This window comes from Pseudoalteromonas sp. H103, assembly GCF_001469205.1.
Taxonomy (GTDB): Bacteria; Pseudomonadota; Gammaproteobacteria; order Enterobacterales; family Alteromonadaceae; genus Pseudoalteromonas; species Pseudoalteromonas carrageenovora.
This window is the reverse complement of sequence record NZ_LOFG01000017.1, coordinates 57,672-105,404: the sequence shown is the minus strand read 5'-3', so window position 1 is coordinate 105,404 and position 47,733 is coordinate 57,672. Positions and strand designations below refer to the sequence as shown.

Genomic DNA, 47,733 nt, shown 5'->3' with positions numbered 1-47,733 from the left:
CTGTATTCATCAGAATAAAGAATGGTGGGTTATGATGGATTCGAACCATCGACCAATTGATTAAAAGTCAACTGCTCTACCAACTGAGCTAATAACCCGCTCTATGCACTTATTCTATAAAGAATGAAGCTACGTAAATCCGCCGATTGAAACCATCATTTATTCAAAAAGAATAAAAATGGTGGGTCATGATGGATTCGAACCATCGACCAATTGATTAAAAGTCAACTGCTCTACCAACTGAGCTAATGACCCGCTCTGACGCTGCATTTATAGCAACTTGGTACTGTACGTAAATCCGCCGATAAAAGACCATTTAAAAAAATGGTGGGTTATGATGGATTCGAACCATCGACCAATTGATTAAAAGTCAACTGCTCTACCAACTGAGCTAATAACCCGCTCTTTTTGCCGCATTTCGAGTGGGGTAACCATTCGTTTGCTGCGGGCGCTTATAATACTTATTTATAAAATGAGTGCAACCGAAATTGTCTCTTTTTTTAAGTTTTTATGCCTAGATGCACAAAATTAAAGCGTTTGTGCTCAAACTACATGCAAATACAAGATTCACCGAGAGTTTCCATGTAGTTTGCTGGCCTAAATAGGCAATTTAATCGTTAGTGAACTTTAGTTCCCTAAACGATCAGTTGCTAGCTTTGCAGCAGTTGTACTTGGGTACTGATTGATAAGATCACTCAGTATTTTTTGTGCCTCAGCCGTTAAACCTTGATCTTGTAAAAGTGAGCCTAACTTTAACATTGCATCTGGGCGTTTATTTGAATTTGGAAATTCATTTACTACCACTTTAAAATGCTCGCTTGCTTTTACACCTTCATTTTTAATTGTTAGTAATTGGCCTAACCAGTAATGCGCGTTAGACGCATAAACCGAATTTGGGTAGGTCGTTAAAAACGTTTGAAATTCAGGGATCGCTTGATCATAGCGCTTATCTTTCATTATTAACGCAACAGCACGCTCGTAAGCTTCGTTTTCAGATAAATCGTTACTGTAGGTCTGTGCATCACTTGGCTGCGTGTAGTCGGTTGTAGGCGCTGCAGTAGGCTGTGTATAAGCTTGGCTTACACGGTTTTCAATTTCTTGATACAACTCACGCTGGCGCTGCAATACTTTTTCAAGTTTATAGCTTTGCTCTTCTGTTACACCACGAATTTGACTTACTTCGTCTTGTAGCAAATTAAGCTGTTGTTGTAACTCTAACTGTAATAAGTTGCGCGACTGCATCATGTTTTCAAGCGATGCTAGGCGTTTCTCAATACTCGATTGTGAACTTGCAGCTTCTGAAACAGGAGCGGGAGCAGCCATTAACTGGGTGCTCCCGCTCAATATCATGGCTGCCAAAATAATTTTCGGCTTCATAATATCTCTTATCTTAGTAAACTAGTACCGCACGGCGGTTTTTAGCGAAAGCTGATTCAGTGCGAGACTTAACCATTGGCTTCTCTTCACCGTAGCTTACTACTGACATTTGGCTAGCTGAAACACCTAAACTTTGTAGGTATTTTTCAACTGCTTGGCCACGGTGCTCACCTAGTGCAATGTTGTACTCAGGTGTACCGCGCTCATCAGCGTGACCTTCGATTAATACTTTAACTGAAGGGTTTTGAACTAAAAACTCAGCGTGTGCGCGAAGTAATTCTGCGTACTTGCCCTCAACAGTGGCTTTATCAAAATCAAAGTAGATTACTTGCTCTTGACGTAGTGCTTCGTACTTTTGACGAAGTTGCTCTTCTGCTTGTTGCTCAGGAGAGATTGTAGCTACTTCAACAGTATCGTTGTTTGTTGATTGCTCAACAACACCTTGATTTGATTGATTTGCAGCGCCTTCGTCGATATCTGAAGATGAGCTACAAGCTGCTAGTGTCATTACTGGCACAGCAATTAGCAGGCCTTTAAGTATTTTGTTAAGTTGCATTGAGTAGATTCCTATTTTGAGTAAACCAGTAATATTACTGTAAATATGGCGACCAAGCTGGCGCCTTTACTTGTCCGTCTAGCACAGGTAAGCGTGCTTTAAAGCGGCCGTCCATCGATACCAGCGCGAGTACCTGTTTATTATTATGAAGCGTGCTATAAATAATCATCGAACCGTTTGGCGCTATGCTCGGTGATTCATCTAGGCGTGTTCTTGTTAATACTTGAAACGCACCTGTAGCCAGCTCTTTCTTAGCAAGATGGTACTGCCCGTTGGTACGGTTAACCATCACTAATTCTTTACCGTCCGGTGTTATAGAACCTGCAAGGTTCATGTCACCGTCAAAGGTCAATCGATTTGACCTACCAGTTTTTAAATTTAACTTATAAATCTGGGCATTACCACCCCTTTCAGATGTAAACACAATATCTTGACCATTTGGATACCAAGATGGTTCAGTATCTATACTACGATGACGTGTAAGGCGTGTTTCTTTACGCGTAGCCAAGTCAAGTAAATAAACTTCGGTTGCACCTGTTTTATCTTTAGAAAGTACTAATAATAACTTTTTACCATCTGGCGAAAACTGCGGCGCACCATTAATACCACGGTAACTTGCAATAATTTCGCGCTTACCTGTGTATATATCTTGAATATAAATTTGGCTTTGACGGTTTTCAAACGTTACATAAGCTAATTTAGTGCCATCTGGTGACCAAGCTGGCGACATCAACGGCTCTTTTGAACGCAGTAATACTTGTTCGTTAAAACCGTCGTAATCAGCAACCACAAGCTGATAAGGCTTAGAGTCTTCATCACGTACTATCACATAAGCAATTTTAGTTAAAAAGGCACCTTTTTCGCCAGTTAGCTTTTCGTAAATCACGTCACTTATACGGTGTGAGTATCGACGAAAACCGTTTTCACCAATCACACTCTCACGCGCTTCTAATATATGGTCTTGGCTTTTAATTAATTTACCGTTACTCATCATTTGTGTATTACCGCCAGTAATTTGGCCGCGTATTACATCTACTAATTCATAACGTACTAAGTAGCGCCCATCAGTTTGCTGCTCTACTTCACCTACTAATATAGCCTCTACACCTTTATTAACCCACGAGGCGTAATCAATTTCGCCATCTTTATTTGGTTGCTGAGGCATTTGCGCCACATCAACTGGCTTAAATTTACCACTGCGCATTAAATCGGCAGCAATAACATTGCTTAACTTTTCAGGAATTGGGCCAACACCTTGGTATTTAAAAGGCACAATCGCAATGGGTCTTGCACCATCTACACCTTCTGTTATTACAATTTCAAGCGCGGCATTAGCAACACCTACAAACCCAAACAGTAAAACTAAACAGGCTATTTTTATTTTGTTGAACATATCATTCCTTTAAAATTCTGGCTTGATTGTTAAATTAATATTCTTAAGTTGTTCGAATACGTCTTTATCTTTAGATACCGGTAATGTGTCGGCCATGCGCACGGCTCTCAATGCAGCTTCACACACTAACTTATCGCCGCCTAACGATTTAACTTGCGTTACTAAACCATTAAAGCCTAAACGAATATTTACACGGCACTGTTGGTTTTTCATTTTTTCATCAATAAGTAAGTTTTGCTGTATACGCGCCATAATTAAAGCACGGTATTTATCAACTTCACTTACTACTTGCTGTTGACGTATTTTACTACGGGCCGCCTGCTCTTTGGCAAGTTGCTCTTGTAACATTTGCTCTTGCAATGCTTGCTGACGCTTACGCTCTGCTTCTTTAGCGCGTTCTTTTGCTTCGGCTTCACGTTTTTTACGCTCTGCTTCTGCTTTTTTAAGTGCCTCTTCTTCAGCTTTGCGTTTGTCGGCTGCGGCTTTAGCTGCAGTTTCAGCTTCTTGCTTTTGCTTTTCAGCTTGTTTAGCTTTAGCACGCTCTTTTTGCTCAATTGCACGTGCTTTTTTAGCTTCAGCCTCAGCTTGGGCTTTTTCTTTCTCTTTCGCCTTACGCTGTTGCTCTAATTTTTTAATATTACGCGCTTCGGTTTCACGTTGCTTTCGTGCATTAGCCGCTCGACGTTCTAAATCGCGAATACGTTTATCTTCTGCACTTTTTTTAGCATCTTCTTTCTTTTGAAGTTCAGCAATCTTTTGCTCAACTTGCTTTTGATCAACCGTTACTGCCGATACTGCTTTTTCAGGCGTTGGAATAGCCGAATTAAGTGTAACTTCCATTACTTTTGGCGCAGGTGGATGAATGTTTGCAGTTGCCCACAAAAAACCACCCAACCCCAAATGTAAAAGTACTGACTTGATTATAGAACTATTCATGTTACTACTGTGTCCCCTCAAAGGATTCCGTCATTAAACCCACAGATGGTACGCCAGCATTCTTTAAAAAGTCCATTAATAACAATACTTCTTGGTACGATACCTTACCTGAGCCTTTAATCATTACCGGCACATCAGGATTTTTCATTAGTTGTAACTTAATAACGGCAGCTACATCTAATGCTTCCATTGGCTCTTCAGGATCGGTGCCTATACTTACATAGTACTTACCCGCTGAATCAATTGACGCAATAATTGGTGGCGTGTCTTTAGTATCTACTAAATCCGACTCTTCCATTTTTGGTAAATCTACTTTCACACCATGAGTAATAAGGGGTGCTGTAGCCATAAATATTATTAGCAATACCAACATTACATCAATGTAAGGTACTACATTAATTTCTGCGACCGGACGGCGCTTTTTACGCTGATACATTCGCTTGAGCCTCTATTTGGGTAGCTGCTTGACGGTGTAAAATATTTGCAAACTCTTCCATAAAGTTAATGTAATGAGATTCTAGTTTTTCAACTTTATTAGAAAAGCGGTTGTATGCAATAACTGCCGGAATAGCCGCAAATAAACCCATTGCAGTTGCAATCAATGCTTCAGCAATACCTGGTGCTACCATTTGTAATGTTGCTTGTTTAACTTCGCCTAGTGCAATAAAGGCATTCATAATACCCCATACAGTACCAAATAAGCCTATATATGGACTAATAGAGCCAACAGTTGCTAAAAACGATAAACTTGATTCTATTTTTTCAATCTCGCGAGATAGCGCAACGCGCATTGAGCGGTGCGTACCTTCCATAACAATGCCTGCGCTTTGAAATGTATTCTTTTTATGGCGTGCAAACTCTTTAAAGCCTGCCGTAAATAGCGCTTCAATACCATGAGATTGACCACTACGCGACGAAATTTCGTTGTACAGTTTGCTTAGGTCAATACCTGACCAAAATTTTTGTTCAAACTTTTTAGCATTAGCTAACGCATCTGATATCGCTTTTTTGCGCTGAAAAATAATCGCCCACGACATAACCGACATGGCAACTAGCCCTAACATCACTAACTGAACAAGCAAACTGGCTTCTAGAATTAGATCTAAAAAATTAAGCCCTGATCCCACGTTAAACTCCTAAATAATTTCAAAATACGGCAAATTGGTTCATTTGTGTAAATACGACCGTCTACGCGGTCAAAAGTTGCATCTAGTGTATCTAGTCCATTTCAAGCTGACAACGATATTGCTATGAATAAGCAACAAAAAACGTTAAAAATCATCTTTATTATGCTTTTGTATCTTTATTAGGTTTTTATAAAACCCAGTTTGTTATTTTAATGCGGTTAAAATGCTTAAATATATGCCTTAAACGTCATAAAATGCACCGTTTATTCAATTTTAGCGCATAAACACTCAAAACCACTTTTGAGCAACCTAATCGTAATAGTAAAACTAATACTGAGCTAGAATGAAAAATATTACTTAAGTTATAATTTTCATCCACTTATAAAATTAACGATTAATTAACGCACAAATTTAAAACAACGATAAAACTCATAGCATTAGTTTTTTTAATCTGAAAATGCAAATTTTCTAGTTTGAATAAAAAAGCAATCTTACGTATTATTCTCCCATACCGAGCTGACGCACTAAATGAAAGATTTTTCGTTAAGTCGAGTTCTTAGTAATAGGATATTTTATCGTATTACATTGTTTTACTCTTTTTGGATAAAACCAACATTAAGTAAAACGTAGTTCCCCTGGATTACTTCCTTCAACTTGTTGTTTGCCCGCATTATATGCGGGCTTTTTTTTGCCTAAATTTTACGACCAATTTGGCATGTACTCATTGTAAACAGCACAATTTGTAGTTACTCAATATGGATTTTCCATATCGATTAAACGTTTATACCAAAAAAATTAAGCTATCCCTTGCGAGATAAAAATGCGCTGATAACAAGCTAAAAGTTTTAACACTGTTAGCCTAAGTTTAATCTCTTAAATTGATAAAGTATTAATGCTGATTGGTATTAATGGTACGCAGCATAGCCACGCCAGTCTTAACGTTAAGTGAATTACAAACTGATTTTAATTTTTTGATTACATTTGCAACAAAGTGGATGAAAGCTGAGTAAGTTTATAAAGAATTTACAAATAAGAAGGGATGCAGCCCGCTACATTTACTATAGCAGGCTACTAAATTAATTTAATCTTGTTTTGGGAGTAAACCAAAATGATGATAAGCATTGTCAGACACAATTCGCCCGCGTGGAGTACGCTGAATAAAGCCTTGCTGAATTAAAAAAGGCTCTATGACATCTTCAATGGTTTCTTTTTCTTCACCGATGGCGGCTGCTAAGTTATCAAGCCCAACGGGCCCACCCATAAACTTCTCTATAATGGCGAGTAAGTATTTACGGTCCATGTAATCAAAGCCGCTTTTATCAACGTCAATCATATCAAGCGCTTGCTCAGCAACACTTGCATTTACTGTCCCGTCTGACTTTACTTGTGTGTAGTCGCGTACGCGGCGAAGTAAACGGTTGGCAATACGTGGCGTACCACGCGAGCGCTTTGCAATTTCAGTTGCGCCGTCGTCGCACATTTCTAAATCGAGGTAATGTGCTGAGCGCCCTACAATATGTGATAAGTCGGCTACTGAGTAAAATTCTAGACGCTGCACAATGCCAAAGCGGTCTCTAAGCGGTGACGTTAGCGATCCTGCTCGCGTAGTCGCACCAATAAGCGTAAATGCAGGTAAATCTAATTTAATAGAACGCGCAGCTGGGCCTTCACCTATCATAATATCAAGTTGGTAATCTTCCATTGCAGGGTAAAGTATTTCTTCAACTTGTGGGCTTAGCCTGTGTATTTCATCAATAAACAGTACATCGCCCTCTTCAAGGTTGGTAAGTAACGCAGCTAAGTCGCCGGCTTTTTCAAGTACAGGGCCTGAGGTTGTTTTAATGCTTACGTTAAGTTCATTAGCAACAATGTTAGCAAGCGTGGTTTTACCTAAGCCAGGCGGGCCAAATATTAATAAATGATCGAGCGCTTCGCCTCGGCTACGAGCAGCTTCTATAAATATTTCCATTTGCTGCTTAACATGTGGCTGACCTCGGTAGTCGGCTAACAGTTTTGGCCTTATTGCACGATCGATGGTGTCTTCGTTAGTTTTTTCTGTCGCGTCAATTAAGCGATCCGCTTCAATCATGGGTTACTCACAACATTGATTTTAAAGATTCTTTAATAAGAACCTCAGTAGACATATCTGGTTTACTAACCGATTTTACTGCTTTTTGCGCTTGTGGCAATTTATAACCAAGTGCAACCAATGCTGATACCGCATCATCGGCGGCATTATTAGCAATTGTGGCATCGCTCATAGGCTCAATAACGGCACTGTCGCTAAATGGTGTAAATAAATCATTGCCCCAATCTTTTAATCGGTCTTTCATCTCAAGTACTAGGCGCTCAGCTGTTTTTTTACCAACACCAGGTAGCTTAACTAAAGAAGTAGCATCTTCGTTATTTACACAGCTCACAAATTGCTTAGCCGACATGCCCGATAATATAGCTAACCCGAGTTTAGGCCCTACTCCGTTAGCTTTTAATAGCTCTCTGAATAGTGCACGTTCCGTTTTATTATTAAATCCAAATAATAACTGTGCATCTTCGCGCACTACAAAATGAGTATAAACAATCGCATTTTCGCCAATGTTTGGTAAGTCATAAAAGCAGGTCATTGGCATTTGAACTTCGTAACCTACACCGCTTACTTCTAATAAAATTTCGGGTGGTTGTTTTTCGACTAAAATGCCATTTAAGCGGCCAATCATAATTATTTCCTTAAACGTCCTCTAACGGTTTTGCTTGCGCTACCCGCTAGTTTAATTAAATTTTGTTCTGAGTGAGCATGGCAAATAGCAATAGCAAGTGCATCGGCTGCATCAGCCTGAGGCGTACCTGGTAATTTTAAAATATTTTTTACCATATGTTGTACTTGCGATTTATCGGCGCCGCCGTTACCCACCACGGCTTGTTTAATTTGCCTTGCTGAATATTCAAATACCGGTAAATCAGCCATAGAAGCACCTACAATAGCGGCTCCTCGCGCTTGGCCTAGTTTTAAAGCCGAATCGGGATTGTGTGCCATAAATACTTTTTCGATGGCGAAAGTTTCTGGCGAAAATTGCTCAATTAATTGCGTGATCCCTTGGTAAATCATTTTAAGCCTGATAGGAAAAGGATGATCGGCCAATTTTATGCAGCCACTGCCTAAGTAAGTAAACTTAGCGCCCTGATGCGCCACAACACCATAACCGGTTAATCGTGAGCCAGGATCTATCCCTAAAATAATAGCCAAAAAGGGCTCCATTATTGTTATTTTTTAATTATGCTAATAATGCCAGAGCACTGTATAAATTACCAGTAACAAGTAAAAACAAAAACAAAAACGCCCACAAATTAAGTGGGCGTTTAGTGTTTCAAAGTATAGCTTACGCTAATGCGCGAACTAACCCTTGAGTATTTTGTTTAAGTTTACGGGCAATCATAAAGTAGCCAAGCGCGGCCACAAATACACCACCCGATACAGGCCCTATAAGCCAAATAGCGGGGTGTAATTTACCTGCTAGGTCAAACATTTGCTGCTGCACAATTAAAAGCGCTACATCACTAAATAGTGCCGCAACAAAACCCGCTAAAGCACCCAATAATAAAAACTCATATAACGTCGCATTTTTAATTAAACGTCCTTTAGCACCCAGCGTTCGCAAAATTACAATTTCTTGCATACGCTCACCTAGACTTGCCTGTACTTGCGATATAAGCACTAGCGCACCACACAGTACAACTATGGCAAGTACAAACCCAATAGCTAACGACACTTGCTGAATAGTTGATTGAATTTGTTTAACAAAGTTATCAACATCAATTGCGGTTATTGTTGGGTAAGTACGTAATAGCTGGCTAAAGTCTCGTTTTTGCTCAGGCTCTATACGCACCGATGAAATATAAGTCGCCGGAAAGTCTTTAAGTACGTCGGGGCTTAAAATTATAAAAAAGTTAGGTTTTAGCGTCGCCCAATTTACTTTGCGGACACTGGTAATTTTAGCGTCAAACGACTGCGCACCAATTAAAAACGTTAAGGTGTCGCCTATTTCAACGTCTAAACGTTCTAACATTGACTCCTCAACCGATGCTTCACCTACTGCACCTTCGCCAAACCACTGCCCTTCTATAATTTCGTTTTGCGCTGGTACGTCTTCAAGCCACGTTAGGTTTAGCTCACGGCCAATACCCGAGCGAGCTTCTTCGTCTTTTTTCTCGTTGTCTTGCAGCGATATTTTACGTGCAACCAACTCGCCATTTACCGCATTTACACGCCCACGAATGGTTGGGTAAAAGTCTGACACCTGAATATCATTTTGCGCTAAATATTCATTTACTGGCTCAAGCTCATTTTGAGTAATATTCACTAAAAAGGCATTAGGCGCATCAGCTGGAAGCTGTGATTGCCAATCAGAAATCATGTCGTTTTTAAGTACAATTAAAAACAACAATAATTTAATCGCTAACGAAAAACTAATAAGCTGCACAGCATTTACGTTTGCACGCTTTTGAATAGACGCAATAGCCAAAGACCAGCTGTTACCCGGTTTTAAACCCAGTTTACGCCCACCGCCAAATATAAGTTTAGACAGTAAAAATAATACACCAATAAGCGCTAAAGTAGACACAAATAAAATAAGGGTAATTTTTATATTGTTACTAAAAAGCCACATTAATAAAAAAACCGTTAGCGCACTCATACCTAAATGCATTCGGCTTACTGCTAACTGATCACCTAAATTACGGCGCAGTACTCTAAGCGGCGGAATATCAAATAAATCAAATAACGGCTTAATAGAAAACATAACTGCACATATTACGCCTGTGCTTATAGCGATTAACCACGGTTTAAACCCACCTAAAGGCAGCTCCATTCCCATACTCTTTGATAAATAGCTTGTTGCAATTTCTTGTAAGCCGTAACCAATTAATAAACCGATAGACACTGCCATTGCACACACTAAAAGCAAATGCAGCATGTATATTTTACGTATAGTTGAACGGCTTCCTCCTAGCGTTTTCATCATCGCTACGGGGTCGTACTGGCGCTCACAATACCGTTTTGCTGATACTGCAATTGCCACTGCGGCTAAAATAATACCCAGTAAACTGGCTAATAATAAAAAACTCTCTGCGCGGTTTAAGCTATTTGAAATTGGCGATTGGCGGTCTTTAACACCGTACCACTGCTGGTTTTCAGCCATTTGCGGCTTTAACCATTCGTAAAAGCTATTTATATCGGCTTCATCACCAGCGTAAAGCTGGCGGTAATAAACACGGCTACCAGGCTGAATAACCTCTGTTTTTGGCACATCAGCAATGTTTATTAATACACGACGACTACTCGAAAACACATTGAATGGCGCATCAGGCTCTTCAACAATTACTTTTTCAACATTAAATAGGGCTGCCCCTAGCTCTACTTGTGCGCCTATATCAATATTTAAGCTATAAAAAACTGACTCACTTAACCACACATTGCCAGGTGCAGGCCCACCCTGGGCAATAACGGTTTCACCCATTAGGCTGTCTTTAACTTTTAGTTGCCCTTTTAACGGGTATTCGTTTGAAGCCGCTTTTACTGAGCTAAACTGCATTTCGTCGTTTGCAAAAAGCATGGTATCAAAATAAACCATTTGTGCTGTTTGCAGGTTTTGCTCTTTTGCTTTAGTAATAAAAGCAGTATCGAGTGTATGAGCACTTGCAAGTACACGGTCGGCGGCTATAAACGCACTACTTTTTTGTGCAATACTTTGTGCTATTCGCTCAGTAACCATAGAAAGCGTAAGCACTGTTAATACAGCAAGCGCAATTGCTGCGCTTATAACAGTAAGCTCGCCACGTCTAAACTCTCGCGCAAATAATTTAAGCGCTAACTTAGCCCACATTTGCAGTATCCTCAGCTTCACTTTTAACAAGTAATCCGGCTTCTATTTGAATAATATGTTCACACTTTTGTGCAAGTGCTTCATCGTGCGTTACTAAAATAAGTGTAGTGCCGTGCTGAGTGTTTAAATCAAATAAAAGTGATTCAATCATTTTGCCGTTTTTACTATCTAAATTAGCCGAAGGCTCATCAGCAAAAAGAATTTTAGGTGTGCCAATGAATGCTCGCGCAATTGCTACACGCTGCTGCTCACCACCAGATAGCTGCGACGGATAATGATCAACACGGTGGCTAAGCCCTACTTTTTCAAGTAACGCAAGCGCTTGCTCTTTTGCATCGCTTTCGCCTGCAAGCTCTGCCGGCAGCATAACGTTTTCAAGCGCGGTTAAACTTTGCACCAACATAAAAGATTGAAAAACAAAGCCCACTTTTTCCGCTCTAAGTGCTGCGCGCTGCTCTTCGTCTAAATTATGAAGCGGTGCACCGTCTAAAAATATTTCACCGCTGCTTGCTGTATCAAGCCCGGCTAATAAACTAAGCAACGTAGATTTACCAGAACCCGACGTACCAACAACCGCAACCGACTCGCCATGCTTGACATTAAAGCTGATGTCGCTGAGGATGGGCAGCTCGCCTTCAAAGGTAGAGACCACTTTAGACAAACCATTTACTTGAATTATATTTAATTGAGAAAGCGCTGACATATGACTCATTCAATCCTACGTTTTGTATTCATTTTATTTTTAGTTACCAAGCCACTGAGCGCAGCAGCCGACAACACGATTTTAATACTCGGTGACAGTTTAAGCGCAGCCTACGGACTTAAACAAGAACAAGGCTGGGTCAAATTGTTACAAGATAAATACGATGCAGAGCAAAGTAATATCGAATTAATAAATGCCAGTATTAGTGGCGAAACTTCCGGTGGAGCTCTGCGCCGCCTCGATGCTTTACTTGAGCAATACGAGCCTACTCATGTACTTATAGAGCTTGGTGCTAACGACGGCTTACGTGGTTTTCCGGTTAATAAAATGCAAGCTAACTTAACTTCGCTTATCGAAAAAAGCCAAGCTGCCAATGCGATGACCGCCTTAATGGAAATTTACATTCCCCCAAATTACGGTCCACGCTACAGTAAAATGTTCACCGACAGTTTTACACAAGTAAGTGAAAATACAAACGCTTACCTTATGGATTTTTTTGTATTAAATATTGCAGGACAAAGCGATTTAATGCAAAACGACGGATTACACCCTAACAAAAAAGCGCAGCCGTTAATACGTGATGAGATGTATGAGTCGATCAAACAATGGTTAAATAAAGACTAATAACTAACCTTGCGCAATTGCGGCTACACGCTCTTTTGCGCAATAAACACGCAAACAAACAAACACTTATTGATTTTTAAAAAAATATACGTACTATTGCAAACAACGTTCGGTATGTGGCGCAGCTTGGTAGCGCACTGTCATGGGGTGGCAGGGGTCGAGAGTTCGAATCTCTCCATACCGACCATTTAAATTCTATTTGTTTCAACTTGTTATAAATTAAACTCTCTTCTTTATCGCACTATTAACTTAGCATTTTTAAATATATGTCGCACATTTATCGCACGATACTTCCCTTAAATTATTTTATACTTTTAAGGTATAAAAGGGGGGGATATATAGGAAGACAGCTAATGGCACTCTACTGAACAAGTTTTTATTCTTCTTTTGAATTGTATTTTAAAGCTCAAAGTACAATAGAAAACAATTATGCAAACCAACGAAAAACAAAACCGCTTCACACTTACTCTTTGACGAAATTATTTGTGCAATTGTATTTGGCTCAATTCCCTGCCTTTTAGTCTTACTCTTTTCAGGCGTAGAAGGCCCGGTTAGCTTTTTCTAAGGGATTACGCCACCAGACCATCTGATATACTATTTTAATTTACTAACTCTTTTGCATAGTGTTGTTTGGGCTATTTCTAAATACAGTTTGTCTTTACCCGATTCTAGTAGAACATTTAAATACAGATTACATACACCTTCATACCAAATTGGTTTTAACCTAGTAGGTCTGTATCGAGCTGTAGCAGGTTCACTCCCTTTCATTGCAATACCTCTATTAATTTATGATTCGACTAGAGGTAGCATCCTTAAAGCTATATTTATGCTTTTACTTTCAATTGCTAGTTTACTAGCCGCCTACTGGCTAACATATTGGCAGCAAAAGACCGTACCAAGAATTAAAGAGTTTTGATTTATACTTCAGCCAACGAAAAGTTTGAAACTTAAGGCAACAACTAACTTGAAAAACGCCGGACACCTGTGAATTGGAAATTAAAAGAAAATAGGCAGCTTTGAGCGATCAACGGACATTCGACCTACCTCAGTCGAACGACTGCTTAGCCCAAAAATGCGAACATAGCTATTTATTGTGTATTGGTTACTTTATCTAATATCAATTAGCGAACCATGTACAATTATGAAACCTTAGGCAAACGTAAACTACAAGACTTGTAGATATAAGTATCACTCTTCAAGCAACTGCAATACCCCACATTCTTTAACTTTTCTATCATCTGTGCATGCCGAGGCCATCTCAGATAGGGTAGCCTTTAGCTCCTCAAGCTCTGCAATGCGATGCGTGACGTCAACCATATGTTGATGGATCAAATTGTTCACACTAGAACAACTTTTATCGGGATTATTTTTTGTATCCAACAGCTGTTTAATTTCTATTATGGTCAAATCTAATGAGCGACATTGTTTAATGAATCGCAGTGCTCTCAACGATGATGCGTCGTAAATTCTGTAGTTGCCTTCACTGCGATTGCAAGCCTCAAACAAATCCTGTTTTTCATAAAAACGGATCGTCTGAATAGAACACCCACTTTTTTTTGATAGCTCACCTATTTTCATAAACGTGCCTTTGTGTTGTTGACTCTATACTAGGTATAGACTTTACACTGTACCTATAGTTTTGGGAATAAGAGTTGAACAATGAGTGGTTGCGGCTGTGAAGTGGAAATCAAAGATGCCTCACAAAAACGGGTTCTGTATTGGCTGCTCGGCATCAATGCGACGATGTTTTTCGTTGAGATGACCGTGGGTATTTTGGCTGACTCTACTGCTTTAATAGCAGACTCTATGGACATGCTAGCGGATGCAGTTGTATACGGCATAGGTATTTATGCTGTGGGCAAATCTATACTTCACAAAGCCAAAGCTGCGAAAATCAGTGGTTACTTTCAGCTATTGCTGGGCGTAATTATTCTTATTGATATTACCAGAAGGTTATTCTTGGGCAGTGAGCCTATCTCATCACTAATGATAGGAATGGGGTTCATTGCACTAATTGCAAACGTCGTTTGCTTGGTGATCATTCGTAATCATAAAAACGACGAAGTACATATGCGAGCCAGCTGGATTTTTTCGGCCAACGATGTCATCGCCAACATGGGTGTCATTATCGCCGGAGTTTTAGTGGTATGGCTTGATAGCAGAGTACCGGATTTGGTTATCGGCTGTATTGTGTCGATTGTCGTGCTGCGCGGAGCGTGGATGATCCTCAAAGGGGCCAAGCAGGAAGTACTTAATAGCGAAGTACAGAAAGGTAAAGCGGGTGATCCACTATGACATACAACAAAGCGGTTAAGCCACATATCGATTCCAAATTAACAGATTACTCAGATGCAATGTCTAACAATAATGAGAGGCAGGCATTTGCAGCGCTGGAGGATGCGCATGTAATTGGTCAGCACTCTACTTATTATCATTGTTTAATTCATTGTAAAATGCTGCGACACGGTCTTCTAAACAAAGATTGGAGAGCCGTTTTTGGACAAGTAATAAGAATAGTTGGTGCTGCAACCAAAACAGCTATCGGCCTTGTACCTAAAGGGAATACAGGTGGCACTGACATCAGCCCCTTTAAGCGACTGCCAATCAGTGCTGAAAATCAAGCGATATTGGACAAAATCAACCATGCATAATCATAACCACAGTCACAGTGATAACAGCGCATCAAAACGTATTGGCTGGGCATTTTTCTTGAATGTCGTGTTCACTATCATTGAATTTATCGGCGGGTGGCTGACAAACAGCACGGCTATTATGGCCGACGCAGTGCATGATTTGGGCGATAGTTTATCCATTGGCACCGCTTGGGGCTTAAATAAACTCAGTGATAAACAAGCAACCAATACATTTTCCTATGGCTATAAACGCTTTTCACTTCTTGGTGCATTGATTAACGGGTTAGTGTTAACGACTGGCTCAATATGGATCTTATTCGAAGCTATCCCAAGGCTTTCTGCACCCGAAATGCCGCAAGTCGAAGGCATGATACTCCTGTCAATTTTTGGCATCGCCGTTAATGGATTTGCTGCGTATAAACTTAGCGAAGGGAATTCCTTAAACGAACGTATCTTAAACTGGCATTTACTTGAAGATGTATTGGGTTGGGTGGCAGTGCTGATCGTATCGATTGTGCTGATGTTTAAGCCATGGCCAATTTTAGATCCTATCTTATCCATTGGCTTCACGTTATTCATTTTATTCAATGTAGTTAGAAATCTAAAAGAAACCTTATTGTTATTCCTGCAAGCCACGCCCGATGCTAAGCAGATGGAGGAAGTGCGTAAAGTACTCATGTCATTTGATGATGTGGCGGATATACATCATTTTCATATCTGGTCTTTGGACGGTGAACATAGCGTCATGACGGCACATGTGGAGTTGAAACAAGATGTTTCGGTTTCTCAATTGAGAACACTTAAAGACGAACTTCGCCAAGGTCTTGATGAGTTTGATTTTGTGCACACTACCATTGAAATTGAATTTGCCAATGAAGATTGTCGTGATGAGTAATGTAATGATTGAAATACTTTGTTTCGGTTGGTCGATTGGTCTTAGTTCGATTACCTGTTAATATGAAAAAGATGAGAGTAGATAGATATGTTTAGTGTAAGGGTGACAAGTTACCTGCTGATTTCGCTGATTTTGTTTCAGTCGTTTTCTGCTGTCGCCAAGTCCTTGGATTTTCATGCTATCGACTCGCAACATCTAAGCGAAATACATGAACATCAGGCGGGAGATAACACCGCTTCTGTGAAGACGCATGCTCAACTGCAATCTAACGAACAACTTGATACTGATAACGCCCCCGTAGATATTTCTCACAATCCTGCTGATTGCCACCATTGTGGTCACTGTCATGGAACCCATGCCCAATGGCTTGGAAATAACACCGCAATTGAACTGGCTTCGGTTGCCACCCATCACGGTTTCTATTACTTATCAAAAGTAATAGATGCACCTGTCACGCAATTACTACGCCCACCTAAAGCATAACCCTGAACTAATCAAACACCGTTCGCCAACTGCTTGGCGATATATATTTTTGATAATTTAGGAATAAAACAATGATGCATATTTCATTGAGTCGCCCTATGCGTTTGCACGCTTGGGTGGTTTCCACGATGCTTGTTCTTTTGACAACACACACCGTGGTAGTAGCACAAACAAACAGTATCACCAATCGCGAAATGACCTTGCAAAGCGCCATACAGCGAACATTAGCGAATTCGCCCGAATTGCATGAGTTCACATACAAGCAACAAGCAATTGAGGGAGAAATTAAAACTGCTTCTCTCAAACCAGCCCTCAACGTAGGCATTGAAGTGGAAAACTTCTTAGGAACAGGCGAGGTATCGGGCATTAAGGACACCGAGCTGACTCTCACATTGTCGTCGGTCATTGAATTGGGCAATAAACTCAATTCACGTAAGGCGTTTGCTAAGGCGCAATCCACCTTAGTCGAAGCGCAAAAACAAGTGCACACCTTGGATGTACTGGCTGAAGTGACACGTCGTTACATCGATGTATTGGCGCAACAAGCGTTAATTGACGCGCAAAAAGATGCAGAAACACTTGCTCGATATACCTATCAAGCAGTCACAAAACGGGTGGATGCAGGTGCTTCCCCTGCATTTGAACAGAAACGCGCTGAAGCGGCTTTAGCAAGAGCTAGACTGGATGTGGTGACGGCACAGCAAACTAAGCAAGCCATGATAAATAGTCTGGCTATTCTGTGGGGGGAAAAAGATCCCTCTTTTACTGATGTGGAGGGTGACTTATTTGCGCTGCAATCGTCTCCTTCGTTAACCGCGCTTTTCACCACTCTATTGGACAGTCCCAATCTTGAGGTCTATACGCAAGGTTCGAGATTGCAGGCTTCCCAAGTCCGCCTTACTCAAGCAGCTAATCAATCGGATTTAAGCTGGACGGCCGGTATCAGGCGCATGAATGGCATAGATGAAACAGCCTTTGTAGCAGGCGTGAGTATGCCTCTGTTTGCCGGTGACCGAAATCTTGGCGAGTACGAAAAACAGCGAGCAATTCAGGCACAGCTGGAACAACAAAAAGAGTCAGCGACGCAAAGCCTATACCATCAGCTAAATATGGCCTTGATGGTCAGAAACAATGCGCTGCTCAATGTACAGACACTGCAAAACTCTATTATCCCACCCTTAGTTCAAGCGCTGGAATTAGTAGAACAAGCCTATATCAACGGTCGATTCAGCTACCTTGAATGGGTGAGTACACGTCAAGAACTACTCAATGCCAAACAAGCCTTAATTCAATCAGCGAAGCAAGCTCATCAGCGTGGTGCCGATATCGAATCACTGACTGCACAGCCTCTTGTGGATACGATCAACACCTCTTTTTCGAGAAAAACAAAATGAACAAAAATATATTAATTAAGAAGCAAAACACGCTGTTAGTTTTCATTGTTTGCAGTGCGTTGGGATTTTTTTCAAGCACCACAATACAAGCATCAGAAGGCGAGCATGGTAAAGAGGAAGCCCATAAGGATGAACGCGTATTCATGGCAGATAGCATGGCGCAAAAAATGGGCGTAATGACGCAAAGTGTGCAAACGGGTAGTCTCAATATTACCACCACTGTTTACGGAAATATAGTGACCGACCCTGCTTCACTGAGTCATGTGCGTGCACGATTCGACGGTATGGTGACTAAGGTCAATGCAAACTTAGGTAACAAGGTAAAAAAAGGCGAGACACTGGCGGTAGTTGAATCCAACGAAAGCCTGAAAAGTTATCCCGTTGCCGCGCCGTTTTCAGGCACCGTGATTGCCAGACATGCCAATGAAGGCGAGTTATCTAATGGCCAAGTGTTATTTTCAATCGCAAACTATGATGACGTGTGGGCACAGCTTAAAGTCTTCCCACAACAGCTCTCTGATATTGCAGAGCAGCAAAGTGTTCAACTTAGTGTGGCAGGCTCATCGTTAGAAACCACTATCCAGCATATCTTACCCTCGCCAGATGAAAAACCGTATGTATTGGCGTATGCCAAAATAGCTAATACCTCAGGTCAGTGGCCGGTTGGCGCGGCTATCAAAGGGCTTGTCACAATCAACAAACTTGATGTCGCCATGATGGTTCCTAAAGCTTCGATTCAAGAGTTTGAAGGGGCTTCTGTCGTGTTTGTCAAAGAAGGTGATGAATACCGTCCCGTGCCCGTTACCTTAGGTCAACAAGATAACTACAATATTGAAGTGTTATCAGGTCTGCACATTGCAGATGTGATTGTCAGCCAGAACAGCTACCTGTTTAAAGCCGATTTAGAAAAGTCGGAGGCCGGTCATGACCACTAATAACTCAATGCTATTTACTTGGTCATGCGTCTCAGTTATTGGGGGACGAACATATGATTGAATCCATATTACGTTTATCCATAGAGCGACGAGGGATAATGCTGATGTTGATCTTCCTTGTGCTGGGCATGGGGATATTCAGTTATCAAAAATTACCTATCGATGCGGTACCCGATATCACTAACGTGCAAGTGCAAATCAATACACAAGCACCGGGCTATTCGCCTTTGGAAACCGAGCAGCGGATCACATTCGTAGTAGAAACAGCACTGGCGGGATTACCTGACCTGTCCTACACCCGCTCTTTATCACGCTACGGCCTGTCTCAGGTAACAGCGGTATTTGATGAAGGCACTGATCTGTATTTTGCGCGTAATCTCATCAATACGCGATTAGGCGCAATCAAAAGTCAGCTACCAGAAGGGTTAGAGCCTGAAATGGGACCTATCGCTACTGGGTTGGGCGAAATCTACATGTATACCTTGCGAGCCAAGCAAAATGCGATGCAAAAAAATGGTGAGCCTTACAATGCAATGGCGCTTCGCGAGATACATGACTGGATTGTAAAACCGCAGCTCGCACTGGTTAAGGGGATCACTGAAGTCAACGCCATTGGAGGCTATGTTAAGCAATACCATGTGAATCCTGAACCACAGCTTATGCTGAATTTTGACATTAGTCTAAGCGATATCCATCGTGCTCTGGAGCGAAACAACACCAATCAGGGGGCGGGGTTTGTTGAGCGAAATGGGCAACAAATACTGGTGCGCTCACAAGGTCAACTTCAAACACTTAGCGATATCGAAAATGTGGTAATAAAACGCATTAATACTGTCCCCGTTGCGGTGAAAGACATTGGCAGTGTGGCTATTGGTAAGGAGCTGAGAACTGGTGCGGCAACGCAGGAGGGTGAAGAGACCGTTTTAGGTACGGCAATGATGCTAGTCGGCGAAAACTCACGAGCCGTTGCTCAATCCGTTGCCAAAAAGGTGAAGGACATTCAATCCAGCTTACCTGATGGTATTGTCATTGAGCCAGTCTATGACCGTACCCTATTGGTCGATAAAGCTATCGAAACGGTTCAGAAGAATTTAGTAGAAGGTGCGTTATTAGTCATAGTGATCTTGTTCATATTGCTTGGCAATATTCGCGCCGCGCTCATCACTGCGGCAGTTATACCGCTGGCGATGTTGGCGACCATTACAGGGATGGTTAATACAGGTGTGTCTGCCAACCTAATGAGCCTTGGCGCATTGGACTTTGGATTAATTGTCGATGGTGCGGTGATCATCGTAGAGAACTGTATCAGGCGGTTATCCGAGTCTCAGAAACGCACAGGCACAGTCTTGCCACTTAAAGAGCGGCTAGAACTGGTTTTTCAAGCGACCAACGAAGTCATTCGTCCTAGCTTATTCGGTGTATTGATTATTACTGTCGTGTATATCCCGCTGTTCTCATTGACAGGCGTTGAGGGCAAGATGTTCCAACCAATGGCGGCAACGGTCATCATGGCGCTGATAGCAGCGATGCTGTTCTCCATTACCATTGTACCGGCGGCAGTCGCGATGTTTATGGCAGGTAAAGTCAGTGAGAAAGAAAGCTTCATTATTGTTGCAGCTAAATCCGCCTATCGTCCTATCATTAATCTTGCACTGAAATTACGCTGGATAGTGCTTTTCGGCTCAGTCGTGCTGGTAGTGGGCAGCTTATGGTTGGCAACGCGATTAGGCTCTGAGTTTGTTCCCCAGCTTGACGAAGGAGACATCGCACTGCACGCCATGCGAATACCGGGCACAGGTATTGAACAAGCCGTCGCAATGCAAAAAACACTTGAATCTACCTTGATGGAATACGAACAGGTACTCACAGTGTTTGCGAAAACCGGTACCGCAGAAGTAGCTACCGATGCGATGCCGCCCAACGTAACCGATACCTTTGTGATGCTAAAACCACGAGCGCAGTGGCCTGATCCTAACCTATCAAAAGCTGATTTCGTGGAAACCCTTGAGCGAGATTTACAAGCGGTGACAGGCAATAACTATGAGTTTACCCAACCTATCCAAATGCGTTTTAACGAGTTGATAAGTGGGGTAAGGGCTGACCTTGGTATAAAAGTCTTCGGAGATGATTTAACCACGCTGGTTGCTTCTGCAAACGACATCTTAACGGTTTTACAATCAATTGACGGCGTGGCGGATGCACGACTTGAACAGGTCGATGATATCCCTATCTTCACTATCAACCCTAAGCTAGTCGAGTTGGCACGTTATGGATTGGACGTGGCCGATTTGCAGGAGTGGTTGGCGTCAGCTATCGGTGGTAATACTGCTGGCTTAATTTTTGAGGGAGATAGACGCTTTGAGTTGCTTGTGCGATTTGGTGAAGGTATCCGCACAGATTTAGATGCCATTGGCAGCACTCCTATCATTACATCGGATGGGGAATTTGTGCCGTTATCAGAAGTCGCTACGCTGGGGTACTCGTCTGTTCCCAATCAAATCAGTCGAGAAAACGGTAAGCGCAGAGTCGTGGTTACCGCCAATGTCAGAGAGCGCGACTTGGGGAGTTTTGTTGACGAAGCCAAAATCAAAATAACCGAACAGGTAGCTCTACCAGCAGGCTACTGGCTGGATTATGGCGGCACGTTTGAACAGCTTGAAAGTGCCAGTCAGCGACTGTCTATCGTGGTGCCGGCCACGCTTTTCCTGATACTTGTGTTACTAGTGGTGGTGTTTGGCTCATTTCGTGATGCCTTGATCATCTTCACTGGTGTGCCTTTAGCCTTAACAGGAGGTGTTTTCGCACTCTGGATGCGTGACATGCCACTGTCTATATCTGCCGGAGTCGGGTTTATTGCGCTCTCTGGTATTGCGGTACTAAACGGCTTAGTGATGTTGTCATTTATTAAACAGCGAGTACTAGAAACAGGTGACTTGATTAACTCAATCGTTGATGGAGCTATCACAAGATTGCGTCCGGTTCTGATGACGGCACTGGTAGCAAGTTTAGGTTTCATCCCCATGGCACTGAATGTCGGGACTGGCGCTGAAGTGCAAAGACCGCTTGCAACGGTAGTGATTGGCGGGATCATCTCGTCCACCATCCTAACATTGGTCGTTTTGCCTATTTTATATCGGATGATGCACTCGAAATTAACTAAGGAGTGAATGTTGGGCACCGTATTGCAGAAAATACGGTGCTCTTCGTCTGGAAATTTAAAACAACTGAAAATGATTACTGAACTGTATATTCACCAATAAGAAGCTGATTGTCCGGAATACTACAATTACCACCAATTCAATCAAGGTCGAATGATGATCTGCAAATGACACAAATTTAACAGTCAGGTCTAACGTTCGACTGTCCGCTTTTAGGCTCAAAGCAGACCGTTAGAGAATTTCTTCTCAACAACTGCAATTGGCACTAAGCGGTCGGGGCAACTAGTCCAGAAAGTTCTAAGCTGTATTGCCACTGTTGCATATTTTGCTGTTTAATTTCAATCTAAGTGCCCTGTCACATTATGTTATCCAATATCTTTTAACTGTTCTTAAACTAAGATTAGTAAAAAGTGCAACAGCCTGTTGAGTTGGTTTGTTGCCCGTTTCTTTGGTTATTTTTTTAACAGTTTTTTTAACAAGCTGCTGCGAATTACTTCGCTTTTTAATCGCAGTGTCTGTAGCTGCTTTTTTCTGCCTCTCCTTAATTTCATCGCTTGATAACTTCACTTTTGACTTAACATTTAAGTATTCAGGGCAAAAGCCGAACAAGTCTTCCAGGTAATCAGCTAGAGTCTCTTTTCTGTACTTATAGTGTGTTGTTTTTGCTGTTCTAGTTAAACTAACAAGCTCTTCTAATGATAAACCAATTAGTTCATCATTTATTTTTGTTAGCTTTTCAAATGCGGTGTTTTTATTCAGATGTTGAAACGCAACAAACAGGATAAACGCTGTTTTATCTCGCTTACCCTTTGGCACCCCACCCTGCTTATAAAAGTGGTTTTGAATACTGTTAATACATTTTAGCCACCATTCTTTAATGCTATGACCGTAGCGTTGGTGACCTGGTTGCTTTGGTTGCTTTGGTTGCTTTGGTTGCTTTGCTATCTTATCTCTGGGGCTTGAAGCTAAACTAGTTTTGAATTCTAGTTGTGATTTCTCTATATCCTTCCGTAAATGACATAGATCTAAACACATCAACAGTTCATCAAATGTATATTTAGTACCAGAGCCAAAATACCTGGCATGCAATCCTGTTCTGCTGTGAACAGACCCTGGGACGCGCAAAAAGCCGCTAATTCTTTTTGTAGCCATAAGATCTATATGCCAAAAACTCTCTGACGTTCCAAAACTCTCAATTAGACTTTTAGCGATTTGTTGCCATATCAACTTGTTAATTGCGACTGCATCTACAGGATTGTAAATCCAATAAAGATGTATTCCACCTGAGCCAGAAAGGACATAGCCTGTTGGCGGCGGTAGCTTACTCAGTTTTAACCTATTGAATACTTCAGGAACAATTTTAGCCTCTGTCCTTCTAACATCAAATGGATCACATTTATGATTAAGATCAATTTCAATCCAATTCGCTGACAGTAGAGCAAGGTTGCTTTCCCTAGGCCAACTAAAAAATTCGTTTGGAGTGTAATAGCAGTCTACTGATTCACTTGTACTATACAATACTCCTCGAACAAACTTACTAGTGTCCCGTCTAAAAGCTCGAAAATCGGTTAAGCTTTTTGATTTACTGTTCCCAAGTAAATGAATAAATTTTTTAGACTTATGGCATTTACTTAGTAACCCTCGAACATATTTAGGTGTCTTAAATTCAATTAGAGAATAAAACTGACTCGGATAGGCAATAGTATATTCTGGCCACTCGAATTGTGGCCTTATTTTAAAGGCAAGCATATAATATGAAAATGCAAAGTGCGTTTGGGGTGTCGCCGGTCAAGCAGCCCCTTTCGCCTTCCTTACACCTCCACTCCTTCAAAGCGAGCAAGCCATTGCTCAACTGTTTCGCGTTTAAACAGGCGAACTCGTCCCAATTTAATAGAAGGTGGAGCTAAACGTTGAACTTGATAAAGGTTGGCATCTTTTCCAGACTCAATAGCCTTGCGCTGGGCGCTCAGACGATTATTAATTGTGCCTGTAGATAGGTGTAAAAGCTCTGACAGCTCTTTTACTGATAAGATCTCTGATGACTGCATATTCGCTCTCCAATACGTAAATTAGAGCAAAGAGATGCCACATTGCTCTGTGAGCCGTGGACTTGCTAGTACATATAATTAATATATGCGTACCCTAGTAACCTCTTTTCTACGTATTGAAAGCAGCCCCGAACATTGGGCGCCTGTTTTTTATTAACTTTACTATGTTCTGTGGTAAATCTTTTTATCTCTTTGCATTATAAGTAAGCATAATGACTATGCTTAAGATGAATTTAAATGAGATATAATGATAAATCAAGTGAACTTGAGGAATTAAATTGCTCTAAGGCTCTGCTAATGAATTACCGAGCGCTGGATTTTTAAACTATCACTGCAATCATCACAAAGCATAAGCATCCACTTAAACACTGATTGAACATGTGCCTCAGGGTAGTAATTATCAAACTTCTTCACTTTTTCTGATCGATTATAAAACGATGAAAAAGACTCTAGTTGTATATCCCAAACCTCTGATTGCTCGTTACTATAATCGTAAAACATGAAGTCTAAGGTAAGTAACTCACTAAGTACTTGTGCTTCATTAAGCTTACTTAGGTTATTTCTAATCGATAATAACTTATCACGGCTATTATCCTGACCTTGCAGTCTGATAAATAAAAAATCAATCGCGGGTAAAAATGAATAAACGTTAAAATTAATCATAAAAAACTACGCAGCTTTTCAACTGCGTAGCCTGTATTTTGTGTAAAAACCCACTTAACAATTGCACTTAACAAAGCAACTGTCAAAACTATTTGTAGAACTCACCACGACTATGAACGTCACGCGCTTCTTGCTCTGTGTAGCTATCACCACAATGATCGACATTTCCTGTTCCATCATTGTATTCATCAATGAACTTATCTTGCTCAGACTTATCATCAACATCCAGCAAAATATCAACCGTCACGGCTCCTATAAACTTAACTGCTTTCCACAACATTTGCTTCACTCGCTTCTACCTAAGTATTCCTTAGTATCGTGAACACATTAAAGCTAAGAAACTCTTAGTTTTCAAGTTAAGAATTAAATATAATGAAAACGAATGATGGTTCACCGTTTCCAAAACGGCTAAAAGAGGCAAGACTAGCAAAGGGACTTTCGCAAAAAAAACTAGGAATACTGGCAGGTATGGATCAGTTCGCGGCGTCGCCTAGAATGAATCAATACGAAAAAGGCGTACACTCACCCGACTTTCAAACAGTGCGCGCGTTAGCTAAAGTATTAGTAGTACCAACAGCTTTTTTTTACTGCGAAGAAGATAATTTAGCCGCTATAATTCTTAATCATAAAACTTATAACGTTAATTGATAACATAAGGCTCTAGGTGTAGAATTAAATGTAGACGATTTATTCGAGGTGGTAATAATGAGTAAAGATAAGAAAAAAATCACAAAAAGTATGATTTTGAGATCTGTTGCTAGTTCAACTGCCATTGAAACTGGCGCAACAGTAAAAACAATAGAAAAAAGGTTAAAAGCAAATAAACTTAAATATGAGTCTCTTTCACTCGCTATTTAATTATATCTTTCACGAGCCTTTCAATGTGTTGATAATCTCTGTTTACACCCGCTTGAATTGACTTGATGTAGAAATCTTTATGCTCATCCCACAAGCTATAATCAAGCGTTCCTTTTCCAGCTTTGCTACACAAAAAGTCCATTAACAGACGGCTTACCCTGCCGTTACCCTCACGAAATGGGTGAATTAGAATAAACTCAACATGGCTCTGAGCTAAAAATGACACAAGCTCTTCATCGGTCATTTCTGGTAAGTTATTAAATCGAGATAAATACTCATCTTCAAATACGCTAATATGCCTTTCAATTTGCAGAGGTGACATAAACTGAAATCCACCTTTGCCCATATCAACGCTTCTTATTTTACCTGCCCACTCGTATACATTACCTAGCCATTGTCTGTGCCAATTAGCAACATTTTGAAAAGAAAAAACGTCTTCTTCTGGCTCTGGCGTTGTAAATATTTTTTCATATAGTTTAACTAAAAGAATAGCCTCAACATCATCCATCTCTGCTGCATCAACAATCGCTAACTTGTTCGCTAAAACTAGTTTTTCAGACCCTAGTTGATATTGCGCTTCAATAGAATCAGTCTCGTATTTAGTCATTTAATTACGCCAGAAAATGATTAGTGTAAAAGTGCTTAACAACCAATGCAAGTAACCTTGGTGTAATAACTTTGCCAATTTATGTGATTGTTTAATAATTTGAAACCAATTTTAATAGAGGCATCATGAGCAATAGCCTCTCCTTAAATATTGGGGCTTCGCCCCTGTCCCCCGCTATGTCGAAGCCGAAAATCGGCTTACACATAGCGGGGGACGAAACATTTACACTCTTATATGCAGGTTTTATTTGCAGATTGAAAAATATTTCTAAAGTGGTAATCTTATTGTTACTGAAGCTTTAATTAGCCAGAAAAAAACAGGCGCTATTCTGCTGCCTTCAACACGTAGTAACGAGGTAAATGCTATCTTTTTAAAGGTAGTAACCAATCAAAAACGGCGCACTCCAGCTGCTGACAACACGTAGATATGAGGTTAATAATCAGGCGAGATCAGTCCGAGCCTTTCGCATATGCGAAAAACAGGGGCGAATAGGCTTAAGTGCCGCTGAGCTTTATTGCCAGTCAATCTTACAACCTTAATACGACTGGAGTGATCCCATGAAATTCGATGCACTAATCGAAGTCCAAAAACTAAAATTTGAAAGCAAGCTAATCGCTGGAAACCGTAAAAAAGCATCTAAGCTTGATAAACATAAATTTGAGCTAATAGAAATTTACAAGCAAGGGTCTAACATTGTCGAGCTTCAGCGCTGGCTAAAGCGTAAAGGTATAAATGCTCATTGGTCAACAATTCAAAGATGGATTAAAAAACATGGCTAAATTTGCGAAACCAAAAACTCAAGCACACAATGTCATAAAAGGGCTTACAAAAAGTAATCTTATAAAGTCTCTTGGAACTGCCAGAAACTACGAGCAATCACTTAACACCGTTGCCTCTTGGGCTAAAGATATTGGCATAAACGGTATTCAGGCAATGACCATCGAGCAAGCTCTCAATTATTTAGATTACCGAAAAGAAATAGTGGGTCAAAAATCACTGGATATGGAACGCCAAGCTATACAAGCAATGATGAGGCTAAACGGCAAACTTAAAGATAAGCAAACACTCCCTGTTATTAAATCAATTAATCAGCAAATTCTTAAATCACGCGCCTACACCACAGAGCAAGCACAAATAATAAGTAAGCACCAAACGTCTAAATATTCATTATCAACACAAATAGCACTCTCTGCGGGGCTTCGTGCACATGAATTGTTGACCATAGCCAAAGTTGAAGAACGCAAAGCAGATAAACGACCAGCTTTTGATTCAAAATGGTCTGGTAGAAACGGCGTGCTATATACTGTAACAGGAAAAGGAGGTTTAACACGCGAAGTCCTAATACCTCACGATTTATCAGCTAAATTAGAACTTCGTAAATTTAAACAACCTGTCACCGTTGTTGATAGAAAAATAAACTACTTACAGCGGTACGATATTGGAGGTGGTAAAAAGTGGTCTGATTCATTTAATAAAGCATCAAACCGTACTCTCTCTTTTTCCAATGGCGCTCACGGCCTAAGACATAGATACGCACAAGAAAGGCTATTTGAATTAATACTTAATCAATTCCCATATCAAATAGCATTAGAGACCGTTTCACAAGAAATGGGGCATTTTAGGCCGGAAATTACAGAGGTATATTTGCGATAAACGAAAAATTTTTGGACACATAAGCCCCAGAAACCGTAGGTTATAATTTTATTTTGATTTTTTTACTTCATACTATCGAATTATTAACGCTAAAAGTAATTAGTTCTAACTTCCATCAGTTTGCTCTATATTCAATTGCTGCAATTTGCTTGCAATATCGTCTGCTGTCGGTGCTGTGGCAGTAAAATAAAAACTGACCAAACCGATAATGAAACTAATAATAGTCAATAGCCAAGCTCGATTTGTTTTTTTTCTGAGTTTAATCTCTTCAGTTTGCAGTTCAACATATTTATTCAAAGCATGGGAGATTGGTGCAAGTATGCTTTTATCACTTAACAGATTTGAGCTTTCCGATAATTCCTGTAGTCTAAGCATAGATGGCTTAACTTCTTCTGGAAGATTATCAAGTGGCTCCTCTTTTTCCAAATCTAAAACTAAATTTTTAAGTTTAGAAAAGCCATCTTTATCGTTAATTTCACCATAAATACCATATAATACTTTTCTAGATTGGCTTGGCGATAAATTAAATGCTTTCCCAATACTTATAATATCGCTCGCAGTAAGATCTATTTCTGAGTTTATTTTTTGCTTCAGATTACTCTTTAAAGTTGACTTTCTTCTTTTTTCTACAGAAAGAGCAAATATTGCAGACCCTAGCCCAAAAATCATTGCTGCTATATAGAGAGTACCTAATATTAAATTTAGTCCGTCTTTATCCATTAAATCAAATTTCCTTTGCATATATACTTAAATGAGAGGCAGTTGAAGCTATTTAAAATTAGCGCGACTAACGATAGTTATTAATTATGTTTCCAGCTTGATAGGCATATTTTTCTCAACGCTATCTAATAAGGAAAGGATATCTTCAACAAATCGCTCTAACAAATATTTAAAGTCCAACCTTTTTTATATTCAATACATTTAAACTGAACCGCTATTTTATACTCGAAATCAATTAACCCAGCAGGTGCTACAGTTTTTGAGCGTGAATTATGCATGAATTATCTTATCACAAACTTGTTTCTGAGCTGCTGTATTTCTATCAATTTTGCATCGTAGTAAAACCAAGCCGAATCTGGTAATTCTAAATTTGGACGTTTAATGACATTTTGATAAAGGTTAACTCTTATTGCAATAAAAAGGCTTAGAAGATTGCTGGATACTAGGTTATGAAAAGTATCTTCAACTCTTTTAGACATAACCAATCGAGATGTTGAGGATGAAAGGCTACTAGTTGTTAAATCTAAGCCGTGACAAATTAAGCACAGACGTCAAATCTCATTAGAATCCTGTTTATGGTGATCAAAAATATCGCGCATTAAAGTTACCTTTATAACTGAAAGCGTATTATTGAGAATTCTCGTTAACATTCCAAAATATTTATACTAAGACCCTTTCCTGATTACATCAAATTTACCCAAAGAAAAACCTATTTTTTAGTGGTTAATATATAGGATTCACTTTTTCTCAAGAAAACTACATACAACTTATCACGATTCCACTCAGTCGAATTTTGACCTATTCAACAAGTAATTATAGCTCGCTACTAACTAGAAGTTATATATCGACTTTAGTCCCTCAGAAGCATTTCACTGTTTCGGTTTAGAGATAGTAAATATACAATAAATTTTATTATGTTTTTATCTATAAGGTTCAATAACTACCTATGTTTTTTTGTATTGATTTTTACAGATGAGCTCCCTTCAGTTATAGATGATATGAAGTTTCTTTGCTTCAGAGCTTCTGCTAATTTCAGGTTTAAAATTGAAACATCAAGCTTCGGATAAGTACCGTATTTCGTTATATTAGAATAAGGTTTTGAGAGCTTATCAAGCACAAAAAATGTTTCATCTTCATCCCAAAATTCGATGAACTTCAAAATTAGGTTTATGGATAAATCTATGTCCTCGATTGAATAGCAAACCCATTGCATTAATTCATTATCTATTTGGTTCAGATCGAGAGCATTTTCTTTAAACAATACAGCTAAATGGCGTGCTAATTTTGAATTTAGGCTTAAACTTTCTCCACCCCAATTCAAATCATAAACTAATTGAATTTTATAATCATCACTAATATCACTGACTAATAAGTTCAGAACTGTATCATTACCAACCTCATATTGAACCCTGTTTTTCATAAATATATGAATATTATCCAAAATAAAACAATCTAAAAACTCATAATCTTTAGCAAAATAAAAAGATTTTTCGTTAAAACTTACAGCTTTATTTTTAACTAAAATATTCAATTTATTTTCGTTAATATTTGAAGAGAAATTAGTATACTTCCAAGGTAGATTCGAGGTTAGTAAATCATAATTTCCATCTGTAATATCATCACTTTCATAAATAAAACTTAATATCGCAGTCTGTGTTTCATTTAAAATATCTTTAGGCCAATTACCTTGGCTTAATTTATCTGAATAATAAGTCTTATTAAAGAGCTTTAAAAACGTCTCCTTTTCAGCTAGCTCTGACTCCCACAGTTTAACTATGTTATCCCAGCTTGCAGTCATTTTTTCTTGCTCTGCAATCTCTAACCAGAAGTCAATAGGAACAGTGCGGCAGTCAGATATTACTATGTCCTGCATGATTATTAGATCTACTCTTTGAGCTAATGATAAATACTTGTTATTTAATAACTTTATAATGCATTGCTCTGATTCATTTATATTTGAGTCAAGATTTCTAAGCACATTATCAAAGTAATCAGAAATATTTTTCTCTATGTAGGATTTAAGTGATTCTAGGTTAGATGCCTGTATAGTAGTGTAGTTAGCGGTTTTTTTAGAGCTATCATTAGGTCTTTCGTTCTCTAATATATAGCAAATGTTACTCTCATTTATTTTATATATTTTGTTTTCTTTTACATATAAAAACCAATCATCAAACTCATGCAAAGAAGTAATGTTTACGACCTTTAAATTCAACTTATTAAAAATTTCAGATTTCATTAAACCTGATAATTCTCTCGATATCACTTGAGTAAAGTTATCATTTAGATACTCACTTAAAACATTGTTAAAATTCATTTTTTTACATATAAAGTTAATATCTAAGTACATCAGAATCTTTCTTATATGCTCAATACTTGCATCTCGACATATCACATCTTTTGCATATGAAGGGTTGAATTCAGCATATTTTTTAATGAAAAAATCTAATTGTGTAGAGTTAGCAAAGAAAGTCTCAAAAAAGTCATCCATTTCATGTAGATGCTCAGTAATATAGTCAAAAACTTGATCGAGCTTGCTTTTGAGTTCATTTTTTATTAGGTAGTCGATTAAATAAACATTTAGAATATATGAATTGGAAAAATCACTTTCTCGCAGTTCAGCACAAACCTCTTTAGGGTTGTCAATTGGATGAGTTACCTCGGGTTGAGTATGACTTCTGATGCTAGTTATAAATTTCTGGTCATTATGCGTTTTTCGCCCTTCATAAAAGTTAGAACTATATAAATAGTAATTTTCATCTAAATAACCATCAAGAATTAAGTATCTAAATAAACTTTTATCACTCTTTAATACTGGCTTAATTTGACTTCTACCGTCTTCGTGAACTTCAGACCCATTTAATATTGAATCAAACTCTTTAATATTTTGTTGTAATAAAGCTGCAAGTTTTAGTTGTGGTAAATGAGCAACCTCTCGTTCTACAGTTATTATTTTATCCCTTAATTTCTGTTGTTGATCCAATGATTTACTTTTGATATTTCTTTCTCTTTCGTCAAATGTTTTATCCGGATCATGTTCGTCTTTTATTTGCTGCAAGGTAACTGTCTGCCTGTACCAATTACCGTTATTATGACTGCCTCTAAGTAAAGGATCATTATGATTCAAAAGTTTGTTTAGCTCTTCTATTGTTCCAATGTTGGCTAACTGAATTAGTCCACTTCCATTATGATTAGGGGAATAAGCAGTTGCGCCTTTATTTCTCATTGAAAAAAGACCCAAGTATAAACTTATAAGCTCAGCTATAGATTTTAAATTTTCCTGCTTAGATTTTTCTAATTGTTGCTTTATTGATTTTATTTCTTGTAGTAAAGCAAGTTTTCTGGTTTCCAATATCTTGAATTTTTCCCTACATAAAGTAGCTAATACTCCTTCGCCATGGTGGAGGTTTTCAAAGTCATTTGGATAAACATTTTTATAAATAACCACAGCTATAAGCTTGATGGGATCTGGAGCGTTATTTTTTAATTTATCATAATAAATTTCAAATTCATTAAAAATATTATGAATCAACCTCATATCATCTAAATAGTTAGATACCTCTTTCAAGAAAGGAGAAAGTTTTATTTTTTTATATACCTCCGACTCAGTGTTTTGTAATCGAGAAGTCAAAATTCTATCTAAAGCATTCGTTGAATTGATGACTGGAATAACCGGTATAATTAAATCAAAAAATTTAGCTCTATTTTTATGCATAAACATATCATCCTTTAATGCATATAAAAATTTAATATTACCGTTGGTCCCATCGTTATCATTGACTAACTTATTAATTTCTCTTAATTTCACGAAAATTTCAGGGCTGCCAAATCGATCTAGATCTTCAATTACTACTAAGTCATAATTATTAGCCACTTGGAAAAAATAAATTATTTCGTCTAAATATCTATTTAAAAAAGAATTTTCATTATCTTCACCAGTCTCCACCTCAAAGTTTTTTAAAGATAACTTCTTGAAACTGAAATTACTTTTTAACTTTAGGAAATCAGAAAGAAACAGAGTTGGTATAGAGAAAAGAAATATAAAGCAGACAATTAAAGGAAAAACAGATGGCCAGCTATCTATTAATGTAGCGATCTCAAATGGATATGCTAGGTAAACTAATAATGCAAAAGAAAACCATATTGAGATTAGACATGCGTTTACAAAAGATTTTTTTTGATTTGGCACTTTTATTCGCTTGAATCGGCTATGTGTGAGTATTCCAGAGTCAGCGCCATAAAAAATTTGTTGGATAATACTGCGTTCAATGAGCCGATCTTGTTGAAGTTGCATCTCTGGAGATAGTGACTCTTTGTCTTCTTTGAAAGATGCTAAAGAGATATTTAAAAATTTATGAGCGGAATATTTCTTCTCAAATGATTTAATTATGCTACTTTTTCCAGAACCATATGGACCGGTTAAGGCGATATTTTTAACCTTACTATTTTGAAGAGCTTTCTCTATTGCTTCAAAATAAACATCACAATCTTCGGCCTCATCATTTGGTGTTAAATCTACCAAATTCAGATTCTTATTTATTTCAACTTGTTCACTTTTGTATTTTTTTAAACTGATAAGCAGCGCAGATAGCAACTCCACAAGTATATTTATTGTTTTATTTTTTATTTTTTGTAATTCCATCTACTTTATCTGTTCTATTTTTATGTTAGGTTCATAGTATTTAATTAAACTGTAAAGTACAAATATTGCTTTCAAGCAATAGAAAAGTGTTTTTTAATTTCATAGTAACTTTAAATCACTAATAAGCTGGAAAAAGAATCTAAACACTTAGTTATTCTATAAAATAACTTTGCCTCCCCACTTTTCCAAAGCTTTGCGACGCTTTTCCATATATTCCTGCATGTTGTAAACGCCCTGCACTCCTTGCAATTGATGATTCAGTATTTTTTCAATCACTATAGGGTCAGTCCCAATATCAGTATCACCTAAACGAGTCGCAACTGTTCTTCGTAAATCATGAGGTACAAATTTTGGCACTCCTAATTTATCTAGTTTACGGCTAATGGATCGTGACAGTGAATGCCTATCAATCGGTTGCTCACCTGGGCCTGATTTATTAGTTGTTGTACTCGGAAATACATATTTAGAATTAAGGTAGCCAAATGCTGCACGCAACTCATCAAGCAAAATAACCATATTTTGAGTAATTGGCACTTTATGAGTTCTTTCGCCATCTTTGTTTTGCTTCACTCGCTCGGCTGGGATTGTCCATATCATTTTATCAAAATCAAATTCTTGCCATTGTGCGCCTGTGACCTCTATTGGCCTACAACCGGTTAAAGTAATACATTTCAATGCGTAAATAACTTGTTGGCTTATACCTAGCTTTGGTAAGCGTTCAAATACTTGAATAACTTCTTCAAACTCCAGCGCTCTGGTTCGCGACTTTTCAAGGCCACCTACACTCTTCTTTTTAACTGTGCTGATTGGATTACCTTGGATTAAATCTCGCTCAACACCAAAATTAAACATTTGCTTAAGGATAGATAGTGTTTTATTCGCCTGCGTTTTAGCACCTCTATCTGTTATTGGATCAAGAACTTTTTTGAAAATTTCACGGCGGGTTATTTCTTTAAGTTTATAGTTGCCAATAAATGGCAAAATGTCTTTTTCAAACATTCTTATTACAGGGTCTACACCTTTACGATTAGCTTTAATATCTCTTTCAATAAACTCATTCGCAAGAACTGCGATTGTCGGCGAGATGCTTTCTTGCTTTCCAATCAGCGCTGCTTTCTTTTTTTGTAAAAAAACATCAATACCGCGCGACACATCACCAATATACTGCTTAGCAAGCTGCCTAGCCTCACTCACTGTTATCACCGATGAGTTACCTAAGGCTAATCTCCTTTCTTTCGAACCTCGGCCTCCTAGGCGGTAATACAGATAATATACCTGTGAGCGCTTTCCTTCTTTATTTGGCTTACCAATATTTAAATAAAAACCGGAAATCTCAGTATCATTGATTTTGGTAATTTCCAAAGGGGTATTTTTGAGTATAGATTCAGTTAATTTTACTTTGATTGACGCCATTTTTCGCACACCTAGAGTTAAGTCAAAAATTTTGTCGCACACTTATCGCACGAGCTGATTTGAGCTCACTAAACTTCACGTTTGTTCACTAGGTATAATTTAAAAGCTTAATCCTTTCAATAGCAATAACTTACAATTACTTTGAATACTTCACTGTAGAACACTTTTAGCCACTTTTGTACACGATAAAGCACAGGTGATTTTTATGGGGTGGCAGGGGTCGAGAGTTCGAATCTCTCCATACCGACCATTATTTCCCCTTTAATATCCTGCACTTACACCAAATTGAAATGTAACTTCTAAAAGCTCATTTGTACTATATTTGTATTATATTTGTATTATTTGTTTTTACTTTCTTCCCAGAACACACTCTCAAGCATAAGAAATATTTATTCGCCAGATCAAATAAAGATTCAGCAGTAGCTAAAATTGAATTCGCATATTACGATGTTTATGATTAGATAATAAAAAATATTTAGGGAGAAACGATGTCAGGAGTTCTAAAAATTATTGTAGCGTTATTTTTAATAGCGCTAATCGCTGTGCTAACCATTTACGGTAACATCATTGGCTTTTTAATAGGGTTAGGTATTGCCATTGTCCTTAACGGCATGTTCAATAGATGGGACAAGAAAAAAGAAAGCCGCTAATCTGCGGCTTTTTGTTATTAAGAATATATGGGTGGAATAACTATATTTTCTTCGCTTGGTGCGGTGCTATCGTCGTCTAAATAGACTCTATCATCGTCTAACTCTGCGGTTACGCTTACTTGGTCTGTGGATGATGGTTTTATATCGCGAATTAATACGCCGTTGCACCAACGTTCGTTGATACCAAACATGTACAAAGGTGGTTCTATTGAGCCGTCAAATACTGGCGTGAAGTCTAGGTCGTCATCAATTATCACTTCGTTATTAGCACTTCCTTTTGTAGCGTTGTATGGGCCGGATAATTTACCGTCTGGTTTTCTGATCGCTAATATATGCTCCTCGCCTGTTTGCCAGTCCAAGCCATCATCATCAACAAATATTGAACGGCCATTAACTAACAAAACCCTACCTGTTTGTTCAAAGCCTGGTATATCGTCGGCAAGTGCACAGTAGTCTAAATAGCGTGAATTGAGAGCATCCATTTCTGTTTTAAAGTCAAAACGTGTACGGCGATAGCGACGACTACGGCGCTTACGCATACCATATTGATAAGCTTTGTCTCGATTTGTAATGCCAAATGCTCTTACTTTTTCAGGATTAATCCCCAAATCACCTGGTAATAAACACAGGATAGTTTCTGACTTCCATGTAATTGGACTGAAGTATTCCACTTCTATACCATCGGGTTCGTCGTCATCAATCAGTTTTATAGAGCGCTTTAGCATGCCTATGTAATTATCTGGCTGATACATGTGCTTATAGATAGTTCGCTTTTGGTCGCGCACAGGGGTGATTTGGCCATAGTCAATGGTTGGCTCGGCAAAGCCAACAGCAAGCACTCGCTTTAATACTTCGAACATGGTGCTTTCGCTATCGAATACTGCATTAAATTCATCTCCCCTTTCATGCCAAATAGCGTGTAATGCTTCTATTGCCTCTAAACCTATTTTACTATCTGCATGCCCTGCACTTTTTACTACATGTGCAAAAAATGGAGCTATATCTGTGGTGGGCCTTGGCTCACTCCATACGCCATTTTCAAAAACAGGTAAAACACGCGTGGCAATAAGATTAAATTTGTTTTCAGCAGAGCCTGCTAAGTTATTGGTACCACGTATTCTGACTGCTAGGGTTGTCATGCCATCATACTTTGTTGCACTTTCAAGCTCGGCTTTTAATGCTGTCCAATAAACATCATCATATATACGGGTATCATCACTTGCTTGTGTTGTGCGCTTTACTCTGACTTCAGGCCGTATTTTTTCAGGTAGGGTTATTGGTATTGTTTCACCTAGTTGGTCATTTGTTGCATTTGAAAATAAAATAGTTGGAGCTTGTAGCCATTCAAGCGCACCTTCGGCTCTATACTCAACTAAAATATTAACTGACCGATTTTGAAAATTACCGTCATCGTCTAGCTCTCCCAATCCCCTAGGCATTGAAAAATCTAACCATAATTGATCAGTTACTTCTCCTTCTGGTACAGCAAAAAATGGTCCATTAAACTCACCATCGCCGCCCCCGTCTTCAGTAAATACTTTTGCATAAGAGTTAGATTCAGTTACAAAGCCCGTCCAAGTTGTATCTTCTTGATATTGCCCATCTAACTTTTTAAGCTCATTGCCTTGAGTGTTTTTATCAATTATTTCGTAATAACCATCGTTTTCAGGGTTGTTAGCATATTGAATTTTAACAATTTCGCCTTCTTCAAAAGGTAAAGCCGTTCTATGTTTGAAATTACCTATCTCTGGTTCATACTCTTCTTCAAAGGCAATTATCTGCTTACCAGAAAACGAGTAGCTATATGTGTTATTTTCGCCGCCAGTGCTGGTTATTTTACCTTTCAACTCAATACCCGTACTACCTGATGTTGAGCCTACTTCACTTGAGGTATAAACATTACGATGTGCTTCATGAATACTTACATCGTCACCAGGGCCGAATATTTCATAGAACACATCACCTGTGTAACTTTTAACTGGTGTATTGGCGATAAACACCTCTTCAGGCAATATTTCATACTCACCACTGCCGACACTTAACATTAAATAAAGCCACTGCTCGTTATCAATATACTCACGGCGCGGCATGGTTAAGTAGTCGGGGTAAATTAAATGGCGACCAGCTGCTTCTGGAATAATACCCATCAAACGAGGTTTGTTACCTTGCGTGTTTACATCATAAATACTACTGCCGTCAGGAGTCGTTGAGTTATAGTTATCGGGAATTTGGTTGGCTGTATAAACGGCATAACCTACGGCTACAATTGCAATCACAGCATAAGCAATTGTTGCAGGATCTTTAGCTTCAACAATTAACTTAATGTCGTCATTGCTTTTAAAAGTATAGGTCACCCATTTGCTAGGAAGTAAATGACTGTCGTTAATTGTTACACTAAATAAGGGCTGTTCACGCTCATAATAGTCAGGTACATTTTTCTTTAACCAATCATCTAGTGTTTGACCCACGAAACCGATACAGGATTCGAATAAATCAAGATCAAGTTTGTTAGGGTAAACCTTAATTTCAACCTGTGTACTCATAAAACTTAACCTCAAAAAACAATCGCTTAAAATCAGCGATTTTGACAATAGACGGGCCTTTTTTTCGTGATGTATGCAGTATTTGTAACTGCCCATCAACAACCACACATAAGCCCATATGTATTAAACTTTGCCCCCTAAAACCACATGCAAGCGCCTGCTCTTTTGGTTGGCAAGGTTTAAACTGATCAACAAGCTTACTGTAGGCGTTTGTTAAATTGGTTTTGTCATCGGCTCTTACATGGCCGAACGATTTAAATAGCGGTTTACCAAATACATTGTGCAGCACAAGACGTGGCTGACCCCAACAATCAAGGCCAGCCATATCTCGACCACCATCAACGTAAGGTACGCTTAGGTAATCATTTATATGGTTCATAATTAACTGAAGTATTTGAGCCCTGGGGCAATGGATGGAGTGTAACGATTTTTAGGCCAAGCTTTATTTACTAAATCATTAAATGACGCCACTACATTTAAACTTAGCGCTGTGGCCTGAACATCAACCGCTTTCATTTCAACAGCAGGCTCTGCAGGTTCTGTTAAGTTGCTCGCTGTATAAACACGGTAAATAACTTTAATTGGAATACCCGCATCAATCGCTTGTTTTACTTTGGTTAGTGCTTCACCAGTGACATTATCAATTTGAAATTGTAAGTCTTGGCGACCTTTTACGCCGCGAGCAGGAAGTGACACACCCATTCCGCTGGCTAAAAAAGTGACCATTTCGCCCGCTTCAATCCCTGCAGTTATATCATCAAACCCGTCGCAAATTCTCAGCTCCCACAGGGAATCGGCTTGAAGTTCTAATGTGTGGATTGGTAGGTCATTAATTGGAGCGCTGGCGTATACTTTCTGAAGGACTGTACTCATGTTACCAAATCGCCATTTTTTACAATTATCTGGCCACCATCTAAAGTTCGCTTAACTACAGAGCTACCCATATCTGTGCAATTTCTTAAAACAACTTGACCTGTTTGTGCAGAGTAGGCAGCGACTAATGCGAGTTCAGAGTGACAATTTATTAATTCTAACTTTGCATTTTCATCACGGCTAACTACGTTAACGGCGTAATTGAAGTTATTCCCGATACTAACACAGCAAATGCATACCATCTGAATACCAATACCTAGCTCTTCAGATACTAGATCGCCAACAATAGAAAAGCCTTCACCAGCATAGTTTGAGCCTCTAGCTGATTGACCGTTATGCTGAGCAATTGCCCCATAAAGGGTTACATGTGAACCATAAGACGTTGCAATTCCCCTGTCACCATTAAACTCGAATAAGCCGCCGTGGTAGGTTCCTTCACTTCTTTCGTGAAGTGAGTCCCCATCGTCATAACAATCATGAGACCATTGATCAAACAAAACAACACTAGAAGCGAAGGGCAGTCCTACGCCCGTGTATTCTGTATTTGTATTGTGTCCATTGCCACCATCATTGCCAGCCCCTGCGTATTCGCAGCGATATTCAAGCCCACGCGTCTTCCCTCGGTCAACACCATTAGAAGATGAACCTAATGAATAACATTCGTAAAGTTCGTAAGAATTACAACCCTGAACATTAAATCTTCCATAGAATAGCTTTATACCTCTTGCAACTAAGTCTACACCGCTATGCTGCCCTGCAAATAGCGAGTTCGTTGTAGGGATATAATATTCGTATTGGTTTGGATCATCGCTATCTATAGGATGTATATATAAACGGTCTGTCAAATAAAACCATGAGCCGGGTTTTAATGAGCAATCTTCAAGAGAGTTTGCCTCAAGCAATTTTGATGAACTCAATCTGTGTGTGCGGCCGCGTTGCAGTGGGTGCCTATCTTCAATTGATATTTCACCGCTTTTCCGGTTGTGGTGCCATAGATATTTACTCGGTGATATTTCGCATAGCTGGCTATAAACATTTTCATAATCAGTTGCAGCCCAGTTTTCTTTCAAAATATCTCGATCATAAATAATTCTAACTTCATCAAGTGTTGCGGCGCAAACCTCAAATCGACCGCTAACAGCTGACAGGCTAAAGGTTAAATTCTTGTGTATTCCATCTAAAAGAATAATTCGACCACCATTTGGCAGTTTTCTTAGTGCCGCCGCTCCACTTTGCATTGGCGATGCTTTAGTTCCTGCATTACTGTCATCACCATTTGGTGATAAGTAAATGGTGTTTGATAGATCAATTTGACTGCTGCTGCTGTAGTAAGAGCGGTAAACACATCCAACATTCTCTTCTGTCAAAGTGATGTGTTTGAATGTAGCGGTTTCTTGAGCACCTGCAGCCCAGTTTACGAAGCGAAATTGTACTTTTTCAGTACCTTCCGGAACTGTAATAAGAGAGTTTATCTTTTCCCACTTGTTGGCCTTAGTTGAGGGGAATATATTTCTCGAAAGTTCTGCTCGGTCTTTGTCTAAGAACAATACACCAACCTCAGCAGTCAAAGCTGTTGATTTCATTGCCGCTGATAGGTAAAACTGCGCTGGTAAAGTTAATGAGTCAATCTCGTATCGAATAACATCCGTTGTGTCATTACTATCAACAACTAATGTTGGGTCACCAAAGTAATCAACAGCCGTAGATGCACCCGTTGCATAGGTTGTATCTTTAAGCTTTAGTTCAGGGTCAATCCAAAAATCTAAAAAGTCACGTGCTGGTATGCCTTGTAAGTTGCTCGTTTCACCTTCTGTTATATACGGATTACAAAACATAATTGGCTGGCCTTTGCCCGCATCCAAAAGCAGTACAACACGAAAAGCATCTTCATGAACATCTATACCTGAGAACTCAATGTGTAAATAGCTGTTGCTATCATTAACGTCAACTTCTAAGGCGCTTGGGATGTTTTTTGTTTCTCGTGATAGCTCGGCACCATTACTTGCATATTGAAGCAATAATACTCTTGGTGATATTTGTCCTGAAAACTTATTGGTTAAAGTCACCCCAGCGCTAATTTTATCTGAGAATAAGCTATTTGTTACTGTTATATTTACTGTCTGGGATGACTGCAATAACCCATGCTTACCACTAGGCCCAGTAACTACTGGTACTTTTGATTGAAGCCCATTTATTGTTATGCCTTTCCAATCATGGGGGTCTTTTATAAAGTTTATTAAATCAGCACCTGAATATCTTTGTGTCTTGGGGCCTAGCAAAAGAGATTCAACGTTTTCTTTAATCGATAGGATTTCTTTGTTTAATAAATTGCTCGCTAGTGATTCACTCAATATTTTTATATTGCTAAAAATCACATCATCTTCAGTCTGAGCCACTGAGTTACCTGTATATCTAACAAGTCTAAATACACATGAAAAAGCATTGCTCGGCTTTAAACTTTGCATTTTCACTGTTTGAAAACCTGCTGCAGATGCCTTTTTTTTGTGTCTCACTATTTCTTGGTTACTTTCATCGTAATAAATAAATAAGAACTCGGCAGCCTCAGGGCTATTAATATTTATTTGTGAATATAAAGTACAGCTTTCATTAATTGACTCTATATCTAAATTGTAATCAACATAAATAAGCTGATCTGAACTATGTTTAAATGTTAACTCATGACTATTATTAATCGGGTTATATGATACGTTTTTTAGCGCGTCAGGATGTTTTGTTTTTACGTATATACCGTCAAAAGCAGAATCCAAAAAAATATTTGGGCGTATATCTTTTAATAGCTCTTCAAAAAAAGAAAGCTCAGTTTTTTCCCAATTGCCGTTGTCGAACCCATAAACACCATTGTTTTCTGGGGTATCTTTCCATACTTCAGCTAGCTTTGTTATATCAACATCAGGGTCATTAACAAGCGATGATAGGGTTGTATAGGCTTTTCTACCTTCAACTAGTGCATTAAGATTAGCGAGCTGTTCTTTTATCGATTTTGATATGCTGCTTTTAGTCTTCCCATCGACAGATGCCGTTGCATCATCATCGCCAAATATAACTGTTTCTAACGCATCAATACTCGACTGCAATCTATCAATCAACTGTAAAAAACTGGACATTTTTATTCCTCATAACTTTTAATAGCTGCTTCAATTGAATAAACAAATTGTTCTAACGTCTTTGGTAGAAGTAAGTTTTTTGTCATTATTTCTTCTGAAACAGATTCGCGTTTTTTAACTTCTATGTTGGCTTGGTAATTCCAAAAGCCACCGTTGTAGGTACATGACTCTAAGGGGCTGTTAATGAAACGCACTTCATGTTCTATCAGCCCTTGTGGAGTGCGAACTGGCATTAAAAACCAATTAACAGCTTCGTTAACAACGTGTGTAACAAACCCTTCGAGTATTTGTGCTTGGTATTTATTAAGCTTCCAGGTTGCGCCCATGGTGGTGGGTACTGACTGAAAACGCTTTCGCTGGCGGGCGCGGCCACTTGCCATATCTGTGCGTAATAAATTAGAGTTTTGTGATAATCGGTGGCTTGAAACGAGTGGGAGTTTTAAATCATTCGGGTATTTTATTAACACACTCATACTCCCTGCCGTTGTATGCCATAGGTGTTTTCAAGCGCAGAGGATGCATCGCCACCTTGGCGGATATTACTTACAAATATGTTTATGACATCTTCGCCATTAAGCTGACTTCGACTTTGTGAACCTGCACGGTTGACATCTTCAATCACATTTACTGTGACACTAGAGCCCAAGCCTTGCCCTTTTGTGTGATCAACAACGGTTTCTTGAGGATGTAGCATGGCCAACTGGCCGCCTTTGCCATCTAGACCACCGCTTCGTGGGCCATCCCATGTATAACCACCACCATCGAAAGAGGCTAAACCACCCACTTTTGCAGCATAAAGACCACCGGCTGCTATAACGACACCTGCAGCAGCTGCACCTAGAACAGGCCCAACATAGGGGATGTCAGCGAGCGCACCATAAGCTTTCATTGCGGTGTCATAAGTATTAGTCCAAATACTTTGCATTGAATTTCGCTTTTCTTCATCAAGCATGGTTTCGCCAATGGCCATAGCTGATTTGGCATAGCTGGCGTTTTTACCTTCCATACCATCAAAGTAACCGCTCATTACATTAAGCAACCCGTTATAGCCTTCTTGCATCATTTGGTTTCGCTGCGTTTCACCTTCGGCTAGCTTTTCTTGGTGCTCGCGTTCTTTTTCTTCCCGAGTGGTAAGCTGCTCTTGCTTAATGATGCTTATATTTTGCTCATGCTGGGCTAATGCTTGCTCTTTGGCTGTGTTGTACTCTGCTTCTATCTCAGTAGTGATGAGGTTTTTATCACGTAGTAACTGAAATTCACGTTCCATTTCTTGCTGTTTACGCTCAAAACGACGGTTCTCGAGCTCTACTTCTTTGCCATCTTGTGCTAATTGCGCATCAAATATTTGTTGGTATTGGCTACGAGCTGACTCAATTAGCTTTTGTGCTTTTTCATTCGCTTCTTTAGGGTCCGTGTTTACCAGTAAATCACTAAGGTCTTTCTTTTTTGGGTTGTTTACTTGCTCTTCTGCTGCGGCTTGAAACTTGTCTTGCACATCAGCAATCCAAGTTTTTACTTTTTCTGATGGCATGGGTGCCATAGATAAGTCACTTAGCTCCTTAGCTAGTTTGTCAGTTGTAGCTGAAAATGAATCGCCAAATGATTCAAGTTCTTTTAAACCTGAAGACTCCATATCTAAAGCTTCAAGTACTGGATTTATTGCCCTGGCAATATTTGCAAATTTTTGTACTGCTACATTTGCAAGTTCAGCAACACCTTGCCTTAAAAGCAAAAAAACAACTTGTAAACCACGGCCCATATCACCTAAAAAACCAATGCCTGTGGCTACTTTAGTAACTACTTGCTGAGCAATAGAACCAAAACCACCGGCTTCTTTTGCTGATTCGGTCCACATATCTGAAATAGCGCCAATAATAGGCGCTGTTTCAATAGCTAGTGTTTGGCCAAAACTGTGTGTGGTTTTTTGAGCTTTATCGAATGCATCGTTTGCCATTTCGACTTTAGCGGCATCGATGCGATCGAACGTCATACCCAGAGCATCGGCTTCTTGCATCATGGCGGTTATGCCATCAGCGCCAGCGTCCATCACGTTGATCATCTTAGCGCCCGACTTACCCATTAAGCTTTGTGCTAGGTAAACCTTTTGGCTTTGGTCTTCAACGCCTTTGAGCTTGTCGGCAATCAGTTTAAATTGCTCTTCTGGCGCCAGGCCTTGCAACTCTTGAACCGATAAACCTAAACCATCAAGCGCATATTTAGCTTCACCAGTGCCTGTTTGCCCCACTTGGCCTAGGTTTTTTTGCATGGTTTGCAGTGATTTATTTAGCTCTTCGTTGGAAGCACCATATAAATTAGCGGCATGCTGCAAACCACCTAACGCCTGCGTGGTAATGCCTAGTCGGTCTGCGGTTTTGGCTTGTTGATCAATAAACTCTGCGTTTTTAGCATAAATAGAGGCATACGCGGCAACTCCTGCCGCACCAAACCCCGCCATAACTTTAGCGCTACCGCCTACCAATTTACGGGTTTTATCAGCCCACGATGAGGTTTTTTTATTGGCTTTATTGAGCTCAGCAGTCAGCTTCCCACTTTTACCGATTAAATCGATAGTGAGCGTTGCAATTGATGCCATGTGTTAATTTCTCTTTTGTTTACGCCAAGGACAGGTATTTAAAAACGCTTCAGCTTCGCGGCGTTTTTGCTCGTATTCAATTTTTCGTTGTTCGCTTCTGTCGAATGTCAGGCCCATTTTGAGCCCTTGATGAACCAAGCGCAGCTCCAATTCGTCAGCTGATAAGCGTTTATGAAGATCGTAGAGTGAGCAACCCAAGCTATCTGCTAGGTTGCAGAGCGCTTGTAACTCAGGTTGCTGTTTTAGTTTTTTTCAATCGCCTCAAGGTTCTCTTGAGCAAGGTTAGTGAAAAATAACCCAGTGGTGTGGATCATACCCAGCTGCTGCATATCAATAAGATTAGGCAGTTTAGCGGCTTCTTTATCGTCAAACTTGCCATGCAGCATGTAGTACGTATTGCGCTGCGCCATTTTCTCAAGCTTTTTAGGGTCGGCGTGTTTATCGCTAAATAACTCACGGGCTTTTACTTCATCCATTGCCGGCAGTCGGTGTAATACAATTTTGCCTACTCCTTCAATGTCAAACTCACGGGAAGAAGTAGGTAACTTCCCCGCCATAATTTGGGCTGCTGTAATCATTTAACCCCCTAAGCTGCAGGTAGCGTTGAGAAGTCAACTTCTTGAAGTTTACCAATGCAAGCAAACATTTGTTTACCTGAATCTTTACCCGATTCACCACTAAAGTAGTCATGTGGTAAAAACTCAACATCTTGTACTTCACCACTGGCGCGGGTTACTTTAATGCTAATAGGTGTGCCGGCCTTTACCATATCGCAGAACGCTTTTTGGTCTACATTGGCTGGTTTATGGCGAAAACTAAGCTCCCAATCTTGGTCCTCAGGTAGGCATTTCTCACTGTATGAACGTCTATCGGCTGCAATGTCGGTATCGTCTTCATACACTTTGCCTGAGTTAATTTGTGGGATGATGTCGAGTCCTGGCAAAATAGTGTCGACTTCACCTACACCCGCAGTACAAAATTGCAGTGTAGACTTATGTGAATCAACCGTATCTGCGGCTGGTGTAGTTACTGGAGTGACTGGCATTTTAAACCTCGTTATTTATGGTGTGGTATTTAAAAATATATTCGTATGACTCGCGGTATAAATGCGAGCCGGTTTCAAAGTCAGGTATACGGCCTTGTTTAAGTGCAAGCTGCACGTTTACTTCATCATCAACAAAGCCTTGTTTGTTAAAAATGTTATCAAGCTCTTTGGCTATGGCTTTGGCCGTAGCGGGTAGCTTGCTGTAACAATCAAACTGAATGAGTGCTTCGCTTTGATTGTCTTCCATATGAATTTCGATGGGTGTGTCATCAGTGATCACACTAAGCAAAACATAGCTATCATCTGAGTTATGGTTCACAGTAAAATGCAGTTTATCGCCAATTAAGGCTGTAAGCGCTGATGATGCCAGTGCTTTTGTGCGTATGCTGTTTTCTATCATTTTTGTTTGTTCTTTTTAGCAATGCGGCGCTCAGCAAGCTTAATACGTTTGGCTAAATTTCTGTTTATGACGACAACAGCTTGATTAGTACGCTTTTTGAATGCTTGGCGAATAAATGGGTCTGCCTGTTGGTTGTTAGTACCGTATTCAACTTGCACAATGTAAGGCACTTTAAACACACCTACTCGAACTAGCGATACAACCCCTTTACCAAAGCGGCGGGTTTCACGCCCTTGCCGGTTGGTGCTGGCTTTTACTTGAATACGCGATTTTAAAAAGCCAGGGCGAATCTCTACTTTTTGGCCGCGCTTGGTTTTTACCTTACGAACTATGTCTGACTCGGGTGCGTTGCGCTGCATACCTTGCTGATATTTAATGGCGCCTTGTTTTATCGCGCTGGTCATCATGCCGGTGGCTTTTTTTGCCCCCACTTCTTTGGCTATATCGAGCAGTGCTTTTTCCATTTCTTTAAGGCCAGAAATATCAATACCTGTATCAAGCATGTGTTATCTCCTTAACCGCGATAATAGTTAATACGTTTGCAAAGTCTTGATTAACGGGTGTACCAATGATTTCAAACACTCGTTGCTTATAAACAATTTGCTGTGTTGGGGTTATTTTATTGCTGTAACGGCACGAGATTGTGTGAGTTATTTCGCCCATTAATTGGCCGCTTTGCTCAAACTCTTTTGCTGCACCTGTTTGTATGTTTACCCATTTATAAAACTCATGTTGATGGCTGTTAGTGTTATAACCATCATTTGATTTTGTGCCTTTACCAAAGCTGGCTTTGCAGTTGTAGTTAGCCGCTGGGAGTGACTTCATAGCAGTTCAACCGCCAGTTCATCAGCAATGGCTTTAAATGCATTTGGCATGTCGTAAAGTTTGACGGGCGCAGTGTCTTCGCGGTTACGAAACCAATCACCAATAAGTACTAATATGGCTTGTTTTGCTAGGTCGTATTTGTCCTGGTCTATAAGTGTTTCATTATCAATGATGGTACCCTCATTTGTGAGGGTACCATGTCCAAATACGCATTCAATTTGCACTGCATCAGACACTTTAAAGCCTACAGCTGGCCATTGCCCACCTAGTTTAGGAGTAATTGTGGCCGTTAATCCATGTTCAATTACACGGTATTCACTTGGGTCAATAGTAACGAGCTGCCCCAAGTTATTAATATATTTAATTGATGTGATGCTCCGAAGCGGCGCGTAAGGCAGGTGTATTTCTTTGCAGAACTTGGGTAGTGCAAACTGCCATGTTTGCTCTACTAATAACCGGCCACTACGTTGTTCAAAACGTTTGCGCGCTCTAGGTACCAAACTTTGCAAATAATCATGATGATCATCATCAGCATGGGTATGTGCTGCCAGTTCTTCTACAGTGAATGGCTCAATACTTGGCGCCTGTATTAACTTTCGGAGCATTTTCATTGTTGTTACTCTTTGCCGTCAGTGTTTTCGTCGGTTTCACTTTCTGCGTCTTCATCAGTCGCATTAAGGTCAACAACTTTTACATCTAGCTCTTTGCTGCAGTAGTCAACCGCTGCTTTGTCACTTGATAATTCGCCTACTTTAATAAGTGGCTCAAGTAACTCAGCATCGCCTTTTACAAGTGCGTTTGGCTCAAAAGATTGATCTGCAATTACACATGTAACCAGTACACGAGCAGTAATTAGCTTTTTAGCTGCCATGGTCAAATTCCTTAAATAAAAAAAACCCCTTTACAGGGGCAATTGGAGCATCAATTAAGCGGCTGCATTTTGGTAGTACTTAACAGCACCACCTACATCGATGCAGCGGCCACCAGT

48 protein-coding genes and 4 tRNA genes (1 of these 52 cut by a window edge) are annotated in these 47,733 nt (G+C 39.6%); 14 read left to right on the top strand and 38 right to left on the bottom strand.

All coding sequences use genetic code 11. From position 1 onward, the window contains the following. Window positions 1-22 precede the first annotated feature (22 nt). From ATS74_RS14885 to ATS74_RS14820, 14 genes are all read right to left on the bottom strand, one after another. Window positions 23-98, bottom strand: a tRNA-Lys gene (locus ATS74_RS14885). Between the two features lie 81 nt (window positions 99-179). Further along, window positions 180-255, bottom strand: a tRNA-Lys gene (locus ATS74_RS14880). Between the two features lie 70 nt (window positions 256-325). Then, window positions 326-401, bottom strand: a tRNA-Lys gene (locus tag ATS74_RS14875). Window positions 402-627: 226 nt separating this feature from the next. Continuing rightward, a complete protein-coding gene (ybgF, locus tag ATS74_RS14870; protein WP_058549657.1) occupies window positions 628-1,377 on the bottom strand; it encodes a tol-pal system protein YbgF in 750 nt (249 codons plus the stop codon). Between the two features lie 13 nt (window positions 1,378-1,390). Beyond that, a complete protein-coding gene (gene pal, locus ATS74_RS14865; RefSeq protein ID WP_058549656.1) occupies window positions 1,391-1,933 on the bottom strand; it encodes a peptidoglycan-associated lipoprotein Pal in 543 nt (180 codons plus the stop codon). A gap of 34 nt (window positions 1,934-1,967) precedes the next feature. Then, window positions 1,968-3,326: a Tol-Pal system beta propeller repeat protein TolB gene (gene tolB / locus ATS74_RS14860; protein WP_058549655.1), complete on the bottom strand. Its 1,359-nt coding sequence runs from the start codon at window positions 3,324-3,326 to the stop codon at window positions 1,968-1,970. A 9-nt stretch (window positions 3,327-3,335) separates the two neighbouring features. Then, entirely contained in the window at window positions 3,336-4,262 is a 927-nt protein-coding gene (tolA, locus tag ATS74_RS14855) for a cell envelope integrity protein TolA (protein WP_058549654.1), read from the bottom strand. 4 nt (window positions 4,263-4,266) lie between these two features. Continuing rightward, window positions 4,267-4,698 (bottom strand): protein TolR, encoded by a 432-nt coding sequence (tolR, locus tag ATS74_RS14850; protein ID WP_004587274.1) that lies wholly within the window; start codon window positions 4,696-4,698, stop codon window positions 4,267-4,269. Beyond that, window positions 4,685-5,389: a protein TolQ gene (tolQ, locus tag ATS74_RS14845; RefSeq protein ID WP_058549653.1), complete on the bottom strand. Its 705-nt coding sequence runs from the start codon at window positions 5,387-5,389 to the stop codon at window positions 4,685-4,687. Before tolQ ends, tolR begins: the two co-directional genes overlap by 14 nt. A 1,081-nt stretch (window positions 5,390-6,470) precedes the next feature. Then, a complete protein-coding gene (ruvB, locus tag ATS74_RS14840; protein ID WP_058549652.1) occupies window positions 6,471-7,478 on the bottom strand; it encodes a Holliday junction branch migration DNA helicase RuvB in 1,008 nt (335 codons plus the stop codon). A gap of 7 nt (window positions 7,479-7,485) precedes the next feature. Continuing rightward, complete coding sequence (ruvA, locus tag ATS74_RS14835; RefSeq protein ID WP_058549651.1) at window positions 7,486-8,103, bottom strand: Holliday junction branch migration protein RuvA; 618 nt, start codon at window positions 8,101-8,103, stop codon at window positions 7,486-7,488. Between the two features lie 2 nt (window positions 8,104-8,105). Continuing rightward, complete coding sequence (gene ruvC / locus ATS74_RS14830; RefSeq protein ID WP_058549799.1) at window positions 8,106-8,630, bottom strand: crossover junction endodeoxyribonuclease RuvC; 525 nt, start codon at window positions 8,628-8,630, stop codon at window positions 8,106-8,108. A 133-nt stretch (window positions 8,631-8,763) separates the two neighbouring features. Then, window positions 8,764-11,265, bottom strand: coding sequence for an ABC transporter permease (locus ATS74_RS14825; RefSeq protein ID WP_058549650.1), 2,502 nt, complete (start codon window positions 11,263-11,265; stop codon window positions 8,764-8,766). Then, a complete protein-coding gene (locus ATS74_RS14820) occupies window positions 11,255-11,968 on the bottom strand; it encodes an ABC transporter ATP-binding protein (RefSeq protein WP_058549649.1) in 714 nt (237 codons plus the stop codon). Before ATS74_RS14820 ends, ATS74_RS14825 begins: the two co-directional genes overlap by 11 nt. Between ATS74_RS14820 and ATS74_RS14815 the strand changes: the two genes are divergently transcribed. Both ATS74_RS14815 and ATS74_RS14810 read left to right on the top strand, forming a co-directional pair. Beyond that, entirely contained in the window at window positions 11,969-12,592 is a 624-nt protein-coding gene (locus ATS74_RS14815; protein ID WP_058549648.1) for an arylesterase, read from the top strand. It abuts the gene before it with no gap. 110 nt (window positions 12,593-12,702) lie between these two features. Further along, window positions 12,703-12,779 (top strand) — tRNA-Pro (locus tag ATS74_RS14810). Window positions 12,780-13,780: 1,001 nt separating this feature from the next. Here ATS74_RS14810 and cadR read toward each other — a convergent pair. Beyond that, entirely contained in the window at window positions 13,781-14,170 is a 390-nt protein-coding gene (cadR, locus tag ATS74_RS14805) for a Cd(II)/Pb(II)-responsive transcriptional regulator (protein WP_058549647.1), read from the bottom strand. Window positions 14,171-14,251: 81 nt separating this feature from the next. Between cadR and ATS74_RS14800 the strand changes: the two genes are divergently transcribed. The 7 genes from ATS74_RS14800 to ATS74_RS14770 all read left to right on the top strand — a co-directional run bounded on the left by ATS74_RS14800 (window position 14,252) and on the right by ATS74_RS14770 (window position 22,099). Beyond that, window positions 14,252-14,887, top strand: a complete 636-nt coding sequence (locus ATS74_RS14800) for a cation transporter (protein ID WP_058549646.1) — start codon at window positions 14,252-14,254, stop codon at window positions 14,885-14,887. Beyond that, a complete protein-coding gene (locus ATS74_RS14795) occupies window positions 14,884-15,243 on the top strand; it encodes a DUF3703 domain-containing protein (protein WP_058549645.1) in 360 nt (119 codons plus the stop codon). The genes ATS74_RS14800 and ATS74_RS14795 overlap by 4 nt, the downstream gene beginning before the upstream one ends. Then, complete coding sequence (locus tag ATS74_RS14790) at window positions 15,236-16,120, top strand: cation diffusion facilitator family transporter (protein WP_058549644.1); 885 nt, start codon at window positions 15,236-15,238, stop codon at window positions 16,118-16,120. The genes ATS74_RS14795 and ATS74_RS14790 overlap by 8 nt, the downstream gene beginning before the upstream one ends. A gap of 87 nt (window positions 16,121-16,207) precedes the next feature. Next, window positions 16,208-16,603 carry a hypothetical protein gene (locus ATS74_RS14785; RefSeq protein WP_058549643.1) on the top strand — a complete coding sequence of 132 codons (396 nt, stop codon included), beginning with the start codon at window positions 16,208-16,210 and terminating at the stop codon, window positions 16,601-16,603. Between the two features lie 71 nt (window positions 16,604-16,674). Then, window positions 16,675-17,997, top strand: a complete 1,323-nt coding sequence (locus ATS74_RS14780; RefSeq protein WP_180270423.1) for a TolC family protein — start codon at window positions 16,675-16,677, stop codon at window positions 17,995-17,997. Further along, window positions 17,994-18,932: an efflux RND transporter periplasmic adaptor subunit gene (locus ATS74_RS14775; RefSeq protein ID WP_058549642.1), complete on the top strand. Its 939-nt coding sequence runs from the start codon at window positions 17,994-17,996 to the stop codon at window positions 18,930-18,932. The genes ATS74_RS14780 and ATS74_RS14775 overlap by 4 nt, the downstream gene beginning before the upstream one ends. A gap of 53 nt (window positions 18,933-18,985) precedes the next feature. Beyond that, a complete protein-coding gene (locus ATS74_RS14770; RefSeq protein WP_058549641.1) occupies window positions 18,986-22,099 on the top strand; it encodes an efflux RND transporter permease subunit in 3,114 nt (1,037 codons plus the stop codon). A gap of 351 nt (window positions 22,100-22,450) precedes the next feature. Here the strand turns inward: ATS74_RS14770 and ATS74_RS14765 are convergent, their stop codons facing one another. The 4 genes from ATS74_RS14765 to ATS74_RS14750 all read right to left on the bottom strand — a co-directional run bounded on the left by ATS74_RS14765 (window position 22,451) and on the right by ATS74_RS14750 (window position 25,033). Then, on the bottom strand, window positions 22,451-23,608 hold the full coding sequence (locus ATS74_RS14765; RefSeq protein WP_161936779.1) for a hypothetical protein: 1,158 nt from the start codon (window positions 23,606-23,608) through the stop codon (window positions 22,451-22,453). Between the two features lie 293 nt (window positions 23,609-23,901). Continuing rightward, window positions 23,902-24,138 (bottom strand): helix-turn-helix domain-containing protein, encoded by a 237-nt coding sequence (locus ATS74_RS14760; RefSeq protein ID WP_058549639.1) that lies wholly within the window; start codon window positions 24,136-24,138, stop codon window positions 23,902-23,904. 294 nt (window positions 24,139-24,432) lie between these two features. Continuing rightward, window positions 24,433-24,801: a hypothetical protein gene (locus ATS74_RS14755; protein WP_058549638.1), complete on the bottom strand. Its 369-nt coding sequence runs from the start codon at window positions 24,799-24,801 to the stop codon at window positions 24,433-24,435. An 88-nt stretch (window positions 24,802-24,889) separates the two neighbouring features. Next, window positions 24,890-25,033 (bottom strand): hypothetical protein, encoded by a 144-nt coding sequence (locus tag ATS74_RS14750; protein WP_235592021.1) that lies wholly within the window; start codon window positions 25,031-25,033, stop codon window positions 24,890-24,892. Window positions 25,034-25,173: 140 nt separating this feature from the next. Here ATS74_RS14750 and ATS74_RS14745 point away from each other — a divergent pair, with 140 nt between their 5' ends. After that, window positions 25,174-25,449, top strand: a complete 276-nt coding sequence (locus ATS74_RS14745) for a helix-turn-helix domain-containing protein (protein WP_058549636.1) — start codon at window positions 25,174-25,176, stop codon at window positions 25,447-25,449. Between the two features lie 57 nt (window positions 25,450-25,506). Continuing rightward, window positions 25,507-25,659, top strand: a complete 153-nt coding sequence (locus tag ATS74_RS20045; RefSeq protein WP_165722308.1) for a hypothetical protein — start codon at window positions 25,507-25,509, stop codon at window positions 25,657-25,659. Here the strand turns inward: ATS74_RS20045 and ATS74_RS14740 are convergent. Beyond that, on the bottom strand, window positions 25,652-26,266 hold the full coding sequence (locus ATS74_RS14740) for a Fic/DOC family protein (RefSeq protein ID WP_058549635.1): 615 nt from the start codon (window positions 26,264-26,266) through the stop codon (window positions 25,652-25,654). The genes ATS74_RS20045 and ATS74_RS14740 overlap by 8 nt on opposite strands. Window positions 26,267-26,823: 557 nt before the next feature. Between ATS74_RS14740 and ATS74_RS14735 the strand changes: the two genes are divergently transcribed. Both ATS74_RS14735 and ATS74_RS14730 read left to right on the top strand, forming a co-directional pair. Further along, entirely contained in the window at window positions 26,824-27,045 is a 222-nt protein-coding gene (locus ATS74_RS14735) for a hypothetical protein (protein ID WP_058549634.1), read from the top strand. Next, window positions 27,038-27,919: an integrase gene (locus ATS74_RS14730; RefSeq protein WP_058549633.1), complete on the top strand. Its 882-nt coding sequence runs from the start codon at window positions 27,038-27,040 to the stop codon at window positions 27,917-27,919. Before ATS74_RS14735 ends, ATS74_RS14730 begins: the two co-directional genes overlap by 8 nt. 105 nt (window positions 27,920-28,024) lie before the next feature. Here ATS74_RS14730 and ATS74_RS14725 read toward each other — a convergent pair whose 3' ends face one another. The 3 genes from ATS74_RS14725 to ATS74_RS14715 form a co-directional block, all read right to left on the bottom strand. Further along, complete coding sequence (locus tag ATS74_RS14725) at window positions 28,025-28,639, bottom strand: hypothetical protein (protein WP_058549632.1); 615 nt, start codon at window positions 28,637-28,639, stop codon at window positions 28,025-28,027. Window positions 28,640-29,579: 940 nt separating this feature from the next. Further along, window positions 29,580-33,278, bottom strand: a complete 3,699-nt coding sequence (locus ATS74_RS14720) for a YobI family P-loop NTPase (protein WP_058549631.1) — start codon at window positions 33,276-33,278, stop codon at window positions 29,580-29,582. Window positions 33,279-33,434: 156 nt separating this feature from the next. After that, window positions 33,435-34,691: a tyrosine-type recombinase/integrase gene (locus tag ATS74_RS14715; RefSeq protein WP_058549630.1), complete on the bottom strand. Its 1,257-nt coding sequence runs from the start codon at window positions 34,689-34,691 to the stop codon at window positions 33,435-33,437. A 488-nt stretch (window positions 34,692-35,179) separates the two neighbouring features. On the opposite strand from ATS74_RS14715, the gene ATS74_RS19965 reads away from it, so the two are divergent. Further along, on the top strand, window positions 35,180-35,341 hold the full coding sequence (locus ATS74_RS19965; RefSeq protein ID WP_161936778.1) for a hypothetical protein: 162 nt from the start codon (window positions 35,180-35,182) through the stop codon (window positions 35,339-35,341). 17 nt (window positions 35,342-35,358) lie between these two features. Here the strand turns inward: ATS74_RS19965 and ATS74_RS14710 are convergent, their stop codons facing one another. The 15 genes in view from ATS74_RS14710 to ATS74_RS14645 are tightly spaced (at most 54 nt apart) and all read right to left on the bottom strand, a layout consistent with a single transcriptional unit that may run on beyond the window. After that, entirely contained in the window at window positions 35,359-37,884 is a 2,526-nt protein-coding gene (locus tag ATS74_RS14710) for a host specificity factor TipJ family phage tail protein (RefSeq protein ID WP_058549629.1), read from the bottom strand. Further along, window positions 37,868-38,263, bottom strand: coding sequence for a hypothetical protein (locus ATS74_RS14705; protein ID WP_058549628.1), 396 nt, complete (start codon window positions 38,261-38,263; stop codon window positions 37,868-37,870). Before ATS74_RS14705 ends, ATS74_RS14710 begins: the two co-directional genes overlap by 17 nt. A 2-nt stretch (window positions 38,264-38,265) precedes the next feature. Beyond that, window positions 38,266-38,757: a DUF1833 family protein gene (locus tag ATS74_RS14700; RefSeq protein ID WP_058549627.1), complete on the bottom strand. Its 492-nt coding sequence runs from the start codon at window positions 38,755-38,757 to the stop codon at window positions 38,266-38,268. Next, window positions 38,754-41,882, bottom strand: a complete 3,129-nt coding sequence (locus ATS74_RS14695) for a hypothetical protein (RefSeq protein WP_058549626.1) — start codon at window positions 41,880-41,882, stop codon at window positions 38,754-38,756. Before ATS74_RS14695 ends, ATS74_RS14700 begins: the two co-directional genes overlap by 4 nt. 2 nt (window positions 41,883-41,884) lie before the next feature. Continuing rightward, the gene (locus ATS74_RS14690; protein WP_058549625.1) at window positions 41,885-42,355 is read right to left on the bottom strand and encodes a hypothetical protein; all 471 of its coding nucleotides are present in this window, start codon (window positions 42,353-42,355) and stop codon (window positions 41,885-41,887) included. Then, window positions 42,352-44,475 carry a hypothetical protein gene (locus ATS74_RS14685; RefSeq protein WP_058549624.1) on the bottom strand — a complete coding sequence of 708 codons (2,124 nt, stop codon included), beginning with the start codon at window positions 44,473-44,475 and terminating at the stop codon, window positions 42,352-42,354. The genes ATS74_RS14690 and ATS74_RS14685 overlap by 4 nt, the downstream gene beginning before the upstream one ends. A 3-nt stretch (window positions 44,476-44,478) precedes the next feature. Next, the gene (locus ATS74_RS19905; protein ID WP_016899812.1) at window positions 44,479-44,673 is read right to left on the bottom strand and encodes a hypothetical protein; all 195 of its coding nucleotides are present in this window, start codon (window positions 44,671-44,673) and stop codon (window positions 44,479-44,481) included. A gap of 44 nt (window positions 44,674-44,717) precedes the next feature. Continuing rightward, complete coding sequence (locus ATS74_RS14680) at window positions 44,718-45,053, bottom strand: hypothetical protein (protein WP_058549623.1); 336 nt, start codon at window positions 45,051-45,053, stop codon at window positions 44,718-44,720. An 8-nt stretch (window positions 45,054-45,061) separates the two neighbouring features. Then, window positions 45,062-45,520 carry a hypothetical protein gene (locus tag ATS74_RS14675; RefSeq protein ID WP_058549622.1) on the bottom strand — a complete coding sequence of 153 codons (459 nt, stop codon included), beginning with the start codon at window positions 45,518-45,520 and terminating at the stop codon, window positions 45,062-45,064. 1 nt (window position 45,521) lies between these two features. Beyond that, window positions 45,522-45,920 (bottom strand): hypothetical protein, encoded by a 399-nt coding sequence (locus ATS74_RS14670; RefSeq protein ID WP_058549621.1) that lies wholly within the window; start codon window positions 45,918-45,920, stop codon window positions 45,522-45,524. Further along, a complete protein-coding gene (locus tag ATS74_RS14665) occupies window positions 45,917-46,423 on the bottom strand; it encodes an HK97-gp10 family putative phage morphogenesis protein (protein WP_058549620.1) in 507 nt (168 codons plus the stop codon). The genes ATS74_RS14670 and ATS74_RS14665 overlap by 4 nt, the downstream gene beginning before the upstream one ends. Then, window positions 46,416-46,745: a phage head closure protein gene (locus ATS74_RS14660; RefSeq protein ID WP_058549619.1), complete on the bottom strand. Its 330-nt coding sequence runs from the start codon at window positions 46,743-46,745 to the stop codon at window positions 46,416-46,418. The genes ATS74_RS14665 and ATS74_RS14660 overlap by 8 nt, the downstream gene beginning before the upstream one ends. Beyond that, window positions 46,742-47,356, bottom strand: a complete 615-nt coding sequence (locus tag ATS74_RS14655) for a head-tail connector protein (RefSeq protein ID WP_058549618.1) — start codon at window positions 47,354-47,356, stop codon at window positions 46,742-46,744. The genes ATS74_RS14660 and ATS74_RS14655 overlap by 4 nt, the downstream gene beginning before the upstream one ends. 5 nt (window positions 47,357-47,361) lie before the next feature. Continuing rightward, entirely contained in the window at window positions 47,362-47,616 is a 255-nt protein-coding gene (locus tag ATS74_RS14650; protein WP_058549617.1) for a hypothetical protein, read from the bottom strand. A gap of 54 nt (window positions 47,617-47,670) precedes the next feature. Next, a protein-coding gene (locus tag ATS74_RS14645; protein ID WP_058549616.1) for a phage major capsid protein crosses the window boundary here: on the bottom strand, window positions 47,671-47,733 show its final stretch. The gene runs 1,182 nt beyond the window's last position; the window shows 63 of its 1,245 coding nt (coding positions 1,183-1,245); the start codon falls outside the window, past its right edge; it ends in the stop codon at window positions 47,671-47,673.

What these genes read in the sequence shown, in the direction of transcription:
- ybgF (WP_058549657.1), bottom strand. Translation starts at nt 1,377, where the DNA reads ATGAAGCCGAAAATTATTTTGGCAGCCATGATATTGAGCGGGAGCACC.
- pal (WP_058549656.1), bottom strand. Translation starts at nt 1,933, where the DNA reads ATGCAACTTAACAAAATACTTAAAGGCCTGCTAATTGCTGTGCCAGTA.
- tolB (WP_058549655.1), bottom strand. Translation starts at nt 3,326, where the DNA reads ATGTTCAACAAAATAAAAATAGCCTGTTTAGTTTTACTGTTTGGGTTT.
- tolA (WP_058549654.1), bottom strand. Translation starts at nt 4,262, where the DNA reads ATGAATAGTTCTATAATCAAGTCAGTACTTTTACATTTGGGGTTGGGT.
- tolR (WP_004587274.1), bottom strand. Translation starts at nt 4,698, where the DNA reads ATGTATCAGCGTAAAAAGCGCCGTCCGGTCGCAGAAATTAATGTAGTA.
- ruvB (WP_058549652.1), bottom strand. Translation starts at nt 7,478, where the DNA reads ATGATTGAAGCGGATCGCTTAATTGACGCGACAGAAAAAACTAACGAA.
- ruvA (WP_058549651.1), bottom strand. Translation starts at nt 8,103, where the DNA reads ATGATTGGCCGCTTAAATGGCATTTTAGTCGAAAAACAACCACCCGAA.
- ATS74_RS14825 (WP_058549650.1), bottom strand. Translation starts at nt 11,265, where the DNA reads ATGTGGGCTAAGTTAGCGCTTAAATTATTTGCGCGAGAGTTTAGACGT.
- ATS74_RS14820 (WP_058549649.1), bottom strand. Translation starts at nt 11,968, where the DNA reads ATGTCAGCGCTTTCTCAATTAAATATAATTCAAGTAAATGGTTTGTCT.
- ATS74_RS14815 (WP_058549648.1), top strand. Translation starts at nt 11,969, where the DNA reads ATGACTCATTCAATCCTACGTTTTGTATTCATTTTATTTTTAGTTACC.
- cadR (WP_058549647.1), bottom strand. Translation starts at nt 14,170, where the DNA reads ATGAAAATAGGTGAGCTATCAAAAAAAAGTGGGTGTTCTATTCAGACG.
- ATS74_RS14800 (WP_058549646.1), top strand. Translation starts at nt 14,252, where the DNA reads ATGAGTGGTTGCGGCTGTGAAGTGGAAATCAAAGATGCCTCACAAAAA.
- ATS74_RS14795 (WP_058549645.1), top strand. Translation starts at nt 14,884, where the DNA reads ATGACATACAACAAAGCGGTTAAGCCACATATCGATTCCAAATTAACA.
- ATS74_RS14790 (WP_058549644.1), top strand. Translation starts at nt 15,236, where the DNA reads ATGCATAATCATAACCACAGTCACAGTGATAACAGCGCATCAAAACGT.
- ATS74_RS14785 (WP_058549643.1), top strand. Translation starts at nt 16,208, where the DNA reads ATGTTTAGTGTAAGGGTGACAAGTTACCTGCTGATTTCGCTGATTTTG.
- ATS74_RS14780 (WP_180270423.1), top strand. Translation starts at nt 16,675, where the DNA reads ATGATGCATATTTCATTGAGTCGCCCTATGCGTTTGCACGCTTGGGTG.
- ATS74_RS14775 (WP_058549642.1), top strand. Translation starts at nt 17,994, where the DNA reads ATGAACAAAAATATATTAATTAAGAAGCAAAACACGCTGTTAGTTTTC.
- ATS74_RS14770 (WP_058549641.1), top strand. Translation starts at nt 18,986, where the DNA reads ATGATTGAATCCATATTACGTTTATCCATAGAGCGACGAGGGATAATG.
- ATS74_RS14760 (WP_058549639.1), bottom strand. Translation starts at nt 24,138, where the DNA reads ATGCAGTCATCAGAGATCTTATCAGTAAAAGAGCTGTCAGAGCTTTTA.
- ATS74_RS14755 (WP_058549638.1), bottom strand. Translation starts at nt 24,801, where the DNA reads ATGATTAATTTTAACGTTTATTCATTTTTACCCGCGATTGATTTTTTA.
- ATS74_RS14745 (WP_058549636.1), top strand. Translation starts at nt 25,174, where the DNA reads ATGAAAACGAATGATGGTTCACCGTTTCCAAAACGGCTAAAAGAGGCA.
- ATS74_RS20045 (WP_165722308.1), top strand. Translation starts at nt 25,507, where the DNA reads ATGAGTAAAGATAAGAAAAAAATCACAAAAAGTATGATTTTGAGATCT.
- ATS74_RS14740 (WP_058549635.1), bottom strand. Translation starts at nt 26,266, where the DNA reads ATGACTAAATACGAGACTGATTCTATTGAAGCGCAATATCAACTAGGG.
- ATS74_RS14735 (WP_058549634.1), top strand. Translation starts at nt 26,824, where the DNA reads ATGAAATTCGATGCACTAATCGAAGTCCAAAAACTAAAATTTGAAAGC.
- ATS74_RS14730 (WP_058549633.1), top strand. Translation starts at nt 27,038, where the DNA reads ATGGCTAAATTTGCGAAACCAAAAACTCAAGCACACAATGTCATAAAA.
- ATS74_RS14725 (WP_058549632.1), bottom strand. Translation starts at nt 28,639, where the DNA reads ATGGATAAAGACGGACTAAATTTAATATTAGGTACTCTCTATATAGCA.
- ATS74_RS14720 (WP_058549631.1), bottom strand. Translation starts at nt 33,278, where the DNA reads ATGGAATTACAAAAAATAAAAAATAAAACAATAAATATACTTGTGGAG.
- ATS74_RS14715 (WP_058549630.1), bottom strand. Translation starts at nt 34,691, where the DNA reads ATGGCGTCAATCAAAGTAAAATTAACTGAATCTATACTCAAAAATACC.
- ATS74_RS19965 (WP_161936778.1), top strand. Translation starts at nt 35,180, where the DNA reads ATGTCAGGAGTTCTAAAAATTATTGTAGCGTTATTTTTAATAGCGCTA.
- ATS74_RS14710 (WP_058549629.1), bottom strand. Translation starts at nt 37,884, where the DNA reads ATGAGTACACAGGTTGAAATTAAGGTTTACCCTAACAAACTTGATCTT.
- ATS74_RS14705 (WP_058549628.1), bottom strand. Translation starts at nt 38,263, where the DNA reads ATGAACCATATAAATGATTACCTAAGCGTACCTTACGTTGATGGTGGT.
- ATS74_RS14700 (WP_058549627.1), bottom strand. Translation starts at nt 38,757, where the DNA reads ATGAGTACAGTCCTTCAGAAAGTATACGCCAGCGCTCCAATTAATGAC.
- ATS74_RS14695 (WP_058549626.1), bottom strand. Translation starts at nt 41,882, where the DNA reads ATGTCCAGTTTTTTACAGTTGATTGATAGATTGCAGTCGAGTATTGAT.
- ATS74_RS14690 (WP_058549625.1), bottom strand. Translation starts at nt 42,355, where the DNA reads ATGAGTGTGTTAATAAAATACCCGAATGATTTAAAACTCCCACTCGTT.
- ATS74_RS14685 (WP_058549624.1), bottom strand. Translation starts at nt 44,475, where the DNA reads ATGGCATCAATTGCAACGCTCACTATCGATTTAATCGGTAAAAGTGGG.
- ATS74_RS14680 (WP_058549623.1), bottom strand. Translation starts at nt 45,053, where the DNA reads ATGATTACAGCAGCCCAAATTATGGCGGGGAAGTTACCTACTTCTTCC.
- ATS74_RS14675 (WP_058549622.1), bottom strand. Translation starts at nt 45,520, where the DNA reads ATGCCAGTCACTCCAGTAACTACACCAGCCGCAGATACGGTTGATTCA.
- ATS74_RS14670 (WP_058549621.1), bottom strand. Translation starts at nt 45,920, where the DNA reads ATGATAGAAAACAGCATACGCACAAAAGCACTGGCATCATCAGCGCTT.
- ATS74_RS14665 (WP_058549620.1), bottom strand. Translation starts at nt 46,423, where the DNA reads ATGCTTGATACAGGTATTGATATTTCTGGCCTTAAAGAAATGGAAAAA.
- ATS74_RS14660 (WP_058549619.1), bottom strand. Translation starts at nt 46,745, where the DNA reads ATGAAGTCACTCCCAGCGGCTAACTACAACTGCAAAGCCAGCTTTGGT.
- ATS74_RS14655 (WP_058549618.1), bottom strand. Translation starts at nt 47,356, where the DNA reads ATGAAAATGCTCCGAAAGTTAATACAGGCGCCAAGTATTGAGCCATTC.
- ATS74_RS14650 (WP_058549617.1), bottom strand. Translation starts at nt 47,616, where the DNA reads ATGGCAGCTAAAAAGCTAATTACTGCTCGTGTACTGGTTACATGTGTA.